Source organism: Agromyces subbeticus DSM 16689 (assembly GCF_000421565.1).
GTDB lineage: Bacteria > Actinomycetota > Actinomycetes > Actinomycetales > Microbacteriaceae > Agromyces > Agromyces subbeticus.
In genome coordinates, this window is record NZ_ATXG01000007.1 from 1 (window position 1) to 57,671 (window position 57,671).

General features: G+C 69.4%; 48 protein-coding genes and 1 pseudogene (1 of these 49 running past the window's edge). 15 read left to right on the top strand and 34 right to left on the bottom strand.

The window, feature by feature from the left end:
• Both H521_RS22930 and H521_RS0111025 read right to left on the bottom strand, forming a co-directional pair.
• Positions 1 to 1,134: hypothetical protein (locus H521_RS22930; protein WP_040424537.1), on the bottom strand; the 1,134-nt coding region annotated here is incomplete at its 3' end.
• Positions 1,135 to 1,422: 288 nt separating this feature from the next.
• The gene (locus H521_RS0111025; RefSeq protein ID WP_022893079.1) at positions 1,423 to 2,025 is read right to left on the bottom strand and encodes a nucleoside/nucleotide kinase family protein; all 603 of its coding nucleotides are present in this window, start codon (positions 2,023 to 2,025) and stop codon (positions 1,423 to 1,425) included.
• 47 nt (positions 2,026 to 2,072) lie between these two features.
• Between H521_RS0111025 and H521_RS0111030 the strand changes: the two genes are divergently transcribed.
• A complete protein-coding gene (locus H521_RS0111030) occupies positions 2,073 to 2,963 on the top strand; it encodes an HhH-GPD family protein (RefSeq protein ID WP_051159275.1) in 891 nt (296 codons plus the stop codon).
• Here H521_RS0111030 and rbfA read toward each other — a convergent pair whose 3' ends face one another.
• From rbfA to H521_RS0111055, 6 genes are all read right to left on the bottom strand, one after another.
• Complete coding sequence (rbfA, locus tag H521_RS0111035) at positions 2,964 to 3,449, bottom strand: 30S ribosome-binding factor RbfA (protein WP_022893081.1); 486 nt, start codon at positions 3,447 to 3,449, stop codon at positions 2,964 to 2,966. It lies immediately after the preceding gene.
• Positions 3,450 to 3,573: 124 nt separating this feature from the next.
• Positions 3,574 to 6,384 carry a translation initiation factor IF-2 gene (infB, locus tag H521_RS0111040; protein ID WP_022893082.1) on the bottom strand — a complete coding sequence of 937 codons (2,811 nt, stop codon included), beginning with the start codon at positions 6,382 to 6,384 and terminating at the stop codon, positions 3,574 to 3,576.
• 83 nt (positions 6,385 to 6,467) lie between these two features.
• A complete protein-coding gene (locus tag H521_RS25485; RefSeq protein WP_084512283.1) occupies positions 6,468 to 6,728 on the bottom strand; it encodes a YlxR family protein in 261 nt (86 codons plus the stop codon).
• Between the two features lie 75 nt (positions 6,729 to 6,803).
• Positions 6,804 to 7,802 carry a transcription termination factor NusA gene (nusA, locus tag H521_RS0111045; RefSeq protein WP_022893083.1) on the bottom strand — a complete coding sequence of 333 codons (999 nt, stop codon included), beginning with the start codon at positions 7,800 to 7,802 and terminating at the stop codon, positions 6,804 to 6,806.
• A gap of 181 nt (positions 7,803 to 7,983) precedes the next feature.
• On the bottom strand, positions 7,984 to 10,005 hold the full coding sequence (locus H521_RS0111050) for a PhoX family protein (protein ID WP_051159282.1): 2,022 nt from the start codon (positions 10,003 to 10,005) through the stop codon (positions 7,984 to 7,986).
• 196 nt (positions 10,006 to 10,201) lie between these two features.
• Entirely contained in the window at positions 10,202 to 11,965 is a 1,764-nt protein-coding gene (locus H521_RS0111055; protein WP_022893084.1) for a proline--tRNA ligase, read from the bottom strand.
• 40 nt (positions 11,966 to 12,005) lie between these two features.
• Here H521_RS0111055 and H521_RS0111060 point away from each other — a divergent pair, with 40 nt between their 5' ends.
• The 4 genes from H521_RS0111060 (at position 12,006) to H521_RS0111075 (ending at position 15,166) form a co-directional block, all read left to right on the top strand.
• Positions 12,006 to 13,442 carry an RNB domain-containing ribonuclease gene (locus H521_RS0111060; RefSeq protein WP_022893085.1) on the top strand — a complete coding sequence of 479 codons (1,437 nt, stop codon included), beginning with the start codon at positions 12,006 to 12,008 and terminating at the stop codon, positions 13,440 to 13,442.
• Positions 13,443 to 13,677: 235 nt separating this feature from the next.
• Positions 13,678 to 14,682 (top strand): iron-containing redox enzyme family protein, encoded by a 1,005-nt coding sequence (locus H521_RS0111065; protein ID WP_022893086.1) that lies wholly within the window; start codon positions 13,678 to 13,680, stop codon positions 14,680 to 14,682.
• Positions 14,679 to 14,951 (top strand): CDGSH iron-sulfur domain-containing protein, encoded by a 273-nt coding sequence (locus H521_RS22935; RefSeq protein WP_022893087.1) that lies wholly within the window; start codon positions 14,679 to 14,681, stop codon positions 14,949 to 14,951. The genes H521_RS0111065 and H521_RS22935 overlap by 4 nt, the downstream gene beginning before the upstream one ends.
• A gap of 11 nt (positions 14,952 to 14,962) precedes the next feature.
• Positions 14,963 to 15,166 (top strand): hypothetical protein, encoded by a 204-nt coding sequence (locus H521_RS0111075; RefSeq protein WP_156891383.1) that lies wholly within the window; start codon positions 14,963 to 14,965, stop codon positions 15,164 to 15,166.
• Positions 15,167 to 15,208: 42 nt separating this feature from the next.
• Here H521_RS0111075 and H521_RS25830 read toward each other — a convergent pair whose 3' ends face one another.
• Both H521_RS25830 and H521_RS0111085 read right to left on the bottom strand, forming a co-directional pair.
• Positions 15,209 to 15,367 (bottom strand): hypothetical protein, encoded by a 159-nt coding sequence (locus H521_RS25830; protein ID WP_022893089.1) that lies wholly within the window; start codon positions 15,365 to 15,367, stop codon positions 15,209 to 15,211.
• A gap of 77 nt (positions 15,368 to 15,444) precedes the next feature.
• The gene (locus H521_RS0111085) at positions 15,445 to 16,149 is read right to left on the bottom strand and encodes a FadR/GntR family transcriptional regulator (protein WP_022893090.1); all 705 of its coding nucleotides are present in this window, start codon (positions 16,147 to 16,149) and stop codon (positions 15,445 to 15,447) included.
• A 211-nt stretch (positions 16,150 to 16,360) separates the two neighbouring features.
• Here H521_RS0111085 and H521_RS0111090 point away from each other — a divergent pair, with 211 nt between their 5' ends.
• From H521_RS0111090 to H521_RS0111105, 4 genes are read left to right on the top strand one after another with little or no spacing between them, the layout of a single operon-like run.
• On the top strand, positions 16,361 to 17,578 hold the full coding sequence (locus H521_RS0111090) for an aminotransferase class V-fold PLP-dependent enzyme (RefSeq protein ID WP_026482183.1): 1,218 nt from the start codon (positions 16,361 to 16,363) through the stop codon (positions 17,576 to 17,578).
• Between the two features lie 42 nt (positions 17,579 to 17,620).
• Complete coding sequence (locus tag H521_RS0111095) at positions 17,621 to 18,919, top strand: ABC transporter substrate-binding protein (protein WP_022893092.1); 1,299 nt, start codon at positions 17,621 to 17,623, stop codon at positions 18,917 to 18,919.
• A 7-nt stretch (positions 18,920 to 18,926) separates the two neighbouring features.
• Entirely contained in the window at positions 18,927 to 19,892 is a 966-nt protein-coding gene (locus H521_RS0111100; RefSeq protein ID WP_026482185.1) for a carbohydrate ABC transporter permease, read from the top strand.
• The gene (locus H521_RS0111105; protein ID WP_022893094.1) at positions 19,889 to 20,725 is read left to right on the top strand and encodes a carbohydrate ABC transporter permease; all 837 of its coding nucleotides are present in this window, start codon (positions 19,889 to 19,891) and stop codon (positions 20,723 to 20,725) included. The genes H521_RS0111100 and H521_RS0111105 overlap by 4 nt, the downstream gene beginning before the upstream one ends.
• A 21-nt stretch (positions 20,726 to 20,746) precedes the next feature.
• Here H521_RS0111105 and ispG read toward each other — a convergent pair whose 3' ends face one another.
• From ispG to H521_RS0111130, 5 genes are all read right to left on the bottom strand, one after another.
• Complete coding sequence (gene ispG / locus H521_RS0111110) at positions 20,747 to 21,877, bottom strand: flavodoxin-dependent (E)-4-hydroxy-3-methylbut-2-enyl-diphosphate synthase (protein ID WP_026482186.1); 1,131 nt, start codon at positions 21,875 to 21,877, stop codon at positions 20,747 to 20,749.
• A gap of 87 nt (positions 21,878 to 21,964) precedes the next feature.
• Positions 21,965 to 22,678, bottom strand: coding sequence for a hypothetical protein (locus H521_RS0111115; protein WP_156891387.1), 714 nt, complete (start codon positions 22,676 to 22,678; stop codon positions 21,965 to 21,967).
• On the bottom strand, positions 22,675 to 23,397 hold the full coding sequence (locus H521_RS0111120; protein ID WP_022893097.1) for a hypothetical protein: 723 nt from the start codon (positions 23,395 to 23,397) through the stop codon (positions 22,675 to 22,677). The genes H521_RS0111115 and H521_RS0111120 overlap by 4 nt, the downstream gene beginning before the upstream one ends.
• Before the next feature lie 100 nt (positions 23,398 to 23,497).
• Entirely contained in the window at positions 23,498 to 24,130 is a 633-nt protein-coding gene (locus tag H521_RS0111125) for a CoA transferase subunit B (protein ID WP_022893098.1), read from the bottom strand.
• A gap of 1 nt (position 24,131) precedes the next feature.
• Complete coding sequence (locus tag H521_RS0111130; RefSeq protein WP_022893099.1) at positions 24,132 to 24,905, bottom strand: CoA transferase subunit A; 774 nt, start codon at positions 24,903 to 24,905, stop codon at positions 24,132 to 24,134.
• A 123-nt stretch (positions 24,906 to 25,028) separates the two neighbouring features.
• On the opposite strand from H521_RS0111130, the gene H521_RS0111135 reads away from it, so the two are divergent.
• Positions 25,029 to 26,213: an acetyl-CoA C-acetyltransferase gene (locus H521_RS0111135; RefSeq protein ID WP_022893100.1), complete on the top strand. Its 1,185-nt coding sequence runs from the start codon at positions 25,029 to 25,031 to the stop codon at positions 26,211 to 26,213.
• Between the two features lie 37 nt (positions 26,214 to 26,250).
• A complete protein-coding gene (locus H521_RS0111140) occupies positions 26,251 to 27,504 on the top strand; it encodes a low temperature requirement protein A (RefSeq protein ID WP_022893101.1) in 1,254 nt (417 codons plus the stop codon).
• A gap of 61 nt (positions 27,505 to 27,565) precedes the next feature.
• Here the strand turns inward: H521_RS0111140 and H521_RS0111145 are convergent, their stop codons facing one another.
• The 6 genes from H521_RS0111145 to H521_RS0111170 all read right to left on the bottom strand — a co-directional run bounded on the left by H521_RS0111145 (position 27,566) and on the right by H521_RS0111170 (position 33,145).
• Positions 27,566 to 27,877 (bottom strand): SHOCT domain-containing protein, encoded by a 312-nt coding sequence (locus tag H521_RS0111145; protein ID WP_022893102.1) that lies wholly within the window; start codon positions 27,875 to 27,877, stop codon positions 27,566 to 27,568.
• Positions 27,878 to 28,008: 131 nt separating this feature from the next.
• On the bottom strand, positions 28,009 to 28,671 hold the full coding sequence (locus H521_RS0111150) for a response regulator transcription factor (protein WP_026482188.1): 663 nt from the start codon (positions 28,669 to 28,671) through the stop codon (positions 28,009 to 28,011).
• Complete coding sequence (locus H521_RS22940) at positions 28,668 to 29,840, bottom strand: sensor histidine kinase (protein ID WP_022893104.1); 1,173 nt, start codon at positions 29,838 to 29,840, stop codon at positions 28,668 to 28,670. The genes H521_RS0111150 and H521_RS22940 overlap by 4 nt, the downstream gene beginning before the upstream one ends.
• Before the next feature lie 115 nt (positions 29,841 to 29,955).
• Positions 29,956 to 31,281: a M50 family metallopeptidase gene (locus H521_RS0111160; RefSeq protein WP_169513984.1), complete on the bottom strand. Its 1,326-nt coding sequence runs from the start codon at positions 31,279 to 31,281 to the stop codon at positions 29,956 to 29,958.
• Between the two features lie 68 nt (positions 31,282 to 31,349).
• Positions 31,350 to 32,441, bottom strand: coding sequence for a 1-deoxy-D-xylulose-5-phosphate reductoisomerase (dxr, locus tag H521_RS0111165; RefSeq protein ID WP_022893106.1), 1,092 nt, complete (start codon positions 32,439 to 32,441; stop codon positions 31,350 to 31,352).
• 65 nt (positions 32,442 to 32,506) lie between these two features.
• The gene (locus H521_RS0111170) at positions 32,507 to 33,145 is read right to left on the bottom strand and encodes a 4'-phosphopantetheinyl transferase family protein (protein WP_022893107.1); all 639 of its coding nucleotides are present in this window, start codon (positions 33,143 to 33,145) and stop codon (positions 32,507 to 32,509) included.
• A gap of 95 nt (positions 33,146 to 33,240) precedes the next feature.
• On the opposite strand from H521_RS0111170, the gene H521_RS0111175 reads away from it, so the two are divergent.
• Both H521_RS0111175 and H521_RS22945 read left to right on the top strand, forming a co-directional pair.
• On the top strand, positions 33,241 to 33,999 hold the full coding sequence (locus H521_RS0111175; RefSeq protein WP_022893108.1) for a lysophospholipid acyltransferase family protein: 759 nt from the start codon (positions 33,241 to 33,243) through the stop codon (positions 33,997 to 33,999).
• A gap of 46 nt (positions 34,000 to 34,045) precedes the next feature.
• On the top strand, positions 34,046 to 34,981 hold the full coding sequence (locus H521_RS22945; RefSeq protein ID WP_022893109.1) for a hypothetical protein: 936 nt from the start codon (positions 34,046 to 34,048) through the stop codon (positions 34,979 to 34,981).
• 47 nt (positions 34,982 to 35,028) lie between these two features.
• Here H521_RS22945 and H521_RS0111185 read toward each other — a convergent pair whose 3' ends face one another.
• Complete coding sequence (locus H521_RS0111185; protein ID WP_022893110.1) at positions 35,029 to 35,535, bottom strand: OsmC family protein; 507 nt, start codon at positions 35,533 to 35,535, stop codon at positions 35,029 to 35,031.
• Between the two features lie 109 nt (positions 35,536 to 35,644).
• Between H521_RS0111185 and gabT the strand changes: the two genes are divergently transcribed.
• Both gabT and H521_RS0111195 read left to right on the top strand, forming a co-directional pair.
• A complete protein-coding gene (gabT, locus tag H521_RS0111190; protein WP_022893111.1) occupies positions 35,645 to 37,021 on the top strand; it encodes a 4-aminobutyrate--2-oxoglutarate transaminase in 1,377 nt (458 codons plus the stop codon).
• Positions 37,022 to 37,026: 5 nt separating this feature from the next.
• A complete protein-coding gene (locus H521_RS0111195) occupies positions 37,027 to 38,016 on the top strand; it encodes an asparaginase (RefSeq protein WP_022893112.1) in 990 nt (329 codons plus the stop codon).
• A 128-nt stretch (positions 38,017 to 38,144) separates the two neighbouring features.
• On the opposite strand, the gene H521_RS0111200 is transcribed toward H521_RS0111195, so the two are convergent.
• The 12 genes and pseudogenes from H521_RS0111200 to H521_RS0111250 form a co-directional block, all read right to left on the bottom strand.
• Positions 38,145 to 38,927: an ABC transporter permease gene (locus H521_RS0111200; RefSeq protein ID WP_026482192.1), complete on the bottom strand. Its 783-nt coding sequence runs from the start codon at positions 38,925 to 38,927 to the stop codon at positions 38,145 to 38,147.
• Between the two features lie 113 nt (positions 38,928 to 39,040).
• Positions 39,041 to 39,952 (bottom strand): ABC transporter permease, encoded by a 912-nt coding sequence (locus H521_RS0111205; RefSeq protein ID WP_022893114.1) that lies wholly within the window; start codon positions 39,950 to 39,952, stop codon positions 39,041 to 39,043.
• 2 nt (positions 39,953 to 39,954) lie between these two features.
• Positions 39,955 to 41,154, bottom strand: coding sequence for an ABC transporter ATP-binding protein (locus tag H521_RS0111210; RefSeq protein ID WP_022893115.1), 1,200 nt, complete (start codon positions 41,152 to 41,154; stop codon positions 39,955 to 39,957).
• A 1-nt stretch (position 41,155) separates the two neighbouring features.
• The gene (locus H521_RS0111215) at positions 41,156 to 42,340 is read right to left on the bottom strand and encodes an ABC transporter substrate-binding protein (RefSeq protein ID WP_040424543.1); all 1,185 of its coding nucleotides are present in this window, start codon (positions 42,338 to 42,340) and stop codon (positions 41,156 to 41,158) included.
• Between the two features lie 180 nt (positions 42,341 to 42,520).
• The gene (locus H521_RS0111220; RefSeq protein ID WP_022893117.1) at positions 42,521 to 45,565 is read right to left on the bottom strand and encodes an FtsK/SpoIIIE domain-containing protein; all 3,045 of its coding nucleotides are present in this window, start codon (positions 45,563 to 45,565) and stop codon (positions 42,521 to 42,523) included.
• Between the two features lie 127 nt (positions 45,566 to 45,692).
• Positions 45,693 to 46,151: an FHA domain-containing protein gene (locus H521_RS25835; protein WP_245560979.1), complete on the bottom strand. Its 459-nt coding sequence runs from the start codon at positions 46,149 to 46,151 to the stop codon at positions 45,693 to 45,695.
• Between the two features lie 93 nt (positions 46,152 to 46,244).
• Positions 46,245 to 46,310 (bottom strand): annotated as a pseudogene (locus tag H521_RS26665) (zinc-ribbon domain-containing protein); the annotation flags it as partial.
• Entirely contained in the window at positions 46,307 to 48,661 is a 2,355-nt protein-coding gene (locus H521_RS0111230; protein ID WP_022893119.1) for a transglutaminase-like domain-containing protein, read from the bottom strand. The gene H521_RS0111230 and the pseudogene H521_RS26665, both read right to left, overlap by 4 nt.
• Complete coding sequence (locus H521_RS0111235; RefSeq protein ID WP_022893120.1) at positions 48,658 to 49,980, bottom strand: DUF58 domain-containing protein; 1,323 nt, start codon at positions 49,978 to 49,980, stop codon at positions 48,658 to 48,660. Before H521_RS0111235 ends, H521_RS0111230 begins: the two co-directional genes overlap by 4 nt.
• Positions 49,977 to 50,948, bottom strand: coding sequence for an AAA family ATPase (locus H521_RS0111240; protein ID WP_022893121.1), 972 nt, complete (start codon positions 50,946 to 50,948; stop codon positions 49,977 to 49,979). The genes H521_RS0111235 and H521_RS0111240 overlap by 4 nt, the downstream gene beginning before the upstream one ends.
• Before the next feature lie 12 nt (positions 50,949 to 50,960).
• Complete coding sequence (locus tag H521_RS22955) at positions 50,961 to 56,846, bottom strand: Ig-like domain-containing protein (protein WP_169513987.1); 5,886 nt, start codon at positions 56,844 to 56,846, stop codon at positions 50,961 to 50,963.
• On the bottom strand, positions 56,846 to 57,671 hold the 3' portion of the coding sequence (locus H521_RS0111250) for a serine/threonine-protein kinase (protein WP_026482195.1). 593 nt of this gene lie beyond the right edge of the window; the window shows 826 of its 1,419 coding nt (coding positions 594-1,419); its start codon lies off the right edge, out of view; its stop codon occupies positions 56,846 to 56,848. The genes H521_RS22955 and H521_RS0111250 overlap by 1 nt, the downstream gene beginning before the upstream one ends.

A 57,671-nucleotide genomic window follows, 5' to 3' on the forward strand; every position in this document is an offset into this window, starting at 1 on the left:
CCACGACGTCGTCGCACCCTCGGGGAACACCGAGCCCGACTTCGCCGTCGCCGTCACCGTGATGACGCCGTTCGACTCGGACGAGTTCCAGTCGATCGTGGTGGTGTCTTCGGGAACCGTCAGCTTCTCGTTGTCAGGACCGCACGTGTCGGAGAAGGACGGCGCACCGACCACCGGAACGACGCAGGGAGCGTCGTTGATCGTGAACTCCCACTTCGTCTTCGAGTCCTTCTTGAACACGTAGCCGGGCTTCGCCGTCGCGGTCACGGTGATCACGCCGTTCGACTCCGACGAGTTCCAGTCGATCTTCGCCGTGTCCGCCGGAACGCTCAACTGCTCGTTGTCGGGGCCACAGGTGTCGGAGAACGTCGGAGCGCCCTCGACCGGGATCTTGACGTCGGGCTTCACGCAGTCTTCGTACTGCAGCAGGCTCTGGTCGCCCTGGGCAGGCACGTGGATGACCTTGCCGTGCTTGACGTAGTTGAAGGCCGGGTAGATGTCGCCGTGGTTCTGGTGGTCGACGTGGCCCGCGTTGAAGAAGGCCTCGACCGCCGTCTCGATGCGCTCGTACGGGTGGGTCGCGCTGCCCGTCGCGTGACAGAACTCGATCTTCTTCACCACCGGGAGATCAGGAGCACAATCCCCCTTCAGCCGCTCCGTGAGCTGGCCGTCGGAGCCCTTCTTGGAATCACCCCAGGTCGTGTAGGCGTACACCCACGGGCCGTAGCCCTTGGTGTCACCGGCGAGGTGCTCGGTGCCGAGCGTGATCGTCGCGTTGCCCGTCGTGGTGATCGGGCCACGGTCCATGCCGGTGGCGTTGCCCGGCGTGCCGTCGAAGTCGGCGTCACCGACGCGCCACTTCGTCGTGCCCGACTTGCCATTGGGCACACTCGAGAGCTTCAGCGTGTACGTCACGTCGTACTCGCCGGTGACGGTGTTGCACACGGCGCTGGCCTTGAGGTCGCCGGTGTGAGCGCTCGCGGGCGCGGCGACGCCGACGAGGGCGAGACCCGCGCCGAGCGTGAGTGAGGTGAGGATCGCCGCGATGCGGCGGAGCGGGCGGCGAGACGACCATCGAACGCGAGTGCGTGCGATGCCGTCGGCGTGCGCCAGAGCGGCGCCGGGCTTGCTCATTCGGGGTTTCTCCATCGGTTGGCCCGGCACAGGGTCAGCGAAACCGATGGGTTGACAGAGGGCGCGTTCGGTGCGCGCAGCAGTGTCGACGAGCACGGGCGCGCTCGTCGACGGACGTCGGGTAATTCGGGTGGTGCGATCGGGTTCGCGTAGCCGGGGGGCTGGCAGTTCCACCAGTATGTCGGAAACTGGGAGGGTGCACCCCGTTTTTTTCGGTCGGGGTGCATTTGTCCCCCGAAATGGGGACCGGAGTCCCCCGAAACGGGAACCGAACGCGCTCGCGCTCGCTCAGCAGCTGTCGAAGAACCGACGACGCGGGTGATCGGGGTCGCGGTTGTCGACGACGATGGATGCCACGAGGCGCGGGTCGCTCTCGGCATAGGCGATCTCGTCGGCCGGGTCGACGGGGTCGCCATCGAGCGTGATGCGAACGTCCCACAGATCCGAGAGCCGTTGCCGCAGCAGGAAGCGTCCGTCGATCACGAGGATCGCGTCATCGGGTCCGGTGAGCCACTTCGGCTCGACCCAGGCGTCGCGGGTCGGGTCGAAGACGCGCGTCACGAACGCCGTCGAGCCGCCGAGTCGGAATGGCTCGACGAGCACTCGCCGCAGGGCGGATTCGTCGAATCCGTATCGGTAGTACCGGGCCGGCGTGTCGTCCCCGTACACGGCCTGCGCCTCGCGAGAGCGGTGGAACCCCTCCATGCTCGCCCGGAACACGGCATGGTCGCGCTCTTCGAGCACGGCGGCGAGGTCGTCGCCGAACGCCGTCTTTCCGCTCTGCAGCGGCCCGTCGATCGCGACGATCATTCGCCCGCGCCCATGGTGCTGCAGGATCTCGTCGGCGATCGAGCGAAGAACGGTGACTCGGGGCGTCGTGACAAGCCGCATGCCACGAGCCTAGCTCCGCGGCATCCGCCTCGCCGTAGGCTGGGCTGATGCCTCGGTCCTCTCCCGCCTCCACGCTCTCGAGCCGGGTGATCGACTGGTTCGCGGATGCCGCGCGGCCGCTGCCGTGGCGTGCGGCCGAGGTGTCGCCGTGGGCAGTGCTCGTCAGCGAGTTCATGCTGCAGCAGACGCAGGTCTCGCGTGTGGTGCCCCGCTGGGAGGCCTGGATCGAGCGCTGGCCGACCCCGGCGGCGCTCGCTGCCGAGCCTCCCTCCGAGGCCGTGCGGGCCTGGGATCGGCTCGGCTACCCTCGACGCGCGCTGTGGCTGCACCGCGCCGCCGTCGAGATCGTCGAGCGACACGGCGGCGAGGTGCCGGCCGACGTCGAGGGCCTGCTCGCGCTGCAGGGCGTCGGGCCGTACACCGCTCGCGCGATCGCCGCCTTCGCGTTCGGCATCCGGGTGCCGGTCGTCGACACGAACACGCGCCGGGTGATCGCCCGCGCGGTGGCCGGTCAGGCCGAGCCCTGGCCGCCATCGACCACACGCGACCTCGCGGCCATGAACGAGCTGCTCCCCCGTGACGATATCGAGGCGCGTGCGTTCAACGCCGGTGCGATGGAGCTGGGCGCGACGGTGTGCACGGCTCGAGCACCACGCTGCGAGGTGTGCCCGATCGCCGCCTCATGTGCCTGGCGAGCAGCCGGCTTCCCGGCGTACGACGGTCCGAAGAAGTCGGCACAGGCACGATTCGACGGCTCCGACCGGCAGGTGCGCGGCATGGTGATGCGGGAGCTCAGGGCTGCGCACCGACCGGTGCCGCGAACGGCACTCGGGATGCTGCAGGCGCCGGCGACCCAATTGGACCGTGCACTGGCGAGCCTCGTCGTCGACGGACTCGCCGTGCACGACACCGATGGCTATCGGCTGCCAGAGGCCTGATCAGCGCGCGGCATCCGCTTCGTCGTCGATGCCCGACTCGTCGTCGAGCTCGTCGTTCTCGTCGAACTCCCGGGGCTTCACGTACGGGTCGGCCTCGCCGGCGTACTCGGCAGTTGCAGCCATCTCGGCGGTCTCTGCGTCGCGCGTCTGCGCCTCGCGGAGCAGCGCCCCGATGTGCTGCGCGTTCTCGGGGATCGCGTCGGCGATGAACTCGAGCGACGGCGTGAGGCGCGCCGTGATGTTGCGACCGACTTCGCTGCGCAGCATGCCGGTCGCCGCCTTCAGCGCCTTGGCGGAGTCTTCGCGCTCTTCGTCGGTGCCGTACACCGTGTAGAAGATGCTCGCGTGCTGAAGGTCACCCGTGACGCGCACGTCGGTGATCGTCACGAACCCGAGCCGCGGGTCGCGCAGGCCCTTGTCGAGGCGCTTGGCCACGATCTCCTTGATGCGATCGGCCATCTTCCTGGCCCGTGCCGGATCAGCCATGTTCCTCAGCCCCTCTTCTCCCCGGGGCGTTGCCCTTGGGGTCGTGATTCGTCACTCCGGTGAATCGGGTTCGGGGCCCCTGGTTCTTCACCGGAGTGAAGAACCAGGGACCCGGGCATACGAGTTACGCCCGGGGCTTCTCCCGCATCTCGATGGTCTCGATCTCGTCGCCGACCTGGATGTCGTTGAACTTGCCGAGGCCGATGCCCGCCTCGAAGTCCGTGCGGACCTCGGTGACGTCGTCTTTGAAGCGGCGCAGCGACTCGATGGCCAGGCTGTCGCCGACCACGACACCGTCGCGGATGACGCGAGCCTTGGCGTTTCGCGTGATCGTTCCCGATCGCACGATGACACCGGCGATGTTGCCGAACTTCGAGGAGCGGAACACCTCGCGGATCTCGGCGACACCCGACTGCACCTCTTCGAACTCGGGCTTCAGCATGCCCTTCAGCGAGTCCTCGATCTCGTCGATCGCGTTGTAGATGACCGAGTAGAAGCGCACGTCGACACCCTCACGAGCTGCACGCTCGCGCGCCTTCGTGTCGGGGCGCACGTTGAAGCCGACGATGATCGCGTTGTCGATCGTCGCGAGGTTGACGTCGCTCTCGGTGATCGCACCCACACCGCGGTGGAGGATGCGAAGCTGCACCGAGTCGTCGACCTCGATCTTGAGGAGCGACTCCTCGAGCGCCTCGACGGCACCCGAGACGTCACCCTTGATGATGAGGTTGAGCGACTCGACCTTGCCCTCTTCGAGTGCACGGGTGAAGTCTTCGAGCGAGATGCGCTTGCGAGCCTTCGCCAGCTGGGCATTGCGCTCGGCGGCTTCACGCTTCTCGGCGATCTGACGCGCGGTTCGGTCTTCCTCGGTGACGAGGAAGGTGTCACCGGCGCGCGGCACGCTCGAGAGTCCCTGCACCTGCACGGGGCGCGACGGCGTGGCTTCGAGCACGGCGTCGCCGTTCTCGTCGGCCATGGCACGAACGCGGCCGTAGGCGGTGCCTGCGACGATCGCATCGCCGACGCGCAGCGTTCCCGACTGGATGAGCACGGTCGCAACAGCGCCGCGTCCCTTGTCGAGCTTCGCCTCGATGGCGACACCGCGTGCGTCCTTGTTGGGGTTCGCACGCATGTCGAGACCGGCGTCTGCGGTGAGCAGCACGGCATCGAGGAGTTCCTTGATGCCGATGTTCTCGCGAGCCGAGACATCGACGAACATGACGTCTCCGCCGTACTCCTCGGCCACGAGGCCGAATTCGGTGAGCTGCTGGCGCACCTTGGCGGGGTTGGCGTCGGGCTTGTCGATCTTGTTCACCGCGACCACGATCGGCACGTTCGCCGACTGCGCGTGGTTGAGCGCCTCGATCGTCTGCGGCATGATGCCGTCATCGGCCGCGACCACGAGGATCGCGATGTCGGTCACCTGCGCACCACGGGCACGCATGGCGGTGAACGCCTCGTGACCCGGCGTGTCGATGAAGGTGATCGGGCGATCGATGCCCTCGTGCTCGGCGTGCACCTGGTAAGCACCGATGTGCTGGGTGATGCCGCCGGCCTCGCCTGCGACGACGTTCGCATTGCGGATCGCGTCGAGGAGTCGGGTCTTACCGTGGTCGACGTGACCCATGACGGTCACGACCGGAGGACGCTGCTGGAGGTCTTCGTCGGTCTCGTCTTCGAGCTCTTGATCGAGATCGATGGCGAAGCCCTCGAGGAGCTCGCGGTCTTCGTCTTCGGGCGAGACGACCTGGATCTTGTAGCCGAGCTCTTCGCCGAGCACCTGGAAGGTGGCCTCGTCGAGCGACTCGGTCGCCGTGGCCATCTCACCGAGGTGGAACAGCACGGTCACGAGCGAACCGGGGTTCGCGTCGATCTTGTCGGCGAAGTCGGAGATCGAGGAGCCGCGACGCAGTCGGACGACGGTGTTGCCGTCGCCGCGGGGCACGCTCACGCCGCCGAGCGACGGAGCCTCCCGCATCTCGAATTCCTGACGCTTCGTGCGCTTCGACTTGCGAGCCTTGCTCTTGCCGCCACCGCGACCGAAGGCACCTGCCGTGCCGCCGCCGGGTCCACGACCACGACCGCCACCGCCGGCCGGGCGCGGGCCACCGAAACCGGTGCCGGGTGCGCCGCCACCAGGTCGCTGGAAGCCGCCGCCGCCACCGGGACGAGCGCCTGCGCCTGCGCCGGCACCGCCGGGACGCTGGAAGCCGCCGCCGGGGCGACCGCCTGCACCAGCAGGGCGCGGAGCGCCGGGACGCGGCGAGCCGGGTCGCGGTGCCTGCGGACGCGGGATGTTGCCGGGGCTCGGGCGCTGGCCCATGCCCTGAGCGCTCGTGAAGGGGTTGTTGCCCGGGCGCGGCTGAGCCGGGCGCGAGCCCATGCCCTGCGAGCTCGAGAACGGGTTGTTGCCGGGGCGCGGCGTGCCGCCTGCACCGCCGGGACGCGGAGCTCCGGGACGCGGAGCCGTGCCGGCGGGCTTGGGAGCGCCGGGCTTGGCCGCGGTGTCGTCGGCCTCGGTCGAGGCGGCTGCCGGGGCATCCGTCGACTTCTCGGCTGCGGCCTGCGCAGCACGCTCTTCGGCCTGGGCCTGACGCTCGGCGACCGTGAGCGGCACCTCGACGACGGGGGCCTCGACGGCTTCGGGGGCTTCGACGGGCTCGGGCGCTGCAGGAGCCGCCGGGCGCTTCGGGGCCGGCTTGGGGCCGGGCTTCGCGCCGGCCGCTGCTGCGACCGGCTTCGACGCGGCGGGTGCTGCGGCCGCGGCCGCACCTGCGGCCTCGAGCGCGGCCTTCAGCCGGCGTGCGACGGGGGGTTCGATGGACGACGAGGGTCCCTTGACGTACTCGCCCATCTCCTTGAGCTTCTCAAGGGCGATCTTGCTGTCGACACCGAGTTCGCTTGCGATCTCGTGTACGCGTGGTTTGGCAGCCACTTCTCTCCTGTTCCGGGTCCGACCCCGGACAGGGGCAGACCATCAATGACGGACGGGTCTCATTTCGAGCCGCTCATGAGTCATTACTCATTAGTGATCACGCCGTTCAGCCTGTTCTCTACGTTGCTGGTGTCCACCTCGCCGCGAATGCGGAGCGCACGCCCGAAGGCGCGTCGCCGCACGGCGAGCCGGTAGCACTCGAGTGACGGATGCAGCCACGCACCCCTGCCCGGAAGCACGGCCGCACCATCTGCGATGACGTGGGAGTTCTGGGTGACGACCCTCAGAAGAGAGGACCGCGGGGCATGCGAACGGCATCCGATGCACGTTCTGACGGGTTCCATCTTACACTCTGCGCTGTTCGTCCGCCGACGGCGGCCGATCGGTGGATGCCGAAGGCGGCCGCCCCGGCTGTTGGACTAGTCCGACTCGAGCACCGAATCGGGCTGGATGTCGATCTTCGCGCCCGTGAGCTTCGCGGCGAGGCGGGCGTTCTGGCCCTCCTTGCCGATCGCGAGCGAGAGCTGGTAGTCGGGCACGAGGGCACGAACCGCTCGCGTCGACTCGTCGATCACGAAGGCGCTCGTGACCTTGGCGGGGCTCAACGCGCTCGCGACGAAGGTCGCGAGGTCGTCGTTCCAGTCGACGATGTCGATCTTCTCGGCGCCGAGCTCTGCGGTGACGGCGCGCACGCGCTGACCGAGCTCGCCGATGGCCGCACCCTTGGCGTTCACGCCGGGCTGGGTGGCACGCACCGCGATCTTCGTGCGGTGCCCCGCCTCACGGGCGAGTGACACGATCTCGACGACGCCCGATGCGATCTCGGGCACCTCGAGTGCGAAGAGCTTGCGCACGAGCGCCGGGTGCGTTCGCGACACCGTGATCGACGGGCCCTTGAGCCCCTTGGCCACGCTCGTCACGTAGACCCTGATGCGCTGGCCGTGCAGGTACTCCTCGCCGGGCACCTGCTCTTCGGGCGGCAGGATCGCCTCGACGGTACCGAGGTCGATGTGCACCATGCGGGGGTTCGGCCCCTGCTGGATGATGCCCGCGACGATGTCGCCTTCGCGACCGCGGAACTCGCCGAGCACGGCGTCGTCGGCGATGTCGCGCAGGCGCTGGTTGATGACCTGCTTCGCGGCGAATGCGGCGATGCGACCGAAGTCGCTCGGGCTGTCTTCAGCCTCGCCGATGACGTTGCCCTCTTCGTCGAGCTCGGGCACGTACACCGACACGTGGCCGGTCTTGCGATCGAGGTGTGCACGCACGCCCTCGGGGTTCGCGTGGCCGTGCTGATCGGGATGGGTGTGCTTCAGATAGGCCATCAGAATGGCCTGCTCGATGATGCCCACCAGTTCGTCGAATGGGATCTCTTTCTCGCGCTCCATCATCCGCAGCACGCTGAGGTCGATATCCATAACCCGGCCTCCTCTATTCAGCTCTCACGCCGCTTCCCTTCGGAGCGGACAGGACTCTACGGTACCGGAAGTCGCGGCCCCCAGCATCCGTCGCCGCACCGCCCTGACGGCTCGAGCACGATCGCACGCAGAGAAGCGGGTGACGGACGCCGCGGCATCTGTCACCCGCTCCGTCGTGGTGTCAGCCGCGCCAGACCTGCACGACCGATGGCCGCGGCGCAGCGACGAGGCCGCTCTCTGGGCGGTGCGCCGGCACGTAGTCGGGGAAGAAGGAGTTCGGCGCCGCGACCGTGCCGTCTTCACCGGGGTGCTGCACCGCGACGTAGACCATGCTCTCCCGGTCGTGGATGATCGGGCCACAGGTCTCGCCGTCGCGGGGAACCGAGAGGAACTGCTGCACGTGGCCGCGCTCCGCGCCCTCGAGCGGCACCTTGAACAGGCCGTCGTTGAACCCGATCTTGCTGGGCGCTCCGTCAGTCGAGATCCAGAGGTTGCCGACCGAGTCGAACGCGAGGTTGTCGGGGCACGAGATGGGCGAGACCAGCTCTGTCGGGAACCCGGCGAAGTACGTGTTCTGGTCGACCGCGGGGTCGCCGCAGAGCAGCAGGATGCTCCAGCCGAAGGTGGTTCCCGACTGGCCGGCCGTCTCGGTCAGCTCGACGACGTGGCCGTTGCGGTTGCCCGTGACCGGGTTCGCCTCGTCGACGGTGGCTGCCGTGCGCGACGAGTTGTTGGTCAGCGCCACGTAGACCTTGCCGGTCGTCGGGTTCGGCTCGACGTCTTCGGGCCGGTCCATCTTCGTCGCGCCAACGGTGTCGGCCGCGAGTCGCGTGAAGACGAGCACCTCTTCCGTCGTCATGCCCGGGATGACGCTCTGACCGTGCTGCGTGAGCGGGATCCACTCCCCCGTGCCGTCGAAGAGCCCGTCGGCCGGCAGCGCGCCGGTGCCGACGATCTCGGCGGCGGGCGAGTTGCCGGTGAACTTCGCGACGTAGAGGTCGCCCTCGCTCAGCAGGCCGAGGTTCTTGCGCCGCGCGACCGGCGTGTGTCGCGGGTCGAACGTGCCCTTCGACACGAACTTGTAGAGGTAGTCGTTCGTCTGGTCGTCGCCCATGTAGGCGACCGCGCGGCCGCCCTCGGCGATGATGACGTTGGCGCCCTCGTGCTTGAACCGACCCATCGCTGTGTGCTTGCGCGGCGTCGACGAGGGGTCTTCGGGGTCGATCTCGACGATCCAGCCGAAGCGGTTCGGCTCGTTCACGAAGCCGGCGTCGCGAGCGTTGAATCGCGGGTCGATGCGCTCGAAGGTGTAGGTCGACTTCGCGCTCGGCGTCGCGCGATAGCGCTTCTGGCCGGCCGTGTCGGCCGCCCAGACGAAGTAGCCGTCGAAGTTCTCCTCGCCCGACAGCACGGTGCCCCACGGGGTGGTTCCGCCGGCGCAGTTGCCGAGCGTGCCCTTGATCCAGCGACCCTCGGCGTCTTCGGCGGTCTTCAGCAGCTCGCTGCCCGCTGCGGGCCCGGTCGCCTCGAACACCGTGTCGGCCGTGATGCGGCGGTTGCGGCGCCCGTCGACCAGGTAGCGCCACGGCTGGCCGATCTTGCTGCGGCGGAGCTCGACGACCGAGAAGCCGTGCGCCGCCTTGTAGATCGCAGCGCGACGGTCGAGCTCTGCTGCGTCCTCGGAGGGCGGGAACATGAGCCCGGGGTTGACGTACTCGTGGTTGCTCGCGAGCACGGCGGTGCGACCGCTGCGGTCGGCGATGATGTCGATGTAGTCGCAGTTGTAGCCGAACTGCCCCGCCTGCGCCTCGGCCGTCTGGTTGTCGAGGTCGAGCGCGGGCACCCCCGAGAAGAGCGGATCGCCCCAGCGGATGATCGGCTTCCACGAGTAGCCCGCGGGCACGTTGAAGTCGTCGACCATCATCGGCACGGGCGCGATCGGATCGAAGCTCAGGCCGCCTTTCCCGAAGCCGGCACCGGGCGGCGCGGCCATCGCCGAGCCACCGGGCGTCGCGGCCGCGAGGGCGACACCCACGGCGCCTGCCGCGCTCAGTCCGAGCAGCGCCCGGCGCGTCAGCGCTGCCGAGGCGATGTCACGGAAGCTGGCATTGCCCGAGGTGTTGCACTCGGGTCCGAGGCAGGCGTTGGCGCACTTGAAGTGGCAGGTGACGGCCGAGCGCTTGCCTCGCGCGTGGTCGGCCATCGGGAACAACTGGATGTCGGTGATCGTCACAGATCGTCCTCACGCTCGTGGTCGGGATTCCCCTTGCACAGTGCTCGCGGAATCCGTCGTACCCCCGGATGGGGGGTGAACGAGACGTGAACGAGTGGCGAAGCGTGGATGCTCCGGCGACGACCGGGGCGGCCGGCGCCGGAGCATCCGCCGCGTGACGGGCGACTCAGGCGAGTGCGGCGACGACCTCGTCGATCGGCACCTGCGTGCGCTCGCCCGTGGCGCGGTCCCAGACCTCGACGACGCCGTCGGCCACACCGCGGCCGGCGATCACGATCTTCGGGATGCCGATCAGCTCGGCGTCACCGAACTTCACGCCGGGCGAGACCTTCGGGCGGTCGTCGAAGAGCACGTCGTAGCCGGATGCCTCGAGCGAGGCGACGATCGTCTCTGCGGCGTCGAACACCGCCGCGTCTTTGCCGGCAGCGAGCACGTGCACGTCGAACGGAGCGACCGAGGCCGGCCAGATGAGCCCCTTGTCGTCGTTGTTGCCCTCGGCGATGACCGCGAGGATGCGGGTCACTCCGATGCCGTACGAACCCATCGTGACGGTCACGAGCTTGCCGTTCTCGTCGAGCACCTTGAGGCCGAGCGCCTCGGCGTACTTGCGCCCGAGCTGGAAGACGTGGCCGATCTCCATGCCGCGAGCGAGCTCGACCGGGCCCGAGCCGTCGGGTGCCGGGTCACCGGGCAGCACGTTCGACGCCTCGACGGTGCCGTCGGCGACGAAGTCGCGGCCGGCCACCAGACCGAACACGTGCTTCTGGTCGAGGTTCGCCCCGGTGATCCACTCGGTGCCGTCGACGACGCGGGGGTCCACGAGGTACCGGATGCCGGTGGTCGACTCGGCGCCGAGCACGGAGCCGTCGGGCGACCAGGGGCCGATGTAGCCCTTGACGAGGCCCGGGTGCTTGGCGAAGTCCGCCTCGGTGGCGGGCTCGACCTCGCCGGGCGCGAACGCGACCTCGACGCGCTTCATCTCGACGTCGCGGTCTCCGGGCAGGCCGATGACGACGATGTCGCGGGTGCCGTCGGGCTGCACGACGGCCAGCACGACGTTCTTCAAGGTGTCGGCAGCGGTCCAGGCGCGCCCGTCGGGGCGCGGGTACTCGGCGTTGGCGAGGTCGACGAGCGTCGCGATCGTCGGCGTGTTCGGCGAATCGAGCACGAGCGCGGCGGGCAGCCCGTCGAACGCGATCGACTCGGGTGCGATCGTCTCGAAGGCCTCGACGTTCGCCGCGTATCCGCCGGCCGAGCGCACGAAGGTGTCTTCGCCGACGGCGGTGGGGTGCAGGAACTCCTCGCTCTTCGAGCCGCCCATCGCACCGGCATCCGCCTTGACGATCACGTACTCGAGCCCGAGGCGGGTGAAGATGCGCTCGTAGGCGTCACGCTGCGACTGGTAGCTCTCGTCGAGCCCCGCGTCGGTGACGTCGAACGAGTACGCGTCTTTCATCGTGAACTCGCGACCGCGCAGGAGGCCGGCGCGGGGGCGCGCCTCGTCGCGGTATTTGTCCTGGATCTGGTAGATCGACAGCGGCAGGTCTTTGTAGGAGTTGTAGAGGTCTTTCACGAGCAGCGTGAACACCTCTTCGTGCGTCGGCGCGAGCAGGTAGTCGGCGCCCTTGCGGTCGTGCAGGCGGAAGAGCGCGTCGCCGTACTCGGTCCAGCGGTTCGTGACCTCGTAGGGCTCGCGCGGCAGCAGCGCCGGGAAGTGCACCTCGTGTGCACCGGCGTTCGTCATCTCTTCGCGGATGATCGCCTCGATCTTCGCCTTGACCTTCAACCCCAGTGGCAGCCACGCGAACACGCCCGGCGCCTGGCGCCGGATGTAGCCGGCGCGCACGAGCAGGCGATGGCTCGTGACCTCTGCATCGGCGGGGTCTTCACGAAGGGTACGGAGGAAGTAGTTCGTCAGGCGTGTGGGCACCCGACGATTCTAGTTCGGGCGCCCGCCCTAGGCTGGGCCCATGCCAGCCCGACGCCCGCACGTCGCCGTCTCCGCCGCGCAGAGCGAGCTCGCGAGTTCGCTCGCAGAGCTCCGGCGCACGCTCGACGTGCCCGCGGAGTTCCCACCGCACGTCGAGACCGAGGCGATCGCGACGCTCGCCCCGACTCCCCCGCCCGAGGCCGACCTCCGCGACCTTCCGTTCATCACGATCGACCCGCTCGGTTCGACCGACCTCGACCAGGCGCTGCACATCGCGCGCGGCGACGACGGTTTCCTGGTGCACTACGCGATCGCGGATGTCCCGGGCTGGGTGCGTCCCGACGGAGAGGTCGATCGCGAAGCCCGACGGCGGGGCCAGACCCTGTACGCAGCCGACGGGCGGATTCCGCTGCACCCGACCGTGCTCAGCGAAGACCGGGCCTCCCTGCTGCCGGGCGCCGATCGGAGCGCGTTCGTCTGGTCGTTCGAGCTCGACCGGCACGGCACGGTCGCGAGGACTCGCTTGCGCCGCGCACTCGTGCGCTCGCGACTCCAGCTCACCTACGAAGCGGCGCAGTCGCACATCGATGCCGGCGACGGCGTCGATTCGCTGAGTCTCCTCCGCGAGGTCGGGCTGCTGCGCATCGAACTCGAGCGCGCTCGCGGTGGAGCGAGCCTGAACTCCCCCGACGAAGAGATCGTGCGCACGAGCAACGGCGGCTACGCGCTCGAACGGCGTCGACCGCTGCCCGTCGAGGAGTGGAACGCGCAGCTCTCGCTGATGACGGGAATGGCTGCCGCCGAACTCATGCTCGCGGGGCGAATCGGCATCCTCCGCACGATGCCGAAGCCGACCGAGGAACGCGTCGACGCGTTCCGAACGCAGACGCGCGCCCTCGGCCGGCCGTGGCCGGAGGCGGTCACGTACGGCGAGTATCTGCGCGCCCTCGATCGCGACGACCCTGCGGCACTCGCCGTGATGCAGGCGGCGGGCGGGCTCTTCCGCGGCGCGGGCTACGTCGCCATCGACGGCGCCATCCCGACGGACCCGATGCAGTCGGCGATCGCCGCGCCGTACGCGCACGTCACCGCACCACTGCGTCGGCTCGTCGACCGCTGGGGGCTCGTGGTGTGCGAAGCGCTCAGCGCAGGCCGCGAGGTGCCGGCATGGATTCGCGAATCCCTCGCCGAACTCCCGGCGCTCATGGGGGCGTCGTCGCAGCGGGCGAGCCGGCTCGACGCAGCGTCGGTGGCCCGGGTCGAGGCAGCGGTGCTGCAGGCGCGCGTCGGCGAGAGCTTTCCGGTCACGGTGCTCGAGGTGCGCGGGGCGAACGCGGTGATCCAGCTCACCGAGCCTGCCGTCACGGCGTCATGCCCGGCGCCGGCCGGTGCGGTCGCCGGCGTGATCATCGATGTCGTGCTCGAGCGTGCCGACATCGGCTCGGGCGAGGTGCGATTCAGGGTCGCCGAACGCTGAGGCGTCTCGTTCGCGAGCCGCGAGCGCTCGCCGGGCCCAGCTGCTCTCGCGCATCGACTACCGTTCGCGTTGCGGCCGGTCAACCCCGTGACAGGCCGACCGCCCCTTCCTACGGTTGAGTGATACCGCGACCGAGGGAGATGGGACGACGATCACCACCGATGCTCGCGGGAGCGCGACCGCGGCTCCTGCCCCGAACCGAACGGCGCCGAATCGAACGGCGCCGATGCGCCCGATGGACGTGCCGAGCGCGCGTGGCGAGGTCACCGAGATACTCATCGCACGGCTCACCGCGGGCGAGCGTGCCCCCCTCGACGACCTCGCCGCGACGACGACGGCCGCGCTCGCGGCATCCGATGATGTGCTCACCGACGACGACCTGCAGCTCGCTCTCTTCCTGATGTACGAACTGCACTACGGCGGTCTCGATGGGGTGGCTGACACGTGGGAGTGGGATCCCCGACTCCTCGCCGTGCGCGAGCGCATCGAGCGCGAGTTCGAGGCCGCGCTGCGGCGCGCCGTGTCGCAGCCGAGAGCCACGAGGGACGTGTCCGAGGCGCTGTTCGCCCTCGTGACCGACGACGACGGGCCGAGCCTGTCAGCGTTCGTGGAACGCGATGCCACGGCCGAGCAGGTGCGGGAGATCCTCGCCTGTCGCACGATCTACACCTTGAAGGAGGCGGATCCGCACAGCTGGGCGATCCCGAGGCTGCACGGTCGGGCGAAGTCCGCCCTCGTCGAGATCCAGGCCGATGAGTACGGGGGCGGGCGACCCGAGCGGCTGCACGCCACGATCTTCGCCGCCGCGCTTCGGGGAGCAGGGCTCGACGACCGCTACGGCGCCTACGCCGACCACGTGCCAGCCACCGTCTACACCTCGATGAACCTGATGTCGCTCTTCGGGCTGCACCGCCGCCTCCGAGGTGCGATCGTCGGTCATCTGGCGGCATACGAGATGACGTCGTCGCTTCCCTGCCGCGCGTATGCGACGGGACTTCGTCGGCTCGGCTTCGGAGACGACGTCACCGACTACTTCGACGAGCATGTCGAGGCCGACGCGGTGCACGAACAGCTCGCCGCTCGCGACCTCGCCGGCTCGCTCGCCGACGACGAGCCCGAGATCGCGAACGACATCCTCTTCGGTGCGGCCGCCTGCCTCGCGATCGACGGTCGACTCTGGGGCGGCCTGCGCGAGCGGTTCGAGGTCGGCGAGTCGGCGCTGAGGAAGCCGCTGCCATGAGCGCCGCGTCATCCGCTCACCCGGCGTCCATCACGTCGTGCCCAGACGGGCCGCTGATCGTGCGCGGTGAGCTGGCGCTCTTCGACGATCAGGGCGAAGCGGTGATGCCGAATCGCCGCACCTTCGCACTCTGCCGCTGCGGAGCCTCGGCGATCCGCCCGTTCTGCGACGGATCGCACAAGCTCGTCGGATTCCGCACCACTCCGCCGCCGCGCACCGCGGCCGTCACCTTCGACGAGCCCGCACCATCCACACTGAATGCTGAATGAAGGAGACACTCGTGTCAGACCCTGAGATCACCCCATCCGAGCCCGAGCCCGATTCAACGAACGACGCCGACGCCGACGCCCGACCAGACGGCGACCGACCACGCGCCGACGACATCCCACTGCCCGAGGAGATCCCCGCGGGGAACGAGACGGTCGCGGCCGACACCGCCTCGGGCGGCGCGCCCGAACCCTCCGGCGAACCCGAGCGGACGTAGAACGCACCGCGCCTGATCGCCACTCGGCTCGCCGCCCGGCGATCAGTCGCCGTCGACGTCTTCCTCGTCTTCCATCGCGAACGCCTCGAGGTCATCGGCTGCCGCCGTGGCGACGTCGTCGGTGCCCTCGTGCAGCGTGCCCATGCCGTCGGGGTATCCCGCTTGGTCGGGGTACTCGAACTCGGTGCCGTCTCCGCTCATCGCAGCCGCCTCTCGCGCGCGGACGCCGCGTCGAGGCATCCGATGCCGCCCACCATACTCGCGCGAGGCGCGCGCGACTACGGCGCCGAGGCGGGCACCTGATCGGGCTGCGGCCGACGTTCGCGCATCCACTGCTCCGTGATCGCGACGTGCGATGCCGCAGCCAGCGCCGCACCGGCGGGGTCGCGTCGCTTGAGAGCGCCGAGGATGTCGCGGTGCCCATGATCGCTTGCGGCCTTCATCTCTGCACCACCCGGGAGGTTCCACAGCTGATAGGCATTGGATCGCGAACGGAACACGTCGAGCAGTGTCGAGAGGGCATCGTTGTGGGCGAGCCGTGCGATCGAGGCGTGGAATTCCGCGTCGAGATCCGAAGCGGGTGCGCCCGGCGGCGCCGCCTCGATCTCGTCGAGGATCGCGCCGAGCGCCTCGGCGTGCTCATCGGTGAACCGAGACGCCGCTTGGGCGGCAGCGTGCGACTCGATGACGCGGCGAACCTCGTAGAGGTCGAGCAGGCCGTCGATCGGCATGAGTGAGACGGTGAGACTCAGCGCACCGATGATGTTCGCGGGCTCCAGCGGCGACACGAACGTGCCCGAGCCGTGCCGGGATTCGATGACGCCGAGCGCGCCGAGCATGCGCACGGCCTCGCGGAGCGGTCCGCGCGAGACCTGCAGCCGATCGCAGAGCTGCGCTTCGGGTGGGAAGCGCTGCCCCGGCTGGAGTTCGCCGGAGGCGATCATGTGGTGCAAGCCGTCGAAGGCATCGTCGATCGCGCTCATGCCGCGCTCCTCTCTCAGGTCGGACGCCCCGGCCACTCAATCACAGAACCGCCCGCAAGTCATCAGATGACTTGAGTCCAGAGTCTAGTCATCAGATGACTCGCATGCTATCGTCCCTTCTCAGGCACCCGACTCGGTTCAGATCCGCAAGTGATCTAATCTCTTCGAGAGTGCGGCCCACTGGCTGACAGACAAGGATGTACCCCCCGCCATGAGATCCCTCACAGCGCCCATTGCTCTCTCGATGGACGACGGCACCGCTGCCGCCACTGCGTGGACGCTGTCTCCTCACGTGCTGCATCTCAACCACGGCTCGTTCGGCGCGGTGCCGAGAGTCGCCCAGCACCACCAGAACGTGCTTCGCGCGCAGATGGACAGCGATCCGGTCGGTTGGTTCGCCACCCTGGGTTCGCGGGTGAGCGCCGCTCGCGCCGACATCTCGCGCTTCGTCGGCACGGCACCCGGCAACACCGCGCTCGTGCCCAACGCGAGCGGCGGGGCGAGCGTCGTCTACAACAGCCTCGCCCTGCCGGCCGGCGCCGAGATCGTGGTCTCCGACCACGGCTACGGCGCCGTGACCATGGGAGCGGAGCGCGCCGCCCGCCGCTGCGGCGGCCGTGTCGTGACCGCGAGGGTGCCACTCGATGCGGATGCCGCCGAGGCTCACGCCGCGGTGATGGCCGCGTGCGGCCCGGCCACCGCTCTCATCGTCATCGACCACATCACCTCGGCCACCGCGCGGTTCATGCCGGTGCGCGAGATCGCGGCATCCGCTCGCGAACGCGGCATCGTGACCCTCGTCGACGGAGCCCACGTGCTGGGTCTCTACCAGGAACCGATCGAGGACCTCGGCTGCGACGTCTGGATCGGCAACCTGCACAAGTTCGCCTGCGCACCACGGGGCACTGCGGTGCTCGTCGCCACCGGCGAACTGCGCGACGAGCTCTATCCGCTCATCGATTCCTGGGGATCACCCCATCGCTTTCCCGAGCGCTTCGACACTCAGGGCACGCTCGACGTCACGAGCTACCTCGCCGCGCCCACCTCGTTCGACTTCATCGCAGAGACGTGGGGCTGGCCGGCCGTGCGCGAGTACCTGACCGGGCTCGCCGACTACGCGGAGCGGCTCGTGGCCGACGCGTTCGGCGAGCTCACCGGCGAAGACCACCGAGTCGATGTCGGCCGGCCCGTCAACGGCATGCGTCTCGTGCGCCTGCCCACGGGCCTGGCCCGCAGCCACGCCGAGGCCGACGCGCTGCGCGACCGGGTCGTGCGCGAGTGCGACGTCGAGGCGGCCTTCTCGAGCTTCGCCGGCATCGGGTACTTCCGTCTCTCGGCCCACGCCTACAACACGGCCCGAGACTTCGAAGCATTCGTGGAGCGGATGGTTCCGACTCTCCACGACTGGGCTCGCGACGCACGCCGCTAGCCGCGCCATCCCCCAATGGAACACCTACCGAATAGAGGAATCATGATCAAGAGGAAGGTACTCGCAGGCATCGGCCTCGGTATGACCGCGGCCCTCGCCCTCAGCGGATGCTCCGGCTCCCCCGAGGCCGAAGGCGCGGTCACCCTGCAGATGGTCGAAAGCCTGACGAACCCCGCCCGAACGGCACTGCTCGAAGAACTCATCGCCGAGTTCGAAGCCGAGAACGCCGACATCACCGTCGAACTCGTGTCACCGCCGACCGATCAGGCCGACCAGAAGATCCAGCAGATGCTGCAGGCCGGATCGGGCGTCGACGTGCTCGAGGTGCGCGACCTGACCGTCGGGCCGTTCTCGACCAATGGCTGGCTCGACGACATGACCGAGGAGTTCGACGGCTGGGCCGGCTGGGACGACCTGACCGACAACGCCAAGAAGGTCGCGACCGCCACGGGCGAGACGTACTTCATCCCCTACGGCTTCTACGGCATCAGCCTCTTCTACCGCACCGACTTCGTCGAGCAGGCCGGATTCGACGGCCCGCCGGAAGACTGGGAGGAACTGCTCGAGCAGGCCGAGGCGATCCAGGACCCGGATGCCAACACGTTCGGCTACGCCTTCCGGGGCGGCAAGAACGGCTACACCAACGCGGTGCTCGCGATCTCGGCCTACGTCGCCGACGACATCGACGTGACCAACGCGTACAAGCTCACCAACGGCGACTCCATCTTCTCGGCGCCCGAGGCGCAGGACGCGCTCGAGGTCTACTTCTCGCTCTTCGAGAAGGCCTCGCCGCCGTCGTCCGTCGCGTGGGGCTACCCCGAGATGGTCGAGGGATTCACGAACGGCTCGACCGGGTTCCTGCTGCAGGACCCCGAGGTGATCGCCGCCGTGCAGCAGTCCGAAGCCGTCAGCGAAGAACAGTGGAACACTGCGCCCATGCTGAAGGGCCCGAGCGGCAAGGCCATCCAGCCGCTCGCCACCGCCGGCTGGGGCATCGCCGAGGCGAGCGAGCACAAGGAGGAGGCGGCGAAGCTCATCCAGTTCCTCTCGGAGGGCGATGCGTCCATCGCGTTCACCGAGGGCAACAGCCTCATCCCGATCCTGAACGGCGCCGCCGACGCGGAGTTCTACAAGACGGGTGCCTGGGAGAGCTACCTCGCCATGAACGAGAACCCCGACGCCTACATCACCGCCGAGCAGCCTCGCGGGGCGGCATGGTGGACCGAATGGGGAGAGAAGGCCGATGCCGAGGTGCAGCAGGTGCTGATCGGCCAGCTCACTCCCGAGGAACTTCTCGCCAGTTGGGATGCCTACTGGACCGAGAAGTGGGCCAGCGAGTAGGAATCGGATGTCTCGTCAGCAGACGACCCTGAAGGAGCGCCCGTCCACCCGGGCGGGCGCTCCGGCGGCACCCCGTGCACGCCGCCGTCAATTCACGACGCGACGCGGATTCGTGATCCTGGCCTTCATGCTGCCCGCCGCGGTCTTCGTCGGTGTCTTCACCTACTACCCGATGATCGCCGGCAGCCAGATGGCCTTCCGCAACTGGAACCTCACGAACCTCACCGACACGTCGTGGATCGGCCTCGGCAACTTCGAGAAGATCCTCGCCGACCCGAGCTTCGGCACGATCCTCGGCAACACCGTGCTCTGGGTGGTCGCCTCGATCGTGCCGCAGTTCGTCATCGGATTCGCCATCGCCCTGTGGCTGCGCCGCCGCTTCCGCTTCCGCGGCCTGTACCAGGCGCTCATCTTCTTCCCGTGGGCGATCTCGGGCTTCCTCATCGGCATCCTCTTCCGCTGGATGTTCAACGGCGAGTTCGGCGTGATCAACGATGTGCTGAAGAAACTCGGCCTCATCGAGACCGGCATCCCGTGGCTCGCCGAGCCGAGCTCCGCGATGTTCGCGGTGATCGTCGCGAACGTCTGGTACGGCGTGACGTTCTTCGCGATCATGATCCTCGCGGCGCTGCAGTCGGTGCCCGACGAGCTGTACGAGGCCGGCGCGCTCGACGGTGCGAGCAAGGCGCGCATGCTGTTCCAGATCACGATTCCGACGATCAGCACGACCCTCGCGCTCACGGTGCTGCTGCGCATCATCTGGATCTTCAACTTCCCCGACATCATCTGGGCGATGACGGGTGGCGGCCCGGCCAACCAGACCCACATCATCACCACGTGGATGATCAACATCACCCAGCGCGGCGACTACGGCATGGCCTCGGCGCTCGGACTGCTCGTCGTGGCGATCCTGCTCATCTTCTCGGCGTTCTATCTGATGGCGCTGCGCGGCAAGAAGGAGGTCACCGCATGATCAACGTCGAGTCGATGCCGGCGCGCATCACCCGCATCGCGTTCCTCGCGATCTGGCTGCTGCTGACCCTGTTCCCCCTCTACTGGATCGTGATCACGTCGTTCAAGACGCCGGGGGCCATCTTCAGCTTCCCGCTGACGTACTGGCCTGAGGAGTTCACGCTCGCCAACTACATCTCGCTGTTCGAGAAGGCCGACTTCGGCGTCTACGTGCTGAACAGCTTCATCGTGGCGACCGGCGCCTCGACCGTTGCGACGCTCATCTCGCTGCTCTCGGCCTACGTGCTCGCGCGGTTCGAGTTCCGCAGTCGCACGGCAATCCTGATGGCGTTCCTCGTGACGCAGATGATTCCCGCGTTCATCGCCCTCGGACCGCTCTACCTGCTCATGGTGCAGCTGAAGCTCGTCGACGACCGGTTCGGGCTTCTGCTCGTCTACATCGCGGTGTGCATCCCGTTCTGCACGATCATGCTCCGCGGGTTCTTCGCGAACGTGCCCGACGCGCTCGAGGAGGCGGCCATGATCGACGGCTGCTCCCGCATCGGCGCACTGTTCCGGGTCATCGTGCCGGTCATGAAGCCGGGCATCGTGGCGGCATTCATCTTCAACTTCGTCAACTGCTGGAACGAGCTGTTCCTGTCGGTGACGCTCATGAACAAAGACGAGAACAAGACCATCCCGACCGCTCTCAACGGCTTCATCTCGAGCTTCAACATCGACTGGGCATCGATGTCGGCAGCGGCCGTGCTCACGATCCTGCCGACGATGATCCTGTTCGCCTTCGCGAGCCGCTACATCGTGCAGGGCCTCACGGCCGGCGCCGTCAAGGGGTAGTTCGTCGGCGCCGGTCGCTCGCTACGGGGTCAGCACCTGCGGCGAGCCGACCGGCGCGTCGGCGCCCATCTCGTCGGCGATGCGGTTGGCCTCTTCGATGAGCGTCGCCACGATCTCGGACTCGGGCACGGTCTTGATGACCTCGCCCTTCACGAAGATCTGGCCCTTGCCGTTGCCGGATGCCACGCCGAGGTCGGCCTCGCGAGCCTCGCCGGGGCCGTTGACGACGCAGCCCATGACGGCGACGCGCAGCGGCACGGTCATGCCCTCGAGGCCGTCGGTGACGTCGTTCGCGAGCTTGTAGACGTCGACCTGGGCGCGGCCGCACGACGGGCACGAGACGATCTCGAGCTTGCGCTCGCGGAGGTTCAGCGACTGCAGGATCTGGAGGCCCACCTTGACCTCTTCGACGGGCGGCGCCGAGAGCGAGACCCGGATCGTGTCGCCGATGCCCTCGCCGAGCAGGATGCCGAACGCCGTCGCCGACTTGATCGTGCCCTGGAACGCCGGGCCGGCCTCGGTGACACCGAGGTGGAGCGGCCAGTCGCCGCGCTCGGCGAGCTGGCGATAGGCCTTCACCATGACGATCGGGTCGTTGTGCTTGACCGAGATCTTGAAGTCGTGGAAGTCGTGCTCCTCGAAGAGGCTCGCCTCCCAGACCGCCGACTCGACGAGCGCCTCTGCCGTCGCCTTGCCGTACTTCTGCAGCAGTCGGGGATCGAGCGAGCCCGCGTTGACGCCGATGCGGATCGACACGCCGGCCGCTTTGGCCGCCGCCGCGATCTCGCCGACCTTGTCGTCGAACTTGCGGATGTTGCCGGGATTCACGCGCACGGCGGCGCAGCCGGCATCGATCGCCTGGAAGACGTAGTTCGGCTGGAAGTGGATGTCGGCGATCACCGGGATCTGGCTCTTCTTCGCGATGATCGGCAGCGCTTCGGCGTCATCGCGGCTCGGCACGGCGACGCGCACGATGTCGCAACCAGAGGCCGTCAACTCGGCGATCTGCTGCAGCGTCGCGTTGATGTTCGTCGTGGGCGTCGTCGTCATCGACTGCACGCTCACCTGGGCGTCGCCGCCCACGAGCACCTTGCCCACCTTGATCTGGCGGGACTTGCGTCGCGGGGCCAGTACCTCAGGGACTTTGGGTATTCCGAGATTCACAACAGGCACGGGTCGAGTCTACTTCTGCGGCGGTGGGTATCGGCTGCGAAGCGGATGCCGCGGCCCGGCGTATCGCTACGCGCAGCCGTCCGCGATCATCACGGGTGCCCCGAGCCATTTCACCGTCGCTCCATCGTCCGATGGAGTGGCGACGACGGTCGCCGTCTCGGGCTGACCGTCTGGCCGCGCGAAATCGACTGTCTCGATCGGAGTGCCAACACACGTCCAGAGATCCGCATCGAATACCGGGTCACCCGAGAGGGAGGACCATGAATCGGTCGCATGGAAGCCCTGTTCGCTGGACAGAGCAAGGCCCCTCGCACTTGGGCCGTCGAGGTAGATGGCGAATCTCGGCCAGACGTAGTCGAGTGCGTTACCGTCACGCCGCTCCTCATCGTAGAAGCGCTCGTCGAGAACGAATTCATCCCAGTTGTGAAAGACGCCGGGCGGCGTGTGATTCGTGCCTCGGTAAGGCTCTGCCACCGGCGGTGCATCGAACAGATCCGTCAGGACGGCGATCGCGTCAGCAGGGGTCGACATGTAGTCGAGCGCGATGACGACCGTTCCGTCGTCGTCCCTGAGTTCGAGCATCTGCGGACGAACGACCATGGCGGTGACGGCTGCCAGCGGGTCTGCCTCGGGTGTCGGGCTCGGGGTCGGGGTCGCAGTCCCGATCGGCGAGGGCGACGGGGTCTGCGCGAGCGAAGCCGGCGGCCCGAAACACCCGCTCAACGCCGCCGTCACCGCAAGCGCCAGTGCCGTGAGACTCCATCGTGCCCCGGTTCTCATGCGCAGCCGTCGCGATGCATCACGCGCGGTGCCTCGACCCGCGCGATGATCGTCCCGTCGTCGGATGCCCGGAACTCGACCGAGCTCCGGGAATCCTCCACGGTGCCGTCGGAGTACGTCCTCGGCAGGACGACGACCTCGCCGTACCGTTCGTTGCACAAGCCGTTCGTATTCGCGTCGGCGGATGCCGCGAAGTCCGCCCAAGGCTCTTCGGCGACATGGCCGGAACTCGTTTCGAGCCGGACATCACCGGATGCCGCCGCCGTGAAGGCGACCCTGAAATCGGGATACCAGGGACCCTGCTCCGCTTCGGGTATCGGCCCGTCATACTTCGGCTCCCTGAGTTCGAAGCTGGCCCACCGATGAATCGTACTCGGCGGCTCGTTGCTCGAACCCGCATCCGCTTCGACCGTCGGCGGCGCGCCGAACACCGTCGTCAGGATGGCGACCGCCGCGGCCGTGTCCGAGAGATAGTCGAGTGACTGCACGACGGACCCGTTCGCGTCTTTCAATTCGATCGCCAGTGGGCGCGCGACGAGCGTGGTCACGGCGTCGAGCGGCTCCGGAGCGGCCGCCGGGGTCGAGCTCGCCGGGTCGCTCGGAACCGTCGACGGCGAAGTGGAATCGGGATCGGCAGCGCACCCGGTGAGCAAGCTCGCCGCGAGCACGAATGATCCGATGGCTGTGGTCAGGGCGCGCCCGCCGATGAAGTGCTTCATGGTCCTCCGCTTCGATTCTCGACAAGTATCGGGCACGGTGCGCGGTCCGAGCCTCAGTGCCCGCCCTGATGCGAGTGGCGGCGAGTTCGCGGGGTTCCGTTCAGCCCGTGATGAGCGGCGGTTCGGTCGCCGCGACCACCTCGTCGACGGTCACGCCCGGGGCGCACTCGACGAGGCGCAGGCCCCCGGGTGTCACGTCGATGACCGCGAGGTCGGTGATGATGCGATCGACGACGCCCTTGCCGGTGAGAGGCAGCGAGCACTCGTTCACGATCTTCGGGGAGCCGTCTTTCGCGACGTGCTCCATGAGCACGATCTTGCGGCGAGCGCCGTGCACGAGATCCATCGCTCCGCCGGGACCCTTGACCATCTTGCCGGGGATCATCCAGTTGGCGAGGTCACCGGTCGCCGACACCTGCATGGCGCCGAGGATGGCGGCGTCGATCTTGCCGCCGCGGATCATGCCGAAGCTCGCCGCAGAGTCGAAGTACGCCGCCCCCGGCAGCACCGTCACGGTCTCTTTGCCGGCGTTGATGAGGTCGGGGTCGACGTCGGCCTCGGTGGGGTACGGCCCGACCCCGAGGATGCCGTTCTCGGACTGCAGCAGGATGGTGACGCCCTCGGGCACGTAGTTGGGCACGAGCGTCGGCAGCCCGATGCCGAGGTTCACGTACGAACCGTCGGCGAGTTCGCGGGCGGCCCGGGCGGCCATCTCGAAGCGGGTCAGCGCCATCTCAGTTCCCCTCTCGCACGGTGCGCCGTTCGATGCGCTTCTCGATGTCACGGCCGACCACGACGATGCGGTCGACGTAGATGCCGGGCAGGTGCACGGCGTCGGGATCGATCTCGCCGGCCTCGACGATCTCCTCCACCTGCGCGATGCAGACTCGCCCCGCCATTGCGGCGAGCGGCGAGAAGTTGCGGGCGGACTTGTCGAAGACGAGGTTGCCGTAGCGGTCGCCCTTGAGCGCGTGCACGAGCGAGAAGTCGGTCGTGATGGCCTCTTCGAGCACGAAGTCGCGCGGTGCGCCGGCCACGTCGAAGGTCTGCACGGGCTTCACCGGGCTCGCGACGGCGATCGTTCCGTCGGGGTGGTACCTCCTCGGCAGGCCACCCTCGGCGACCTGGGTGCCGACGCCGGTCTGCGTGAAGAACGCGGCGATGCCGCTCCCGCCGGCCCGCAGCTTCTCGGCGAGAGTGCCCTGCGGCGTGAGCTCGAGTTCGAGCTCGCCCGAGAGGTACTGGCGCTCGAACTCCTTGTTCTCGCCCACGTACGACGACGTCATCTTCGCGATGCGCTGCTTCGCGAGCAGCACCCCGAGGCCCCAGTCGTCGACGCCGCAATTGTTCGAGACGACGGAGAGCCCATCGACGCCCGAATCGAGCAGGGCTTGGATCAGCACCATCGGAATGCCGCAGAGCCCGAAGCCGCCGACGGCGAGGCTCGCCCCCGACGGGATGTCGGCCACCGCCTCCCGTGCTGTCGGAACGGTCTTGTCGATCGTCATGCCGCGACCTCCTCGTCACGATTCATCGACCGAACCTCGTGGGTTCGGTGAATGTCTCCTAACTGAATCGTAGAATGGTTCCAAGCACAACCCGTGCTCGCCCGACAAAGGAGTCACACGACCATGAGCATCCCCGACGTCGTCATCATCGCCGGCGCACGCACCCCCTTCGCGCGCATCAACGGCAACCTCGCCGGCCAGACGGCGGTCGAGCTCGGCACCGCCGCGATCCGGGGAGCGCTCGAGAAGGCCGGGGTCTCCCCCGACGACGTCGACGCCGTGATCATGGGTCAGGTGCTGCAGGCCGGGTCGGGCCAGAACCCCGCCAAGCAGTCGGCCGTGGCAGCCGGCATCCCGTGGCGCGTTCCCGCCACCACCGTCAACAAGGTGTGCCTCTCGGGTCTGGTCGCGATCACGGATGCCGCGAGGCTCATCCGCCTCGGCGAAGCATCCGTCGTCGTGGCCGGCGGCCAGGAGTCGATGACGAACGCACCGCACCTGCTGCCCGGTTCACGTTCCGGCAAGGCCTACGGCCCTTGGGATCTGCTCGACCACGCCGCTCACGACGGCCTGACCGACGCCTTCGACCACGACTCGATGGGCGCGTCGACCGAGCGCTTCAACGCCCGCTACGACATCACGCGCGAGGCGCAAGACGAGATCGCGGCGGCATCCCACGTTCGTGCCGGCGCCGCGCAGGCCGACGGTGTCTTCGCCGACGAGATCGTGCCGATCGAGATCCCGCAGCGCAAGGGCGACCCGATCGTCGTCACCGAAGACCAGGGCGTGCGCCCCGACTCCACGCCCGAGGTGCTCGGTCGCCTGCGGCCGGCCTTCTCATCAGAGGGCTCGATCACCGCCGGCAACTCCTCACCGCTCTCCGACGGCGCAGCGGCGGTCGTCGTCGCGAGCCGCGAGTGGGCCGAGCTGCGCGGACTGCCCTGGCTCGCGATCGTCGGCGCCGCCGGCCAGGTCGCGGGCCCCGACAACTCGCTGCACGCGCAGCCCGCCAATGCGATCGCGGCGGCCCTCGCGAAGTCGGGGGGCACGACCGGCGAACTCGACCTCATCGAGATCAACGAGGCCTTCGCCGCCGTCTCGCTCGAGTCGACGCGGGAGCTCGGCGTCTCGGCCGACATCGTCAACGTGCACGGCGGAGCGATCGCGGTCGGCCACCCCATCGGCGCGTCGGGCGCCCGATTGGCACTGCACGCCGCGCTCGAGCTGTCTCGCCGTGGCAGCGGTCGTGCGGCCGTGGCCCTCTGCGGCGGTGGCGGCCAAGGAGAGGCGCTGCTCCTGTCGCGCTGAGCCATCGTCGCCGCGGCATCCGTGCGACGATGTCGGCATGAGCACCCCGACGCACCCGCCGCTCGACCATCGGCTGCGCAGAATGGTCGGACGGAACCCCGACGAACCGCACCGCACTGCGACGCCGCTCGAGCTGCTCTTCGACCTGACGTTCGTCGTGGCGTTCAGCCAGGCCGGCACCCAGGCGGCGCGCCTGCTCGAGCTCGGCCACTTCGCTCCCGCGATCATCGGGTTCACGATCGCGGTCTTCGCGATCTGCCTCGCCTGGATCAACTACTCGTGGCTCGCCTCGGCGTACGACAACGACGACATCTTCTTCCGCGTGGCGACCATGGTGCAAATGCTCGGCGTGCTCGTGCTCGCACTCGGGCTTCCGCCGGCGTTCCACTCGATCGACGCAGGCGAGCACCTCGACAACGGCGTGCTGGTCGCCGGCTACGTGATCATGCGAGTGGCCACCGTGGCGCTCTGGCTGAGGATCGCCCGACACGATCCCTCACGTCGCCGCACCGCGCTCGCCTACGCGAGCGTTGTCGGCGCCATCCAGGTCGGCTGGGTGACGACGATCTTCATCAACCCGTCGCTACCCGTGATGCTCGGCATCTTCGTGGCGCTCGGCACCCTCGAACTGCTCGGGCCATACGTCATCGAGCATCGCGTTGGCGGCACACCATGGCACGCCCACCACATCGCCGAGCGCTACGGGCTGCTCGTCATCATCACCCTCGGCGAGGTCGTGCTCGGCACGATCCTCGCGATCTCAGCGGTCGTCGAAGAGCAGAAATGGACCCTCGAGGCCGCACTCGTCGCCTTCGGCGGCACGGCGCTGGCCTTCGGCATGTGGTGGGTCTACTTCACGATGCCGTCGGCGAAGGTGCTGCACCGGTTCCGTGAGCGCGGGTTCATGTGGGGCTACGGGCACCTCGCGATCTTCGGTTCGATCGCGGCGACCGGAGCTGGCCTGCACGTCGCCGCCTACGAGATCCAAGGCGTGGCTCACATCGACGAGGTGGCGGCGATGCTCACGGTCGCGGTGCCGGTCGGCATCTTCCTGGTCGCGCTCTTCACGATCTACTCGCTGCTGCTGCGCGAGTTCGACCGGTTCCACATCCTGCTCTTCGTGCTCAGCATGGCGGCGCTCGTCGCCGCGGTGCTCGCGGTGGTCGCCGGTGCGAGCATGGGCACCGGCATCGTGCTCACCGCCTGCGCGCCGCTCGTCGTGATCGTGGGCTACGAGACGCTCGGGCACCGCCACCAGGCGGCGGCACTGCACCGGGCGCTCGACAAGTAGCCGAGACACCGAGTGGGACGGATGCCGCAGCATCCGCCTCACTCGGCGAGACCGTGCCGTGTCAGGCGTTCGGCCGGTTCGCGCGCAGCACCTCGAGACGTGCGCGGTACTCGGTCTCGTCGATGTCGCCCTTCGCGAAGCGCTCGGCGAGCGTCGACTCGGCGCTGGCCGCACCGGTGCGCATCCACGGCGGGCCGTAGGAACCGTCGGGGCCGCCGTGCGCCCAGGCGCGGCGGCGACGGGTCACGGCGAAGACGATGAGGCCGATGACGAGGATCCAGAAGAGCGGGATGAGGAAGAAGACCCATCCGTACCCGGCCGCCCAGGGGCCGGCGTGGGTGACCACCGCGGTGGTGGCGAGCGTGGCGAGCATGAGTGATTCCCTTGATCGTGCGGCTTGCGGTTCAAGCCGTCGATCCGAGTCTCGCGAGGCGGACGTCTCCGCGAATCCGCCCGGCGGAGGCACTTCAGCTGCTCCCCCGGGAGCAGTTGCGGATGCCGCAGCTACTGCCAGCCCGGTGCCACGAGCCCCGACTCGTACGCGACCACCACGAGGTGCACCCGATCTCGGGAGTGGAGCTTCGCCATGATGCGCGAGACGTGCGTCTTCGCCGTCAGTGGGCTCAGCACGAGCCGGGCGGCGATCTCGTCGTTCGTGAGCCCGAGGCCGACGAGTCGCAGCACCTCGCGCTCGCGATCGGTGAGCGCCGCGAGCCGCCCCGCATCGGGGGCATCGCGAAGGCCCGTCGACATGCGCTCGAGCAGCCGCTTCGTGACCCCGGGCGAGAGCAGGGCCTCGCCGCCCGCGACCACCCGTACCGCGCGGATGAGGTCGACGGGCTCGGTGTCCTTCACGAGGAATCCGCTCGCGCCGGCGCGCACGGCCCTCGCGACGTACTCGTCGAGTTCGAACGTCGTCACGATCACGACGCGCACCCCGGCGAGTGTCGGGTCGGCGGCGATCTGCTCGGTCGCCCACAAGCCGTCGCCGTCGGGCATGCGGATGTCCATGAGCACCACATCGACGGGAGCGCGTCGCACAAGGGCGAGCAGCTCCTCACCGCTCGAGGCCTCCCCGACGACCTCGACGTCGGGCTCGGCCTCGAGCAGCGCCCGGAACCCCGCGCGCACGAGCACCTGGTCGTCGGCGAGCGCGATGCGGATCACGCCGCGCCCCCCCACGGCAATCGGGCGGTGATGCGGGTGCCGCCGAGCGGCGAGACGCCGAGCTCGACCGAGCCACCGAGCAGCGCGGCTCGCTCGCGCATTCCGAGAATGCCGGTGCCGTCGCCCAGTCCGCCCCCGGCGCCCGATTCGACCCCGCTCGCGATGCCGGCACCGTCGTCGTCGATCGTCAGCACGAAGTCGTCGCCGCTGCGTTCGACGGTCACGACCGCACGCGAGGCGCCGGCATGGCGCACCACGTTGGTGAGCGCCTCCTGCGCGATGCGGTAGCCCGCGAACTGCACGGCGCGACGCGGCGACTCGGTCAACCGGTCATCGAGATGCGCGTCGAAGCCAGGCGAGCGGATGCCGCGGAGGAGGCGAGGCAGCTCGGCGAGCTCTGCCTGCGGCGCGAGCGGAGCCTCGCCGTCGCGAATCACGCCGAGCACGGTGCGCACCTCTTCGAGCGCCGACTTCGAGGTCTCCTTGATGTTGCCGAGCGCTGCACGCGCCTGTTCGGTGTCACGGTCCATCAGGTGCAGGCCGACGCTCGCCTGCACGTTGATCTGCGACAGCGCGTGCCCGATCACATCGTGCAGCTCGCGCGCGATGCGCACCCGTTCGCGCTCCTCGGCGCTCTGGCGGCGTCGAAGCACCTCGGCGCGGTACGCGGACGCCCGTGAGCGTCGCACGCGCACGAACCAGCCGATGCCGAAGCACACGGCGAGCGCGAGTGTCGTGAACGCGACGCGGAACGGATGCCACGAGAGGCCGTACATCGAGCCGAGCACGATCGCCGCGACCCACGCCGCGACGACCGCCGAAACCGCCCAGACCACGGCACCGCGTGCGACGGCGAGCACGATCGCGAAGCCCAGCGCCAGGTACGGCGGCCCGAGGTCGGGCGCGAGCAGCACGTCGGCGAGCGCGGCGGCCGCGACCACCGCGACGGTCGGGCCCGGGTACCGCCTGGCGCCGAGCAGCGCGAGTGGCCCCGCGGCCGCAAGGCCGATGTGCAGGATCGCGGCCGGCCACGCGGCGTGCGTCCAGATTGCGAATCCGATCGCGGCCGGCACCTGCACGAGCAGGCTGATGATGACCGGAGCGAACAGCACGAAGCCCGGCGGCGGTCGGAATCGTTCGGGGCGACCGTCCCACGGGGGCATGGGCATTCCCCGATCGTATCGCCGGCCGAGCCGACCCGAATCGGCCCCGCGGAGGCTCACTCGCTACTCCCGGGAGAGTACGGGCGAGGCGTGCCGACGGCGGCGGCGATGGGAGCGGCGGTCAGAAGAGCTGCACCGGCTTGACGATGTCGGCGTAGATCAGCAGCGCGCTCATCGCGCCGAAGATGACGACGACCGCGAGCGTGACCGGCATGAGCTTCGCCAGGTCGACGGGCCCGGGGTCGGGGCGGCGGAAGAGCTTCGCGAAGCCGCGCCGAATGCCCTCCCACAGCGCGCCGGCGATGTGGCCGCCGTCGAGCGGGAGCAACGGGATGAGGTTGAAGACGAAGAGCGCGATGTTCAGCGACCCGAGGATGCCGATCATCGTGGCGGCCTTCGACGCGATCGGGATCTCGTCGATCGTCGCGATCTCGCCGGCGAGCCGGCCGACGCCGACGACCGACATCGGTCCGTTGGGGTCGCGCTCTTCGGGCCCGAAGGCGGCGTTGGCGACATCGATGATGCGCTGCGGCAGGTTCAGGATGATGCCGGCGACGCCGGCCACGTTCTCGCCCACGGCGGGCAGCACGGCCGACGCCGGCTGTTGCACGATCTCGGTCGCAGTGCCGATGCCCACGAACCCGGCCGGCTCGGTGAGCTCGGTGCCAGAGGCATCCTTCACCACCTGACCCTTGTCATCGAGCACGTACCGCTCGCTGAGCATCGGCGTGACCTCGAGCTCGAGCGTCTCGCCGTCTCGCTCGACGACGAACGCGACGGGATCGTCGGGGTGATCGCGGATGATCGCGGTCGACTCGTTCCACGACTCGATGGGCTCACCGGCGACCGAGACGATGCGGTCTCCCGGCTCGATGCCGGCCGCGGCGCCGGGCGCCGCCGGGTCACCGGGTTCGCACGCCTGTCGTTCGCTCGTCGCGGGCAGCGCGCACGCGGAGACCGAGCCCACGGTCGTCGAGGCCTGCGCGACGCCGAACCCCATGAGCAGCACTGCGAAGAGCACGATCGCGAGCACGAGGTTCATGAACGGGCCGCCGAACATGACGATGATGCGCTTCCACACCGGCAGGAGGTAGAAGGCGCGATGCTCGTCGCCGGCCGTGATCGACTCCGAACTCGAGTCGCGGGCGTCTTGCACCAGGCCGCGGAAGAAGCCGGTGCTGTCGGCGTGCACCTGCTCGCCCTTCGCGGGCGGGAACATGCCGATCATCGAGATGTAGCCGCCGAGCGGAATCGCCTTCACGCCGTACTCGGTCTCGCCCTTCGTGCGCGACCAGAGCGTCGGGCCGAAGCCGATCATGTACTGGGTGACCTTCACTCCGAAGAGTTTCGCCGGCACCAGGTGGCCGATCTCGTGCAGGCCGATGGACACGGCGAGGCCGATCACGATGATGACGACGCCGAGGATGAAGGCGAGCACGGAATCCACGGCTGCAAGCGTAGTGCTGAAGGCTTTGAGTGCGCTGGCGGTCGGCTGTGAGCGAGGCTCGCGCGATCTCAGCCCGAGACGCGTGCGATGCGGGCCTCTGCGGCGCGGCGGGCAGCCCGCTCGGCCTCGCCCAGCGATGCGATCGTCAACGCACTGTCGGATGCCTCGTGGTGCTCGACGACCTCGCGAACGGTGTCGACGATGTCGAGGAAGCCGATGCGGCCCGCGTGGAAGGCCGAGACGGCCTCTTCGTTGGCGGCGTTGAACACGGCCGGGTACTCGCCGCCGGCGCGGCCGACCTGCTTGGCGAGGGCGACGGCGGGGAACGCATCGCCGTCGAGCGGCTCGAACGTCCACTCCTGCGCTCGTGTCCAGTCGAGCGGAGCGCCGACAGCCGCGACGCGATTGGGCCAGTCGAGGCCGAGCGAGATCGGCAGTCGCATGTCGGGCGGCGAGGCCTGGGCGATCGTCGAGCCGTCGACGAACTCGACCATGGAGTGCACGATCGACTGGGGATGCACGACGACGTCGATGCGGTCGTACTCCACGTCGAAGAGCAAGTGCGCCTCGATCACCTCGAGTCCCTTGTTCACGAGCGTCGCCGAGTTGGTCGTCACGACGAGGCCCATGTCCCACGTCGGGTGCGCGAGGGCCTGCGCCGGTGTGACGGCTGCGAGCTCGTCGCGTCGGCGTCCGCGGAACGGACCACCCGAGGCGGTCAGCACGAGCCGGCGCACCTCGTCGTCGGTGCCGGAGCGCAGCGCCTGCGCGATCGCCGAGTGCTCGGAGTCGACGGGCACGATCTGGCCGGGCTTCGCGAGCCGGGTGACGAGGTCGCCGCCGACGATGAGCGACTCCTTGTTCGCGAGGGCGAGCGTGGTGCCGCGCTCGAGCGCGGCGAGGGTCGGGCCGAGTCCGACCGAGCCGGTGATGCCGTTCAGCACGACGTCGGCGTCGACGTCGCGCACGAGCTGCTCGGCCTCGTCGATGCCGACGGCGGTGTGCTCGACGCCGAACTCGGCGGCCTGGGCCTCGAGCAGCGCGCGATTGGATCCGACGGCGAGCCCGACGACGTCGAAGCGGCGCGGATTCGCCCTGATGACGTCGAGGGCCTGGGTGCCGATCGAACCGGATGAGCCGAGGATGATGACGGAGCGCACGTCACCACTGTATTGGGCGGACATCGTCGCCGGCTCTCGACGCACGTCGCCGGCTCGCGCGCTGCTCAGCCGAGCACGGCCACCGAGGCCGAGCGATTGCCGGGCACCTCGATGTCGTGGAAGCGGATGTCGCGCCAGCCCGACCCGAACTCGGGCACGCTTCGCTCGATGCGGCCGATGCCGCCGTCGTCGCTCGGCAGGGTGAGGGCCAGGCGCGACGGTTCGATGAACTCGGTGTGGCCGACCGCCCGGAGGAGGGCGGTCTTGCGCGCCCACAGCGTCGCCCTCGCGATCGCGCGGCTCGCCGCGTCGAAGCGGTCGAGGGCGGCCCGTTCGGTGGCGTGGAACGCGGCTTCGTCGATCACCGCCCCGGTGTCGAGCGCCACCGTCTCGATGCCGACGCCGATCGGATGCCGCGTGGCCGCCGCGCAGACGACCGCATCGCCGGCCACCGCGACGTCGGCGAACCACGACCCGCCCGACGGTGTCAGCGGGTAGACCACCGATGGCCGGCCGTGGCGAGCGCCGCACTCGGTGCACGCGTGCACGAGTTCGATGTCGGCCGCCGGCACCCCACTCGCGTGCGCCACGAGCGCGCTCAGCACTGTGTCGGCCCCGGGACCACGCCGGCCGCGGGCGACGACGACGACACGCACACCGGAGCCCTCGAGCTCGATGAGCTCGCCGTCGGTCGCGACATCCATGCCCACCATCTTCGCGCACCGCCGGCGACGGCGGGCGACGCGCGCGGAAACCGGATATGCCGCTGCGCGCATGTCGCCCCGCTTAGGGTCGAACGGTGACAGAGATCGAGTCCGATGCCGTGCCCGCACCCGTGCGGCAGGGTCCGCTCTACCGCATCGTTCGAGGTATCCTCCGCCCGCTCGTGCGTCTCGTCTACCGGCCGACGATCACGGGCGCCGAGCACGTGCCCAAGCGCGGCGCCGTCATCCTCGCGTCGAACCACCTCTCGTTCATCGACAGCATCGTGATCCCGCTCGCGTCGCCGCGACCGGTGCAGTTCCTCGCGAAGTCCAGCTACTTCACCGGCACGGGACTCTCCGGCTGGGTGTCGCGCACGTTCTTCGGCGCGATCGGCGCAGTCGCCGTCGAGCGCGGCGCGGGCACCCAAGCGCAGGAGGCGCTCGATGCCGGGCGCCGCGTGCTCGACGCCGGCAACGCCTTCGCGGTGTATCCCGAGGGCACGCGGTCGCTCGACGGCCGCCTCTACCGGGGGCGCACCGGGGTCGCCTGGCTGGCCCTCACCACGGGGGCGACGGTCGTGCCGGTCGGACTCATCGGCACCGAACAGATCCAGCCCGTCGGCGCGAAGCTGCCGCGAGTGCGCCCGGTGACGGTGCGCTTCGGTGCACCACTCGACCTCAGCAGGCACGGGCAGGCGACGTCGGGGCGTGCGCGGCGGGCGGCGACCGACGAGATCATGACCGCGATCCACGCGCTGAGCGAGCAGGAGCTCGCGGGGGTCTACAACGAGACGCCGCCGCAGGGCGCGCTCGCCAAGCTCGCCGATCGCGTCGTGCCCCGCGAGCGGCTGTGACGGGATTCCCAGCCCATCCCGACGCCGCCCCGGTATCGTCGATCCGATGAGCTCCGCCAAGGTCGTCGTCCGTGTCGCCGCGGCCGTGCTCGCGGTGCTCACGTTCGCCGCGTGCGCCGGTCCGAGTGATGCGCCACGTGCCGCAGCCACCGCATCCGCCGCGGCGCCCGTCACCGACCTTCCGATCCCGCCCGCCACCGAGTTCGACCCCGGGCGCATCGTGAGCGACGACTCGTTCTACGACAGCGGCGCCATGAGCGAGACCCAGATCCAGGCGTTCTTCGAGGGTGTCGACTGCCGGCCGGTCGACCGAGTGCCCTGCCTCGCCGACTTCAAGCAGAGCACGACCACTCAAGCGGCGGTCGCGCCCGGGCACTGCGCCGAGTACCGCGGCGGCATCCGCGAACGCGCGAGCCGCATCGTCTTCAAGGTCGCGGCGGCCTGCGGCGTGAGCCCGAAGACCCTGATCGTGCTCCTGCAGAAGGAGCAGTCGCTGCTCACGCGCCCGAGCGAGTCGGGCTACCTCCGCGCGACGGGCTACGGCTGCCCCGACACCGCCGATTGCGACACGAAGTACTTCGGCTTCTTCAACCAGGTGTACAACGCAGCTTGGCAGTTCCGTCAGTACACCGAGGCGCCCGACCGGGCGTACCGGGTCGGCGCGGTCGACGTGCAGTTCCATCCCGATGCCGCGTGCGGCGCGAGCCCCGTCGCCATCTCGAACCAGGCCACGGCGAACCTCTACAACTACACGCCGTACCAGCCGAACCCCGCTGCCGTGGCCGACCCCGAGGTCGGTGATGCCTGCTCCGCGTTCGGAAATCTCAACTTCTGGCGTCTCTGGAACCGTTGGTTCGGCGATCCGGAGGCAGAGCGCTACCCCGGGTTCCTGCCGCCGTGCAGCCGGCTCGTCGGCGGGCACACCTGCCCGATTCCCGAAGCGACGCTGCCGGCGATTCCGCCGAAATCCGTCGCCGAGTGACCGGCTGCCACCGCGGGTCAGCTCGCCGCTGAGCAGTTCGCTTCTGATCAGCTCGCGACGGCCACGATCGGCTCGTGGTGCACCGGGAACGCCACGGATGCCGCGATGAAGCACTTCTCGGAGGCCTCGGCGTGCAGCGACCGGGCGAGCTCGAGCATCGAGGCATCCGCCACCTCGACCTGCGGGCGGAGCATCGCCTCGACGAAGGCACCGCCGCCTCGGCCGTCCTCCTTCATGGTGCCCGTGGCCCGGTCGGTGTAGGCCCGAACGACGACGCCGTGGTTCGTCGCGACGTGCAGGTACGACAGCATGTGGCACTCGCTCAAGGCCGCGAGCAGCAACTCCTCGGGGTTCCAGCGTTCGCGGTCGCCGTGGAACGCACGGTCGCTCGAACCGGCGATCTCGTGCACCTTGCCCGCCGCGCGCACGACATGCGCGCGCCCGTAGGCGCGGTAGCCGCTCGTGCCGGTTCCGCGGTCGCCCTGCCAGTCGACCTCGATCTCGTATCGGTGTTCGCCGAGCATGTCTCCTCCGATCGTGCGCGTTGTGCTCATCCGATTCTGCACCCGGCGGTGCCGCTCGTTCGCGCGCGCTCCCGGCCGGCCGGCGGCCCTCCTCACTGCCGCAGCCGCCCCGGCCCGGCGGCGATAAGCTGAAGCCACCATGACTGATACCCGCATCGACGCCCAGACAGCCGCCGCCCCGGTCTACACCGTGCCGCAGGAGCGCAAGATCGTGACCAGCATCCCCGGTCCGAAATCTCTGGAGCTGCAGGCCCGACGATCGAAGGTCGTCTCATCCGGCGTCTCCTCGGCCCTGCCCGTCTACATCGAGCGGGCCAACGGCGCGATCCTCGTCGACGTCGACGGCAACCAGTTCGTCGACTTCGGCGCCGGCATCGGCGTCACCACCGTCGGCCACACCGAGCAGCGGGTCGTCGCGGCGGCTGCGAGCCAGTTGCAAGACGTCATCCACACCCTCTTCACCATCACCCCCTACGAGGAGTACGTGCGGGTCGCCGAACTGCTCGCCGAGCACACCCCCGGCAATTGGCCGAAGAAGAGCGTGCTCGTCAACTCGGGCGCCGAGGCCGTCGAGAACGGCGTGAAGATCGCCCGCAAGTTCACCGGTCGTCGCGCCGTCGCGGTGCTCGACCACGCATACCACGGCCGCACCAACCTCACGATGGCCATGAACTACAAAGCGATGCCGTATGCGACCGGCTTCGGCCCACTCGCCGGCGACGTCTACCACGCACCGAGCTCCTACCCCTACCGCGACGGCCTGTCGGGCGCCGATGCCGCGGCCCGCACCATCGCCTATCTCGAGAAAGTGGTCGGAGCGAGCGACCTCGCCTGCCTCGTCGTCGAGCCCATCCAGGGTGAAGGTGGCTTCATGGTTCCCGCAGAGGGGTTCCTGCCCACGCTGCAGACGTGGTGCACCGAGCACGGCGTCGTCATGATCGCCGATGAGATCCAGTCCGGCATGGCCCGCACCGGGCGCTACTACGCGAGCGAGCACTTCGGCTGGGAGCCCGACCTCGTGCTCTCGGCGAAGGGAATCGCGGGCGGCCTGCCCCTCGCGGCCGTCACCGGCCGGGCCGAGATCATGGACGCGTCGCAGCCCGGCGGGCTCGGCGGCACTTTTGGCGGCAACCCCGTCGCCTGCGCGGCCGCGATCGCGGTGTTCGAATCCATCGAAGAGAACGACCTGCTCGCCGAAGCCGGCCGCATCGAGGCGACACTTCGCGCAGGCCTCGAGAAACTCGCCCAGCGCTACGACATCATCGGCGAGATCCGCGGCAGGGGCGCGATGATCGCGATCGAGCTCGTGCAGCCGGGCACCGCCGAGTCCACGAAGGCACCCAACGCCGATGCCGTCACCGCTCTCGTGGCCTATGCAGCCCAGCACGGCGTGCTCTTCCTCAGCGCCGGCACCTCCGGCAACGTGCTGCGGTTCCTGCCGAGCCTCGCGGTCAGCGATGCGCTCATCGAAGACGGGCTCCGCGTGCTCGACGACGCCCTCGCATCGCTCGGATAAGACAGGTGGCCGGCACATTCTCAGTATCTGACGCCGTCGAACTCGCCGTGGTCGAGCGCAGTGGTTTCATCGAGTCCCGGCACGCGGGTTCCGCCGTCGTGCTCTCCCCCGAGGGCGAGGTGCTGCGCTCGCTCGGCGACGTGGCGAGCCCCATCTTCCCCCGATCCTGCCTGAAGCCGTTCCAGGCGGTCGCCATCATGACCTCGGGCGTCTCGCTTCGCGGCGAAGATGCGGCGATCGCGACGGCCAGCCACTCGGGCACCGCCGCGCACGTCGCACTCGTGCGGAGCCTCCTCGCCCGGCATTCGCTGCCCGAGTCGGCGCTGGGCTGCCCGCCCGCAGCGCCGTCCGACCAGGCGGCACGCGAACAGCTCATCCGCTCGGGCGGCGCCCGCGAGCGCGTCTACATGAACTGCTCGGGCAAGCACTCGGCGATGCTCCTCGCGTGCGTCGCGAACGAGTGGCCGCTCGAGGGCTACCTCGACCCCGAGCACCCGCTGCAGAAGCGCGTGCTCGACGTGATCGAGCGGTTCACGGGCGAGCGGCCGGCCGCCACCGCGGTCGACGGATGCGGCGCGCCCGTGCACGCCATCAGCCTCAACGGGCTCGCGCGCGGCATCCAGAAGATCACGACCGCGGCGCCCGGTTCGCCGTTCGCGCTCTACCGCGAGGCGGCGGCGCTCACCGAGGCGGTGCGCGAGCACGCCTGGGCGGTCGGCGGCCCCGGTCAACCCGACACGATCGCCGTCGAGCGACTCGGCGTGTTCGCCAAGGTCGGTGCAGAAGGCGTCATGGTCATGTCTGCGCCCGACGGCACAACGGTCGCGCTCAAGGTGCTCGACGGGTCGTCACGCGCGTCGACGATCATCGCGTTGCGCCTGCTCGCGCAGGCCGGAGCGATCGACGATCACGCGATCGATGCCGTGCAGACCGAGCTCGACCTCTGGGTCATGGGCGGCGAGCGGCGCGTCGGTTCGATCCGCGCGACCATCTGAGGCATGAGGCGCGCCTGACGGACGCCGGCCCACGCTGCACACCTGACGGAGGTCGGCGTGACGCAGCCGGTCAGTCGGATGCCGCGTCGAGGTCGCTCGACGCGGCATCCGCTGCTAGTGCGGTCGATTCAGCCGATCCGGGCGAGTCGCTTCGCTCGCGCGGTGCGCGAGACCTGCGCGACGATCAAGAGCACGAGGGCGAAGAGGAACACCGCCGAGGCGATGACGTTCGCCTCGGCCGGGATGCCCCTCGACGCCGAGATGTAGACGTACTTCGGGAACGTCGAGACCGAGCCCGAGTTGAAGTTCGTGATGATGAAGTCGTCGAAGCTCAGCGCGAACGAGAGCAGCGCGGCGGCGACGATGCCCGGCAACAGGAGCGGGAACGTCACCCGCCAGAACACCTGCGCCGGCGAGCCGTAGAGGTCGCGACCGGCCTCTTCGAGGGCGGGGTCGAGGCTCGCGACACGCGCCTTGACGGTGACCACCACGAAGCTGATGCAGAACATCGTGTGCGCGATGATGATCGTCGTCATGTCTTTCGCGACGCCGACCGCGAGGAACTGCGCGGCGAGGCCGGCACCGAGCACGACCTCTGGCGTCGCCATCGGGAGGAAGAGCAACAGGCTGATCGCGCCGCGGGCACGGAACCGGTAGCGCACGAGCGCGATTGCGATCATGGTGCCGAGCGTCGTTGCGAGCACGGTCGCCGCGAGTCCCACGACGACGCTGTTGCCGAACGCCTCGCAGACCGCGCCGCCCTCGACGTTGCAGACGTTCAGCCACTTGTCGAAGGTGAACCCGCGCCACGCGATGTTCGACTTGACCGAGTCATTGAACGAGAACACGAAGGTGTAGGCGATCGGGATGAGCAGGAACACGAACGCGATCACGGTGTACACGGGCAGCAGCCAGTCGCCGAGACCGACGCGACCACGGCGCGGCGTGCGAAGAACGCGCTGCTGCGGTTGCTGCTCGCTCTCGACGAGGCCGCCGAGCACGGCGCCCGCCTGGGCTTCTCCGCTCACAGCAGGTCCTCCGTTCCGGCTCGCTTGACGTACAGGCCGACGAGCACGAGGATCGCGGCCATGAGGATGATCGAGAGCGCCGCGGCCGCCGGATAGTTCAGCAGCACGAGGAAGTTCGCCTCGATCACGTTGCCCATCATCTGCGTATCGGTGCCGCCCAGGAAGTCTCGGCTCGCATTCACGTAGTCGCCCGCCGCGGGGATGAAGGTCAGCAGTGTGCCGGCGACGATGCCCGGCATCGACAGCGGCACCGTGACCTTGCGGAAGACGGTGAACGGGCCGGCGTACAGGTCGCCACCCGCCTCGAGGTACCGCAGGTCGAGGCGTTCGAGTGTCGTGTACAGCGGCAGGGTCATGAAGGGGATGAAGTTGTAGGTCAGGCCGAAGATCACGGCGAACGGCGTGCCCGTGAAGTGGGCATCTGGTGCCATCAGCGAGAGCGCCTTGAGCGAGGTGATGACGAACGACTCGTCGGACAGGATCTGCTTCCATGCGAGCGTGCGCAGCAGGAAGCTGATGAAGAAGGGGGCGATCACGAGCACGAGCATGAGCGCCTGCAGCATCGGCCAGCGCCGCGCCTTGACGCCGATGAAGTATGCGAGCGGGTAGCTGAAGAGCAGTGCCAGCACCGTGGCAGCGAGCGCGTAGCCGAAGGAGCGCATGATATGCGGCAGATAGCTCTGCACCACGGTGACGTAGTTCTGCCAGTTGAACGCGTAGTCGAACTGGCCGATGTCACCGAACTCGCGCGGCGCCTGCAGGGAGGTCAGCAGCAACGAGACGAGCGGCGCGAGGAAGAACAGCATCAGGTAGGCGATGCCGGGCAGCAGGAGCAGGAGTGCGATCCTGCTGTGCCGCTTCGGAGCCTGCGGCACGGCTTCCGCGGTCTGGAAGGCGGCGAAGGCCATCGTCAGTGCTCCTCGAGTTCCGCGACCAGCGCGTCACGGCGCTGCGCGGCAATCGAACGCGTGTCGTCGTCGGCCGCGAACCGAACCGGCTCGGTGGCTTCGTCATCGAGGCCGAATCCGTGTTCGACCTGCCACGAGACCCACACCTCGGCCCCCTCGGCCGCCACCGGGCCCGAACCGATGTTCTGTGCGAAGACCGTGATCGTGCTCATGCCGGGAACGGCGACGAGGTACTGCGTGCTCACTCCCGAGAACGAGACGTCGATGACTCTGCCTGGGCCGATGAGATTGCGATCGGATGCCTCGGCGGGTGCGTCGCGATGCAGCGTGACCTTCTCGGGGCGCACCCCGATCGTGACCTGCCCCTGGTGACGCCGAGCCCGTGCGGTTGGCACGGTGAGACGCGTTCCGGCGACGTCGACGGCGATCGCGGCATCCGTCGACCCCGCCACCGCACCCGTGAACAGGTTGGACTGCCCGAGGAAGTTCGCGACGAAGGCCGTGCGCGGCAGCTCGTAGAGCTCGGCCGGAGCACCCATCTGCTCGATGGCGCCCTTGTTCATGACCGCGACCGTGTCGGCCATGGTCATGGCCTCCTCCTGGTCGTGCGTGACGTGCAGGAAAGTGAGCCCGACCTCCTCTTGGATCGTCTTCAACTCGAGCTGCATCTGCCGGCGGAGCTTCAGGTCGAGTGCACCGAGCGGCTCGTCGAGCAGGAGGAGTGCCGGGCGGTTCACGATCGCCCTCGCGAGGGCGACCCGTTGCTGTTGCCCGCCCGAGAGCTGTGCCGGGCGGCGCTGGGCGAGGTGGTCGAGCTCGACGAGACGCAGCGCCTCGTGGGCGCGCCCCAGGGCGTCGTCGATGCGCCGCCGCTTCAGCCCGAAGGCCACGTTCTCGAGCACCGACATGTGCGGGAACAGGGCATAGCTCTGGAACACCGTGTTGACCGGTCGCTCATGGGACTTCGTGTCGGTGACGTCGCGGCCGCCGATGAGGATGCGTCCGCGCGTCGGCTCTTCGAGGCCGGCGACGAGACGGAGCGTGGTGGTCTTACCGCACCCCGAGGGCCCGAGCAGGGCGAAGAAGGAACCGGCCGGGATCGTGAGGTCGAGCTCCTCGATCGCGGTGAAGCCGGGGAATCGCTTCTGGATGCCGACGAGCTCGAGATCTGCGCCGCGTTCGGCGAACTCGCGAACCGACATCTCAGGCACCCAGCAGGATGCTCTGGAACTCAGCCTGGTACTTCTGCTCCTCGGCGCCGTCGAGGGAACGGAAGATGTGGGCGGTCGAGAGGGTCTCGGCGTTGGGGAAGATCAGCTGGTTCTCGGCGAGTTCGGGGTCGATCGCGGCGGCTGCCTCCTTGGCGCCGACGACCGGCGTGATGAAGTTCACCCAGGCCGCGACCTCGGCTGCGACCTCGGGCTCGTAGTAGTAGTTCATGAGGGCCTCGGCGTTCGCCTTGCGCGGCGAGCCGATCGGCACGAGGAAGTTGTCGTTCCAGAGCGTGCCGCCCGCCGTGGGAATGGCGAACTGCCACTTGTCGCCGGCCTCGGCGTTGATGACCGTGATGTCGCCCGACCAGCAGATCGCGGCGAGCGTGTCTTCGCTCTTGAGGTCTTCGAGGTAGGAGTTGCCCTTGATGTTGCGCACCTGGCCGTCGGCGACCTGCTTGCGGAGCACGTCGATGCCCGCGGTGAAGTCGTCGTCGCCCCAATCGCCGGCGATGTCGACGCCGTTCTGCAGCATGATGAGGCCCATGGTGTCGCGCATCTCGGAGAGCACGCCGACGCGCCCCTTGAGGTCGGAGTTCCAGAGGTCTTCGACGGACTCAAGGCCGCCCGGGATCGCCTCGGTGTTCCAGCAGATGCCGGCGAAGCCGCCCTGCCACGGAACCGAGTACTCGCGCCCCTTGTCGAAGTCGGGTTCGAGCAGGGCGGGGTTGAGGTTGGCGAGGTTCGGGATGTTGTCGTGGTTCAGTTTCTGCGCGTAGCCGAAGCGGATCCACCGGGCGATCATCCAGTCGGTGAGCACGGCCGTATCTGCGCCGATGTCCTGGCCGAGCGCGAGCTGGTCTTTGACCTTGCCGTAGTAGGTGTTGTTGTCGTCGACTGCGACCTCGTAGTTGACCGTGATGCCGGTCTCTTCGGTGAAGCGCTCGAGTGTCGGGTAGGCGCCACTGTCGTCTTCATCGATGTACGCCGCCCAGTTCGCCCAGTTGAGGGTCTTGTCTTCGGCGGAGGTATCGGCGGCCGGTTTCGGTTTTCCCTGCGCGCCGCCGGTCGAACAGGCGGCGAGCGCGAGTGCCGTTGCCCCGGCACCTGCCCCGGCGAGCAGCGCTCGGCGATTCAGCTGCGAGTTGCGGGCCTGCGCGATGAGAGCTCGGATCATCGGATCCTGGGGAAGGGGGCGTCGGCTCACGGTGGGACTCCGTTCGGGTTTGCTGCGGTGCAAGGGTGGGAAGATACTGACACACTGGCGGTCAGATTTCACTCGATGATGTCCGAATCGTTAATTTCTGCGAACATCTCGTTCGGAATCAGCACCTGCAGCGGCATTCAGCCAACGATTTCATTGGTCGGAGCGGTTCGGCCAGACCGCCCGGACCACCGCCCGCGCGGGCTCGATGACCCAGCACTGCGCAGGATCGTCGTCGAGGAGCGGCGGCAGATCTCTGGTTCGCACGAGGGCACGGTATTCGGCGGCACCGCCATGCACCACCATGATCGCCTCCTCGCGGAGAGCAGCAGCCAGCGACCAACTCGCTGCCCACGCTTCACTGTCGCCGACGATCACCGGTGACGGAGCGCCGTCGGCCGGCCGCGCTGCCAGCGCAGACCGCACGGCGGCCTCGCCGCCCGCCGTCAACACGTGCGCAGCGCGGCCGATCTTCATGAGCGAGGCTGCTGCTGCTCGCGGCGATGCCGTGGCGATCGCGTACGGTCGCTCCGCCTGGAGGTGGAGCTCGGGCACTGGCGGCAGCGCCCGGGCGGCGACCGCCTCGGTGTGCACGAGCTGCACCCTGGCGTCTCGCCACTGGCCGGCGCCCGGTGCGTCGGTCGAGCGCCAGAGTTCGCCGCGACCGCCCGACTGCACGAGGTCGGACCGGGTCGCGTGGCGCAGCAGCAGGCGTGAGCCGAAACCGTCGCGAAGCGCTGCGCCGAGGCCGTGCAGCCGGGTCGCCGACGCCGCGACGGCGAGCCCGCTCGCGCGCCCTTCACGGAGGATCGTCTCGATGGCTTCGAGCGCGGCATGCCGGTAGTCATCGGGCCATGCGCGGAAGCGCGCGTCGAGGTCGTCGATCAGGATCACCCGCCCGGGAGCATCCCCACGTCGAAGCGCGGCTTGTACCTCGAGGATCGAGTCCCAGACCGCGCTCCTCGGGCCGTCGACGCTGATCACCCCGCCCGGGCCGAAGGCCTCCGACGCGGCGCGCGCGATCGACGCGAGCGCGGTGCTGCGCCCGCTGCCCGGCTCCCCGATCACGAGCAGTCCGCCGTCACTCCGCGGCGACCAGCGCGCGACACTGCGCCGCTGGAGCTCGGGTTCGTCGAGCACGCCGATCGCGAGCCCCTCGGCAGCAGGCTGCTGCGCGAATGCGCGCCCGCCCGAGGCCTGCGCTCCGTCAAGAGCCGCAACGCGTGCGCGGGTCGCGAGCGCGGTGACGTCGCCGGCCGTGATGCGTGTCGGCAGCGGGTCGAGCCAGGTTCGGCGTGCTCGGTCGACTCCGGCCGCCGCCGACGCGATCGCCGCGATCGTCGCCGGTTCCGCCATCGCCGACTGGAAGAGCTCGGGGCTGCCGTCGCCCCGATCGATGACCCCCCTTCCCGGCGAATCCGACCGGATCTCCGCGGCCAGCGGACTGGCGACCACGGCTTCGCTGTCGGCTCGCTGCATGACCCTGAGCGACACCCGGATCGCGCAGTTGGCGGTGACCTGTTCGCGCACGACACCGTTGGGTCGCTGCGACGCGAGCACGAGGTGCATTCCCAGCGACCGCCCTCTCGCAGCGATATCGGCGACGATCGCCCCGATGTCGGGAAAGCGCTCGATCATCGCCTGGAACTCGTCGATGACGATGACCAGGCGCGCCAGGTCGACGTCGGCGGCCAGCTCGGCGATGTCGCGGGCGGCCGCTTTGGCGAGCACTGCCTCGCGGTACCTGAGTTCTGCACGCAGGCTCGACACCGCCCGCTCGGCCTCGGCCTCGTCGAGGTCCGTCACGATGCCCGTGACGTGCGGAAGGTCGCGGATCGGCTCGAATGCCGCTCCGCCCTTGAAGTCGATCAACAGGAACGAGACGGCGGTCGGCCGGTAGGCGGCCGCGAGCGCGACGAGCCAGGCGAGCAGGAACTCGCTCTTGCCACTGCCCGTGGTGCCGGCGACGAGGGCATGCGGCCCACCGCGCACGAGATCGAGTTCGAGCACTCCGCCGACGACGGCGCCGACGGCCACGACGAGACTCGAGCGACCGCGATGTGCGACCGCGGGCCTGGGCAGGTCGGCGAGCCCCACGCGACTCGGCAATTGCGTCGATCGATCGCCGAGACCGGCGCGCGCGGCCGCGAGCCCGGCCGCTCGGGCCCAGCTCGCCGCCTCAGCCGTGCCGATGAGCGACGGCGAGAACGTCTCGTCGGGCGCGCCGTCGCGCCGTCGGAGCGTCGCCGTATCAGGTGACTCGAGCGTCACGATGGTCGCGAGCCCCGGCGGCAAGTCGGCTGGCGCGGATGCGACCGCGACGAGCGCGAACGGTCGGTCGGGCGCCCGCGCACCGGCAGCAGCGGCATGCTCACCCCGAGTGTCGCCGCGAGCCGGAGCGCTCCCGTCGGCGCGTGCCGGGTCGACGGCGCTGTCGAGCGCCCCGGCTCCACCCGCTCGGCCTCCGCGGTCGATCACGCACAGTGCTCGCCCCGCCGGCCCGCGGCGATGCGGCAGCGCCTGCAGCCATGCCCAGTGCCCGTCGCCGTCGTGTGCGGGCCCTTCGATCGCGAAGCTCTTCGGACTCGCGAGGTGCGCGAACTGCACGATCGCAGCGCGGGCGGCGGCGCGCGCCAGCACGAGGTCACCCGTGAACCCGACGCCCGCCCTCGAATCGACGACGATCGGCGCGTCGCGGAGCAGCCTCGCACGAAGCAGCAATTCGCGATCGACCGCGTCGACTGCACTGCCATCGACGCGGAGGATGCTCGCCCTGACCCCTCGCCCGAGCACGATCGGTGACGGCTCCTCGTCACGCCAAGCCGCGTGATCCCCGCTCTCGAGCACCAGTCTCGGCGACGGCGACCTCCGCCATGCCGCCTGCCGCTCGAGCGCATGGCGCTGCTCGACCTCAGCCTCGAGCTCCTCGAGCCGGAGCTGTCGTTCGAGCCCCGTCTTTCGACGTTGTCGACGGGCCGAGCGTCTCGAGTCGAGCATCGACGCGATCGCGACGAGTGGGCCGAGCACGGCGAAGAGCAGAGAGAACGGTGAACCGGTGATCGCCCACAAGCCGAGTGCGCCGACCACCGGCGCGAGCGACGCCAGCAGGGGAAACCCGGCACGCGGCAGATCTGCAGGCGCCGGCGGCAGCGTGAGCACATCGGCCATCGGGTGCGATGAGAGGTCGAAGCGTTCCACGGGACGATCCGACCACGGGCCGCGGGCCGCGCCGCCGCGCCGCCGTTGATCCACGATGAGATCGGGCCGCCGTCGCCTGTGGAGGACGAGTCACGTGCTGGAGCGGGTGCAGGGGTGTCTTCGCGGTTCAGGCGACGACGAAGAACTGCTCCGCCATCTCGACCCGGCTGCCCCGTGGCACGAGGTACCTGCGACCAGGCTCGCAGCGCACCGCACCGTCGTCGGGCCGACGCACGATCGTGCCGTTGCCGGAGAACCGGTCGGCCACCCAGAGTGTGCCGTCGTGCTCCCCGAACTCGACGTGGGTCTTCGACACCGAGAGCGAGCGGTCGGCGATCTGCACGAGGTGGTCGAAGACCTCGCCCGGCTGCGGCATCGGACGGCGACCGATCAGGCCGGATCCGAACACGGTGCGGGTCTGTCCGGTGCTGAAGGTCAGCACGAATCTCGCCGAGGTCGCCGGCAGTGCCGCTCCCGACGCGGCATCGGCCGGTGCAGCGGATGGGAACGAGGAACCACTGCTCGCGACATCCGCAGATTCGATCGCCGTCGCGGCGCGGAAGCCGTCGACCGGAATGCTGATCACCCCGCTGTTTCGGCGCGCCGGTCGTTCGAACACGGTCGTGTCGCCCGGCCTCGGGTCGGGCCGACGTCGGGACTCGGGGGTCGCGCTCGTCGAACTGCCGCATTCACCGCAGAACATCGCTCCGTCGGGGAGCTCCGCCCCGCAGATCCGGCACGTCACGAACGCGCTCCTCTCCGGGTCACAGCGTACCCGCCGAGCGAGGTCAGCGAGACCGCCGCCCGCACGCGTTCGCGGAGCGACCTCGGCGCCGCGAGGCGCTGGCGCAACTCGTCCACCGAATCCCAGACACGGAGGTCGTCGCCGTCGGACGGGCCGCCCGGCGCGAACACCGCGCGGTCGACGACGGACGCGAGCACGAGGGGCGCGAGTCCGCCGACGGTGGCCGCCTGCTCGGAGCGGGTCGCCGTCGGCCGAATGGCGTAGCCGTAATCGGCGGCCGCGTCGGCGAATTCCTGCCAGCCGCCCTCGATGCGCTCGACGGGGTCGGGCGCTCGTCGGCGCAATCGGCGGCGGCGCAGCTTCGCGACGATCACGGCGAGGAACGGACTGAGGATCACGGCGATCGCGCCGAGTATCAGCCCGGTGACGGCGAGCACCCTGAAGAGCACTTGCAGCCAGGCATCACCGTCGTCGTCGGGCTCGTCGGGCGGCGTCTCGGGGTCGGAGGCGAGGTCGTCGACGGGCGTGCGCTCATCGGGCGGCGGCAAAGCCGCCTGCGGCCGGGAGACGATCGTGGGCTGGTCGGGTTCCGGCTCGGGGATCTCGCGAGGCGCCGGGTTCGGGTCGACGGGGATCCATGCGCCGTCGGCACGCTGCACCTCGATCCACGCCTGCTTGTCGGTGCTCACGAATCGGGTGACGCCGTCGGGCGTCGACTCGCCCGCGGCATCCGCGTCGCCGTCGCTCGCTGCGGCCTCGCCGCCCTCTCCCTCTTCGCCGCTCGCGCCCGGGAGGTAGCCGACGACGACCCGAGCGGGGAACCCGATCTGCCGGGCCATGAGCGCCGCAGCGACCGCGTACTGCTCACCGTCGCCCAGCATCGGGCGCCTCGTCATCAGCTCCTCGAGGCGGTCGAGCGAATGCCCCGATCTGCTCGGTGGCTCGTCGTCGACGAGGCCGTGGCTGACGAAGCCCTCTCGGTGGAAGCCTTCGATGAGTGCACGCAGTCGTTCACCCTCGTCGTCGGAGGCCGGAGCCCACTCGTCGAGCTTCTGCGCCAAGCGCTCGGGCAGCTCGGGCGCGGCGGGCAGCACGCTCGTCCCCGGCCGCAGTTCGCCGAGGTCGGCCGCGTCGACGGGAACCACCGAGACAGCGGTGTACCGGTCGCCGGATCGCATGCCGCCCTGCACCGCCCCGGTGCTCGTCGCGTCGTTGTAGAAGAACGATTCCGTGAGTGTCTCGACGCGAGGGCCGCCGAAGCTCATGCGTTCGAGACGCCCGATGCCGGGCACCCAGACCTCCGAGTACTCCTCGATCTCGACCTCGATCTCGACGCTGGTCGTCGGGCCGCCCCCCGACTGGTCGAGCCGGTAGGGCACTCGCGTGAACCGGCCCGAAGCGGATGCCCCGTCGGACCCGCCGACCGAGTAGACGATGCCGTCATAGGTATCGAGGGTCGCGATGCGCAGCCCCCCACCCTCCGGCAGGCCGCGGACCGCCATCATGGTGTCGTCGGCGACGTCGCTCCTGAACGCTGCGCGGAATCCCGCGAGCGGGCTGTCGTGATCGCGCGGTTCGAAGGGCGGCTGCAGTTCAGCGCGCACGACATTGCGCGGCGGCACCGGTAGCGCGACGGATGCCGCGGTGGCACCCACGACCGCGATGGCGACGAGTGCCGTCGCGCCGAGCACCCGTCGTGCGTCGGTGAGGGCCGCTTCGACGCGGCGGCCGCTCGTGATCGCCCGGCGATCGGCGATCGAGACCCGCACGAGCCAGGCCACTGCGGTGATGAGGAAGGCGATGCCCGCCTCGACAGCGAAGGCGGAATGCACGACGCCGAGCGCGATGCCCACGACGAGCAGCACGGCCGGCGGCAGCGCGGCCGCGGCGGGGTGCCGGCTCCGCAGCGCGATCGAGATCGCCGCCGTCGCCATCGTGAGGGCCAGGAGGAACGGAGGTACGAGCAGCGCCTGGTAGGAACCGACCGGAACCGCGATCGTCACGAGTTGCTTCCAGGAGAGCGCGGCGCCCGCGAGGAGTTCGACGATGCCCGCGGGAGTCGGCAGCACTCCGGCGATCGCACGACCCGGCACCGCGGCCGGCACGCCGAGCAGGAGGTAGGCGCCGAAGACCACGAGCACGACGATCCAGGATGCGAGCCGAAACCGCGCCCCGACCACGCCGATGACGGTGCCGCCCACGATCGCCACTCCGGCGGCGATGAGGAATGCCGGGCTCTCGTAGACCGGCCACCACGGAACCATCGCTGCGACGAGCATCGCCACCACGAGCACCACGGTCACGGATGTCGGAGCGAAGCGGTCAGCCCCTGCCGGCTTTCGCGTGCTCATGCCACCGACGCCGATCTGGCGAGCATGCCGCGCAGGTCTTCGAGGTAGCCGATGCCGAAGATGGTCACGCCCGAGATGGTGCGCGCGCTCGCCTCGCCTTCGGGCGAGCACTGCACGGCGATCGTGTCGACCCCGGGCGGCATGCGGGTCGCGGCCGATCGCAGCGGTGCGATGCCACGGGCGGTGCCCGTCACCAGGAACGCGAGCGAGACGCCCGCGAGCGACTCCGCCGCGGCGCGGGCGACATCGGGCAGCATCGCCGCATCGGTGTCGGTCTCGACGACGCACAGGGCGTCGAGGAGCCGATCGCGCGACACCGTCGGCAGCTCGCGCATCGCGTTGCGGGGCGAATCACTTCCGCGTACGCGGCCGGAGACGACGAATGAGACGGTGCGGGCATCGCGAATGGCACGGGCTCCGACCGACGCGGCGGCGCTGACGGCGAGCTCGAACTCCACCTTGTCGGCATAGGCGCCGGGGTCGAGGTCGAGCACGATCATGAGACGACTGCGCCGGGTCTCCTCGAACTGGCGCACCATGAAGGTGCCGGTCTTCGCCGAGCTGCGCCAGTGGATGAATCGGCGATCGTCTCCCGGCACGTATTCCCGCAGCGCGTGGAACGCGATGTCGCTCGCCGTGAGGTCGCGGGTCGGCGACCCCTCGAGGTCGCGGATGAACCCCGTGCTGAGCGCCGCGATCGGAATCGTCCGCGGGTGCACGTGCAGTTCTGCCGTCTGCGACCAGACGAACTCGCGTCGCATGAACCCGATCGGGTCGGCGCGCACGGTGCGCGCCGGGCCGACGGCCACGATGCCACGGCGCTCGGTGGGAATGGCGAACTGCTCGTCGAACTCGCCGCCGCGCGGCAGTCCCGGCAGCACGCGCTCGACGATGCGTTGCCCGACCGGCAGCTCCAGTTGCACGCCGCCGAACCGGCGTCGCCCGGGATTGGCCGCGATCAACCGCGCCTCGGCCGGTTCACCGACCACGACGCGCGGCGACGGCAACAGCAGCGTGATGCTGCCGGCACCACGACCGATCAACCAGACGGATGCCACCGCCACGAGCACCGCGAGGCCCCAGCCGAGCGCGATCAGCTCGAGCCAGCCCCAGAGGTACCCCGCGCCGAGCGACATGACGGCGGCGGCGATCACCGCCCAGCCGAGCTGCGTCACCACTCCCTGAACAGCTCGCGATGCGCGCGCGACCGCGGCCCCCGCCACGCGTGCGGCGTTGACGGCGCGACCGATCATGACCGCGAGCAGGCCCTCTTTCTTGGCCTCCTCGGGGATCGTCGTGCGGGTCTGGGTGAGCGTCACACCACCTGCCTGGTCGAGGGCGGCGGCGTCTCGATCAACACCTGGGCGATCATGTTCGAGGCGGTCACGCCGTCGAACTCCGCTTCGGGGTCGAGGATGAGCCGGTGGGCGAGCACGGGTTCGGCGAGCGCCTTCACGTCGTCGGGAACGACATAGTGCCGGCCGCGGCCCGCGGCGTGCGTCTTCGACGCACGGATCAGCGCGAGCGCGCCGCGCACGCTCACCCCCAGTCTGACCTCCCGCGCGGTGCGAGTGGCGTCGACGAGTCGCGACACGTAGTCGTGGATCGTCGGGTCGACGTAGACGGTGCGCGCGCTGGCTGCCATGTCGACGACCTCGGCCGCGGCGAGCTGGGATCCGACCCGTTGCTCGTGGGCGCGCTGATCGGCACCCTCGAGGATTCGGATCGTCGAGGCATGGTCGGGGTAGCCGATGGAGGTGCGCATCAGGAAGCGGTCGAGCTGCGCCTCGGGCAGACGATAGGTGCCGGCCTGCTCCACGGGGTTCTGCGTCGCGATGACCATGAACGGGTGCCCCACCGGATGCGTCTGCCCGTCGACGGTGACCTGGCCCTCTTCCATGACCTCGAGCAGCGCCGACTGGGTCTTCGGGCTCGCGCGGTTGATCTCGTCGGCGAGCACGATGCTGGAGAACACCGGCCCAGGGTGGAACTCGAAGACGCCGGAGCGCTGGTCGTACACCGTGACACCCGTGATGTCGCCGGGCAGCAAATCGGGGGTGAACTGCACACGGTTGCTCGTGCCCTCGATCGACTGCGCCATGGCCCTGGCGAGGGAGGTCTTGCCGGTGCCCGGCACGTCGTCGAGCAGCAGGTGTCCCTCGCTGAGCAAGGCGGTGAAGGCGAGTCGGATGACCCGGTTCTTGCCGAGCAGCACCTCTTCGACCGCGCCGACGAGTCGGTCGAGCGTCGCGGCGAACCGCGTCGCCTCCTCGGGGGTCATGGTCATGTTCGGCTCCTTCTAGCGGTTCTCATAGCGAACGGTCACGCCCGCGATCTCAACATCCAACCAGACCCGATCGGCGGGCTTCGCCTCGGGGATCTGACAGCTGGTGGGCGTCTGCGCTGGGTGTTCGTCACGCGCGCCGTCGAGGCCGCACGAGAACGCGACGGGCAGGCCCGAGTTCTCGGGGGCGGAGGTCCACGACCACGTCTTCGTCGCGGGATCCCAGACTCGGCTGGGCAGCGCGAAGGTGAGTGACGGGCTCGCGTCGGAGGGCAGCACACCCGACCACGGTCCGCAGCTGCCCCAGACGGAGCAGGCCTGCACGCGGAACCGCACGGCCTCGCCGAGCGGTCGGGCGAAGAGTTCCTGAGCCCAGCCGGACCCGCGGAACTCCCGGAGCGTACCTGGGATCTGCGCCCCGTTCGCGTCGACGGCGACGATGTTGTAGCGCCAGGCGTTGGGAGCGACCCGATCGATGTAGCGGTCGTACAGCTCGGTGGTTCGGAACCCCATGCGACTGTCGACGCCCTCGATCGTTCCGGGTGCCGGCCGAACCACGATGCCGGCGACCTCGGTGTTGGAGCAGGCGGCGCGGTTGTAGCCCCAGACGACGAACGAGTACCTGGTCGACTCGGTCGCCGTGCCGGCGAACTGCAGGCTCGTGGTCTCGGGCCCGACCGGCACGACCTGGGCGACAGACCCGCCAGTCGACGGCGCCACGACCGACCCAGGGGCGGGGCTCGTCACCGAGCATGCATACTGCCCGCTCGGCACCTCGGAGGCACCGTCGACGAGCCGCTGCACGAAATAGCCGGCGAGCGGGTCGCCGTTGCCGGCGAACGGATCCCAAGTGACCGTGACCGTGCCCGCGGCGGCGTCGCCGTCGACCGAGATTCCGCCCGCCACGGGCGGCCCGAACGGCGTGCCGTTGCCACCGGCTTCGGTCCACACCGAGAGTGCCGGGTAGGCCTGGTTGCGCGCGCTCACCGCGATCGGTACCTGGCTGCCGTTCGCGAGGGGCTGGGACTCGGTGGAGCAGAGTGAGGCCGTGCAGACGGCGCCGGCCGAGACCTCGTTCGACACTCCGGCGACCGTGACCACATAGGAGCCGACGGAGCTGCCGGCTCCCGTCGAGACAGGCGTCCATTCGATCAGCAGGCGACCGTCGCGCGGCACCGCACGCAGATCCGTCGGCGGCGACGGGATGACGTCGGACCAGATCGGACCGGGCGCTTCGACCGGGTCGGAGAGTCCGATCGCGTTCTTCGCCTGGATGCTCACGATGACGGCATTCGCCGGACCATTGCCTGGCGTGGGCACGGTGCAGGTCGTCGCCGCGCATTCGGACGACCGAAGCACCTCGCGAGAACTCGCGTCGAGCAGTGCGATCTCGTACCCGGTGATCGGGGAGTTGTTGAACGCGCCGGCTCCGAACGCGATGTCGAGCGATCGGTCGCCGAACCCCGTCACCTGCGCGCCCGTGACCGGATCGGGACGGTCCTGCACCGAGATGGTGACGGTGCCCCAGGCGTAGCGACTCGGGTCATCGGTCGCGTCGGCCACCTGGTATTGCACGCTGGAGTTCACGGGCGCCGCCGTGGCGTCGACCGTCACGTTCAGGGTCGAACGATCGTTGCTCGGTTCGATCGAGACACCGTCGGGCAAGCTGTCGGCGTCGATGCCGCGCACGCCCACGACCCGCAGCGGCACGTCGGGGAACGGATTCGTCGCGCCGTCGTTGACGAGCACGTCGATCGAGGTCGTGCGGCCACGTGCGGCCACGGCGGTGTCGGCGACCGGGCGGGCGATCGGCTTCGTGGAGGGCACGACACGCAATTCGATGCGACCTGGCCGGCCATCGCCGGCGCCGTCGGCGACACCCACGACGATCGCCGCCGGCGTGCCCTTCACCGTGGACTCCTCCGCCCGGATCGTGAGCTCATCGCCATCGAGGCTGAAGCTGAACCCCTCGACCGGTGGCGGCAGCACCTTCCAGACGAGATCGTCGCGAGCCTCGGGGTAGGGATAGTTCGTGAGCTTCAGCAGTTCGATCGTCTTCGACTGGCCGGGTTCGAAGTCGATGACACCGCCCGTGAACACCGGCGGCTGATTGTCGGTCGGCAGCACCGTGATCGGAATCACGATCGTGCCCGTGCGCGCAGATGGATCTTCGGCGGACTCGCCGTCGGTCACGGTGAAGGAGAGCGACGCCGGCCCGAAATAGCCCTCTTCGCTTCTGTAGCGAAGGGTGTTCTGATCGACCGCGAGTTCGGATCCGTCACTGTGCGAGGCGCGAACGGTCGCGGCATCCGTGAGCTCGACCGGTCGGCCCGACGCAGCGATCACATAGTCGTCGAGCTCGAGGGTCACCGCCTCGCCGCTCATGACGCGTACGCGCGGCGCATCTGCACGCAGTTGCGGCAATGCGTCGTCGCGGCCGGGTATCCAGATGAAAGCGTGCGCGGTGACCGCTGGGTCTTCGGGATGGGCGACGGAGAACGGGATGATGCGTCGCTGGTCTTCGACCTGTACGCGGATGCTGCCGTCACGGCGCACCTCGGCGCCGCGGTCGTAGCCGTCGACGAGCGCGACGTCGAGATCGGCGACGTCGGCGTCTGACAGGAACACGTTGCGCAGCACCGGCACGTCGATGCGGTCTTCGTCGAGGATGTCGCTGAGGGTGAGCACGGTGTCGGATGCTTCGGGGCGAGCGAGCGGCGCATCCTCGCTCGCCACCACCCGCAGGAAGGTCGATGCGGTTCCGAGATGCTCGTTCTCGATGTCGTACCTGAAGCCGTAGTCGCCCTCGCCGGGCGGAACCTCGACCTCGATCTTGTCTCCGTCGATGGTCGCGGTCGCGGCACCCTGCGTCACGACGACGCCCTGCAGCGAGAGCGCGCTGCCGTCGGGGTCGGAATCATTCTCGAGCACGCGCACCGAGATCGTGCGGCCCGGCCGCACGAGCACGTGGTCGTCGACGGCGATGGGCAGCCTCGCTCCGTCGAGTCGCGGCGCGATGCCGACCCTGACCGTGCCGACAGCCCGTTCACCGAGTGCATCGACGACCTCGTACCGGAATTCGTCGGTGCCGGCCGAGTACTCCCCCGAGACGTACTCGAGCCAATCGGCGCCGCGCCCGGTCACGCTGCCTCGCTCGGGATTCGACTCCTGGCCGAGCAATTGCACGCTGTCGCCGTCGGGGTCGACGCCGCCGAGCGGGATCGGGATGCGAACGGTGTCACCCGCGAGCACCCGTGCCGTCACCGTGGCGGGCACGGGCGGCGTGTTCGTCTCGGGATCGGCGGCACGCACCGAGATCTGCACGGTGGCGGTCGCCGACTGGCCGTCTGGACCCGTGATGCGGTAGGTCGCCGCGAACTCCCCTGCCGTGTCAGGGGCGAAGTAGCGCAAACGGTCGCCATCGACGAAGAGCAGGCCCGCCTCGGGCGCCTGCTCGAGCTCGGGCTCGAGGGTGATCGGCAATGCATCGGGGTGTTCGTCATTGGCGAGCACTGAGATATCGATCACGTCGCCCGTGCGGGCGGCGATGGTGTCGGGCACGGCGACGGGCGGCTGGGTGCGGCGCAGCGCGGGCACCTGCACCAACGTCACTTCGCCCGCGGCCTCGGCGAGCCCGTTGCTGACTCGGTAGCCGAACACCGCGGAGCCGGTTTCGAGGGGCTGCGAGAGGGTGACCCGCAGGATGCGGTGCTCGACCACTTCGACCTGAACGCCGGCCTCAGCGGCCGGCTCCCCGAGGCCGGTGACGATGAGCACCCCGCCGACCGGGTCGATGTCGGTGGCGAGCACGTCGACATCGACCGCCTCGTCGGCGCGGAGGAACGCGGTGTGCGGCACCGTGATGGGCGTGGTGTCGCGCTCGGGTGGAGCGGTGACCTCGACCCGCACCCGGCCGGTCGCCGTGTCGATGCCGTCGGTGACCGTGTATTCGAGATAGTGCGTGCGCACCGCGCTGCTCGTGAACCGGAACGTGCCGCCGTCGAAGTCGGGAGTGAGCTGTGTCTCGGGTTTCGCTGGAACCGCACTGAGCTGGATGCGTCCGGAGCCGCCGCGCACATGACGCAGGGGCTCGATGCGAACCTCCTGCTCGGCGGTGACGAGCACCACGAACGAGTCCGCGATGAGCGGAACCGTGCCCGGCTCCCGCACGTCGACCTCGAGCGTTCCGGCGGCGACATCGCGTCCATCGGAGACGGCGAGGCCGACCGTGCGCTCGGCACCTTCGCCGTTCTTCTCGTCGAAGACGACGACGCCGTCGGCCGTCGACGACACGGCATCGGGCCCCGCGGTCACGGCCTGCTCGAGGAAGAACGGGTCGCCGTCGGGATCGATCCAGTCTCCGAGCGCGGCGGTCGTCACGCGACCGCCCACCGCCACGAGCGCCCGCGTCTGCCGCTGCTGCACCGGCGCCGCGTTCTCGTCTGGATCGCGGACGGTCACCTGCACCGTCGCTCGCGCCGTGCCACCGAAGCCGTCGCCGACGATGTAGCCGAAGGCGATCACCCCCGAGACTTCGTCGTCGAGTGTGAGCTGCAGCTGCTGGTTGTCGGCGATGCGGGTGAGCGAGACGCCCGTGGGCAGCTCGCCGTCGACCGCGTCGACCACGAGCACGTCGCCGTTGGCGTCGTAGTCGTTCAGCAGCACGGGCAGCGTCGAGGTGCGCCCCGGGCGTGCGCCGAACTCGTCGGCAGCGGCGACGGGCGGCACCTGGCTCTGTTCGATCGTCGGCTCTGCATCGGGGTCGTTCTGCTCGACCGTCTGCTCATCGCGTTCGATCTCGAGCAGGTCATCCCAGTTGTCGATGACGCCGTAGTCGTCGCCGGCTGCCCAGCTCGTGCCGCTCCGACGCTCGTTCAGCACGAGCGCGGTGCCGTTCGAGAGGAACCCGTATTCACCGGTGCCCGGCGCCGCCGCCAACTCGACGGCCGGTGCGGCGTCGGCCCCGCACGAGCGCCACGCGGTGCCCGACGCCCATGCGGCATGCAGGCAGCCCGCGTGGACGACCGGCGCTGCGGGCAGACCGTAGCGGCCATCGAGCCGCACTCGCGGCTCCCCGCCGTCGATGCCGACCGTCACGAGTCCCCGGCGCGTCGCGATGGCGATCTCGTCGCCCCCGCTCGAGGGCTCCTGCAGTACGGGGTCGTCGCCGGACTCGATGAACGCGGCGAGGTCGACGGTGCCCCGGTCGAGGTGGAGCCTGCCGGCGTCGACATCGAGCACCGCCCAGCGACCATCGACCGAGCTGATCTGCACCTCGGGCTCGCCGTCGACGGGCGCGATCTGCCACCGCGCGGCAACGGTCTCGGCCTCGGCGGCATCGACGCGCGCGATGTCTCCGGTCGACGGAGTGTAGGAGAAGAGCATGCCGTCGTCATCGACGGAGATGACGGCGCCCTCGCCGAAGACGAGCATCGGTTCGTCATCGGCGCTGAACTGGGCGAAGTCGGCCACCGGTGTCGACCAGACGTCGCCATCGGAGGCGACGATCACGCGGGAACCGGCGAGGCCGAGCGAGGCGTCGTCGGGCGGCACTGCGACCGCGTCGGTGAGACTCGAGGTCGTGGCGTCGATGACGTCGACGGTGGCCCTGGCCGAATCGAGCACGAGCACGGTCGAGCCCTGCTGCACGATCTCGACCCCCGTCGAGCCGGTCTCGACCACCGAGTTCAGCTCGAGCACCGCCGTGTTCGCGCGGCCCACGGACTGATGGTCATTGCTCGGCACCCAGACCGCGGCGTCACCGAGATCGACGCGCTGGGCGGCGTACCCGCCGGATGCCACGGCCACGCCGGTGACGAGGGCCACGACCGCGGTCGTGGCCACCGCCGTGATGATCGCCGGCCGGCGGGTGAATCGGCTCAGCGCTCGAAGCCGATTCATCATGGACCCTCGCCGAGATCGACCGCGACGTCGACGCACCGTTCAGCGCTCGATGGGCCCGACTTGCCGTCGCGCGTGACCGTCACCGTGGCGCAGATGTGGTCGCCGTCATCGGCGGGAACGGTCAGGTGCGGTTCGCGCTGCACCGGGAGCGTCTCGCCGTCGACGATCACGACGTAGGCATCGCCCGCCTGGAGCCCCGGGTCGTTCCATGAGAAGGTCACGGCGCCGGCCTCTGCCACGCCGCGTACGTCGGACACGACGGGAATCGACCGCGAACCCTGGATAACGGCGTAGGCACCCGCCCCGACGAGTGCGATCAGCAGGACCGAGACGATCGAGACGCCCCATGCGAGCCGTCGAGCGGTCGGCGGCGCCGAGCGCGTTCGCCCGGTACTGGGGTCCCGCGGGCGGGAGTCCGCAGCGGGCCGAGCTGCACCGCGGCTCGCGCCGCGCGCGCGGCGACGACGGGCAGCGACGTCGGCAGTGCCGTGGCCGCTGATGCGGGTGCGCTCGTCGAGGTCGACGGCGGTCGCGAGCGCCCAGTCGTCCATCGCCACCTCGAGCGGCGTCTGCGCGAGCCCGAGTTCCTCCTCCACCGCCTGCAGGTCGCGGATGAACTCGAGGGCACTCGACTGACGGCCAACCGGCGATCGCGACATCGAGCGAGCGAGCACCGCCTCGAGGCTCGCCGGAACGTCGACCCGGCCGGTCGGAGCCGGCCTCGCCTTGTCGATGCGCGCCATGAGCGCCCCTGAGCCGTTGTCGCCGCCGGCGATCTCGAACGGGCTTCGTCCGGCGAGGAGGGAGTACACGGTGGCACCG

Bases quoted from the DNA above. Each gene is read 5' to 3' on its own strand.
- H521_RS22945 (WP_022893109.1), top strand. From the start codon at position 34,046: ATGAGCTCCGCCAAGGTCGTCGTCCGTGTCGCCGCGGCCGTGCTCGCG.
- gabT (WP_022893111.1), top strand. From the start codon at position 35,645: ATGACTGATACCCGCATCGACGCCCAGACAGCCGCCGCCCCGGTCTAC.
- H521_RS0111215 (WP_040424543.1), bottom strand. From the start codon at position 42,340: ATGATCCGAGCTCTCATCGCGCAGGCCCGCAACTCGCAGCTGAATCGC.
- H521_RS0111065 (WP_022893086.1), top strand. From the start codon at position 13,678: ATGGACGTGCCGAGCGCGCGTGGCGAGGTCACCGAGATACTCATCGCA.
- H521_RS0111115 (WP_156891387.1), bottom strand. From the start codon at position 22,678: ATGAGAACCGGGGCACGATGGAGTCTCACGGCACTGGCGCTTGCGGTG.
- H521_RS25485 (WP_084512283.1), bottom strand. From the start codon at position 6,728: ATGGAACCCGTCAGAACGTGCATCGGATGCCGTTCGCATGCCCCGCGG.
- H521_RS0111130 (WP_022893099.1), bottom strand. From the start codon at position 24,905: ATGACGATCGACAAGACCGTTCCGACAGCACGGGAGGCGGTGGCCGAC.
- H521_RS0111120 (WP_022893097.1), bottom strand. From the start codon at position 23,397: ATGAAGCACTTCATCGGCGGGCGCGCCCTGACCACAGCCATCGGATCA.
- H521_RS0111025 (WP_022893079.1), bottom strand. From the start codon at position 2,025: ATGCGGCTTGTCACGACGCCCCGAGTCACCGTTCTTCGCTCGATCGCC.
- H521_RS0111230 (WP_022893119.1), bottom strand. From the start codon at position 48,661: ATGAGCACGCGAAAGCCGGCAGGGGCTGACCGCTTCGCTCCGACATCC.
- H521_RS0111050 (WP_051159282.1), bottom strand. From the start codon at position 10,005: ATGGCCGACCACGCGCGAGGCAAGCGCTCGGCCGTCACCTGCCACTTC.
- H521_RS0111100 (WP_026482185.1), top strand. From the start codon at position 18,927: ATGTCTCGTCAGCAGACGACCCTGAAGGAGCGCCCGTCCACCCGGGCG.
- H521_RS0111145 (WP_022893102.1), bottom strand. From the start codon at position 27,877: ATGCTCGCCACGCTCGCCACCACCGCGGTGGTCACCCACGCCGGCCCC.
- H521_RS22955 (WP_169513987.1), bottom strand. From the start codon at position 56,846: ATGAATCGGCTTCGAGCGCTGAGCCGATTCACCCGCCGGCCGGCGATC.
- H521_RS0111240 (WP_022893121.1), bottom strand. From the start codon at position 50,948: ATGACCATGACCCCCGAGGAGGCGACGCGGTTCGCCGCGACGCTCGAC.
- H521_RS0111125 (WP_022893098.1), bottom strand. From the start codon at position 24,130: ATGGCGCTGACCCGCTTCGAGATGGCCGCCCGGGCCGCCCGCGAACTC.
- H521_RS0111135 (WP_022893100.1), top strand. From the start codon at position 25,029: ATGAGCATCCCCGACGTCGTCATCATCGCCGGCGCACGCACCCCCTTC.
- H521_RS0111030 (WP_051159275.1), top strand. From the start codon at position 2,073: ATGCCTCGGTCCTCTCCCGCCTCCACGCTCTCGAGCCGGGTGATCGAC.
- H521_RS22935 (WP_022893087.1), top strand. From the start codon at position 14,679: ATGAGCGCCGCGTCATCCGCTCACCCGGCGTCCATCACGTCGTGCCCA.
- H521_RS0111060 (WP_022893085.1), top strand. From the start codon at position 12,006: ATGCCAGCCCGACGCCCGCACGTCGCCGTCTCCGCCGCGCAGAGCGAG.
- nusA (WP_022893083.1), bottom strand. From the start codon at position 7,802: ATGGATATCGACCTCAGCGTGCTGCGGATGATGGAGCGCGAGAAAGAG.
- H521_RS0111105 (WP_022893094.1), top strand. From the start codon at position 19,889: ATGATCAACGTCGAGTCGATGCCGGCGCGCATCACCCGCATCGCGTTC.
- H521_RS25830 (WP_022893089.1), bottom strand. From the start codon at position 15,367: ATGAGCGGAGACGGCACCGAGTTCGAGTACCCCGACCAAGCGGGATAC.
- H521_RS0111170 (WP_022893107.1), bottom strand. From the start codon at position 33,145: ATGGATGTCGCGACCGACGGCGAGCTCATCGAGCTCGAGGGCTCCGGT.
- rbfA (WP_022893081.1), bottom strand. From the start codon at position 3,449: ATGGCTGATCCGGCACGGGCCAGGAAGATGGCCGATCGCATCAAGGAG.
- H521_RS22940 (WP_022893104.1), bottom strand. From the start codon at position 29,840: ATGCCCATGCCCCCGTGGGACGGTCGCCCCGAACGATTCCGACCGCCG.
- H521_RS0111095 (WP_022893092.1), top strand. From the start codon at position 17,621: ATGATCAAGAGGAAGGTACTCGCAGGCATCGGCCTCGGTATGACCGCG.
- H521_RS0111085 (WP_022893090.1), bottom strand. From the start codon at position 16,149: ATGAGCGCGATCGACGATGCCTTCGACGGCTTGCACCACATGATCGCC.
- H521_RS0111090 (WP_026482183.1), top strand. From the start codon at position 16,361: ATGAGATCCCTCACAGCGCCCATTGCTCTCTCGATGGACGACGGCACC.
- H521_RS0111185 (WP_022893110.1), bottom strand. From the start codon at position 35,535: ATGAGCACAACGCGCACGATCGGAGGAGACATGCTCGGCGAACACCGA.
- H521_RS0111205 (WP_022893114.1), bottom strand. From the start codon at position 39,952: ATGGCCTTCGCCGCCTTCCAGACCGCGGAAGCCGTGCCGCAGGCTCCG.
- H521_RS0111140 (WP_022893101.1), top strand. From the start codon at position 26,251: ATGAGCACCCCGACGCACCCGCCGCTCGACCATCGGCTGCGCAGAATG.
- H521_RS0111210 (WP_022893115.1), bottom strand. From the start codon at position 41,154: ATGTCGGTTCGCGAGTTCGCCGAACGCGGCGCAGATCTCGAGCTCGTC.